We start from the raw sequence: 57,671 nt of genomic DNA on the forward strand, positions 1-57,671 counted from the left end.
GCCCGAAGCTCAGATCGTCGAAACGCTCATCGAAGAAGCGATGCGTATCGCGGAGGAGATGGAAGGCGCGGGAGCGGGCTCCCCGACGGTGTCCATCTCCTGATACGCATGGGGCGTTCGAGACGCCTGCGGCGTACTCGGACCCGTGGATCGGGACATGATTTCCCCGACGGCGTGACACATGGCACTCTGATTCCGTATCGGCTTGTCGACGGGTGGTGAGCGAGTGCTCAAGCTTCTTGGTGTCCGGTCGTTGGGAGGCCGCGACACGGCCGCGGTGCAACGGGTGCTCGCCCGCGACCCCGTGGCGTCGTGCATGGTGGCGGGGCGTGTGGAGGAGTACGGCCTCGACCACCGCTCGTTCGGCGGGGAAATATGGAGCCGCGGCGGTCCCGACCAATCGCTGTGTTTCTCCGGCGCAAATCTGATTCCGCTCCTGGGCGACCCGGATGACATCCACGCCTTCGCCGAGCGGGCCGCCCGCGGACCCCGGCTGTGCTCCTCGGTGGTGGGGCGCGCTGAGTACGCACTGCCGATGTGGGAGCTGTTGGAATCGACGTGGGGACCGCCGCGCGAGGTGCGTGCGGAGCAACCGCTGCTCGTGCTCGACCGCGAACCCCTCATCCAGCCCGACTCGCGCGTTCGGCGAGTCCGGCCGGAGGAACTCGACCGGTATCTGCCCGCGGCGATCTCCATGTTCATCGAGGAGGTCGGGGTCGATCCGCGGGCAGGTGACGGGGGGGCAAGCTACCGGCGTCGTGTCGCGAGTCTCATCGCCGCCGGACGCGCGTGGGCGAGATTCGAAGGCGGCCGTGTCGTGTTCAAAGCAGAGGTCGGCTCGGTGTCGTCGGCCGTGGGGCAGATCCAGGGTGTCTGGGTAGAGCCGGAAATGCGCGGGCAGGGCCTCGGTACCGCAGGCACCGCCGCGGTGGCCGTTGCGGTCACTGCGAGCGGTCGTCTCCCGAGCCTGTATGTCAACAGTTTCAACGTCCGGGCGCGAGCCGCTTACGCGCGAGCGGGGTTCCGCCAGGTTGCGACCTTGTCCACGGTGCTCCTGGACTGAGGTGGCGCCTGAGCCGAATCCGGGCCCCGAGCCCTTACGATGGCGGCGATGAGACCTCGATCCGCTCCGTCGTGCCGTGCCGCGGGGAGATCCGCGGCCGCCGTCACGGCGCTGCTGATGCTCCTCGGGCTCGTCGCAGCCTGTACCCCGCGCGCCGCGGGCCCGGAACCGGCGGCCCAGCTGTTCCTGAACGCCTTCGCCGAGCAGGATTTCGAGGGGGCGGCCACCCGCACCGACCGACCCGATGATGCCGCGAGCTCGCTTGTCGAGGTCTGGGACGGACTGCAGGCGGAGTCTCTCACGGCAACCACTACTGGAGCCCGGCTCGACGGTGACTCCGCGGTGGTCGATTACAGCTACGAATGGCACCTTCCCAAGGATCGAGTGTGGCAATACACCGGACAACTGCACATGGGCCGCAGCGGCGAGGACTGGGTGGTGCGCTGGTCCAAATCCGCCGTGCACCCCCAGCTCGGCGATCGTCAGACGATGTACCTCAGGAGCGATCCTGCACCGCGGGCGCGGGTCAATGAGCACGCAGGAAGCGACGTGCTCGTGCCGGGCGTCGTGTACGGCATCGCGTTCGACGGGTCCCGGAGCCCCGATATTCCGGCTGCGGCGCGCTCGCTGTCGGCGGCGATCTCTCGGTTCGACCAGTCCTTGACTGCCCAGTCGATCGCCGAGTCCGTCACCGCAGCAGACGGACCGCGTGCGGTCGTGCGTCTTCGCGAGGATGATTACGAACTCGTCGCCGACGCGCTCGCGACCATTCCCGGTGTTGTCGTCACCGAGCAGGCGGACATGGTCACGACCGATCGCACCTTCGCGCCCGACCTGATCGGCCAGGTCAAGAAGACCGTCATCGACCAGGTCGACGGCACTGCCGGCTGGAGCGTGGTGCTCGTCAACCAGTACGGCGTCGAAACCGGTGTCCTCACGGAGACTGCGCCGCAGCCGGTGCCGTCGTTCTCGATCAGCCTCGACCGTCCGATCCAGGTCGCTGCCCAAGCGGCGGTCGATGGCCGTGTCGAACAGGCGATGATGGTCGTCGTCGAGGCCTCGACCGGGGCCGTGCTCGCCGTTGCTCAGAACCAGGCGGCCGACAAGGACGGCCCGGTTGCGCTCATGGGCCAGTACCCGCCGGGCTCGACCTTCAAGATCATCACCTCGGGTGCGGCGATTTCGAACGGACTCGCGACCCCGGAGACGATGGTGCCGTGTCCAGGCCGGATCACGATCGGCGAGCGCAGCGTTCCCAACTACAACGAGTTCGCGCTCGGCACCGTCTCGATGGCCACCGCGTTCGCGCGCTCGTGCAACACGACCTACGCCAAGCTCGCGTCGGAGATGGAGCCCGATGCACTCACTGTCGCAGCCGCCCAGTTCGGTATCGGCGTCGACTACGACGTCGTGGGCATGCCGACGGACTCGGGCTCCGTGCCGCCCGCAGAGGATCTCGTCGAACGCACCGAGGACGGATTCGGGCAGGGCAAGGTGGTCGTCAGCCCGTTCGGGATGGCGCTCGCCGCGGCGACGGTATCGAGCGGTCGTACCCCGGTCCCGTACCTCATCGAGGGGAGGGAGACGGCCCGGGAGGGCGAGGCGCCGCCGATCTCCGCTGAGGTGGTCGACGGACTGCGGGGCATGATGCGTCTGGTCATCACCAGTGGTACCGCCGATCGGATCCGTGATCAGGGCGACGTCTACGGCAAGACGGGCGAAGCCGAGGTCGAGGGCGGGTCGCACTCGTGGTTCGTCGGCTATCGGGGCGACCTCGCCTTCGCGACGCTCGTGGTTCGCGGTGGAAGTTCGGACAACGCGGTGGGCGTCACCCGCGACATGTTTGCTGCTCTGCCACCCGAGTACCGGGAAGACGGGCCGTGAGCCGCACCCGCAACACGGTCAGGGTAGCAGACCCAGTTTTCTCGCGACGACCACGGCTTCATGGCGGGAATGCACATCCAGTTTGTTCATGGCGCTGCGCAGATAACTCTTGACGGTCTCGGATCCCACCGCCAAGCGCCGGGCGATCTCGGCGTTGGTGCAACCCAACGCCACGTAGGACAGGACATCCGTCTCACGCGTCGACAGCGTGACCACGGTGTCCGATGACGGCTTGCCGACGAGCGTCGACGCGAGACGATCGGACAAGGCCCTGAGTTGCTGCCCGAGTCCGGCGTCGTCGACGTTCTGAGCCAGCGTGCGCAACTCGGCGTGGATCTCCCGTACCTCCGTGTCCGCGATCGGTTTCTTCGTGTCGGAGCAGAGGTAGCCGAGCATCGCGACCCGTCGATCCACTTCGTCGCGCACGGTGATCTCGCTCGCCAGCCTGGTCGCGGCGTGGACGAAGGCGCTCACGACCCGATCGCCGAAGCGGCTTCGCTCGCGCACCGCGCCGTACAACACGGCCCGGGCAGCGCCACCGACCACCACCGGTACCGCCAGGATCGAGCGCAACCCCTCACTGAGCACCGGACGGTCGAAATGATGGGTGATCGACGAGGCGCTTCCGTAATCGGCGACGGTTATCGGACGCGCCTCGTCGAGTGCACGGCCGCCGAGTCCTGCGCGCGGCGGTACGACGACCCCCGACAGACCGTTCGTCCGCGTGCCGAGAAACTCGCTCAGGTGCAGGTGGCCGTTCTTCACCTCGCCGGCGAAGACAACGGGGACCTGTGCGTGCGAGGCAGTTCGGCGCAATTCGCTCCGTAGTGCGTCGCCGTCTCGGGGACGAAGCAGGGAGGAGGCAGTGGTGGACACTGTCGGCCACCCCTTTCCGGGGGTATCGGGAGGGTTCTGTGACAGGAATCATAAATTGTGCCAGGGTCGAGTGGGCCCGGGCCCATGCCGATGCGCGACGAGAGGACGGACCGATGGCCGACACAGCAACCCGTGTGCAGGAGCTTCTGGACCGCTACGACACAGCCGACGCCACCGCTGCCCACTTGTTGTGCGACGACCACCCGGCCGATGCGGTGGCTTTCACAGTGATCGACGCCGATCTCGGATCGGTCGACCTGACCTACGGCGACCTGTCCGAGCGGTCGGCGCGATTCGCGGCGGCGCTTGCTGATCTCGGTGTGGAACCGGGCGATCATGTCGCCACTCTGATGGGCAAGTCCGCCGACCTCGTGGTCGCGCTGCTCGGCATCTGGCGTCGCGGTGCCGTGCACGTACCGCTGTTCACTGCGTTCGCGTCGCCCGCCATCGCCTTCCGACTCGGCGCGAGCGGCGCGAAGGTCGTTGTCGCGGACGGTGATCAGGTGGGCAAGCTCGCTCCCGGCGACGACATCCCTCACGATGCCCCGTGGCAGGTGATCGTCGCGGGTGACGGGGACGGTGTCGGTCTGGACTTCGCCGAGCTCGTCGAATCCCATTCCGCACACGATCCGCGAGGTGAGGCGGTGGCGGTGGGTGGCGACGGAGGCCTCGTCCAGCTCTTCACGTCGGGCACCACCGGCACTCCCAAAGGCGTGCCGGTGCCGGTCAAGGCCCTCGCCTCGTTCCACGCCTACCTCGAATTCGGTCTCGACGTCCGTGAGGACGATGTGTTCTGGAACGCGGCAGATCCGGGTTGGGCGTACGGGTTGTACTACGCACTTCTCGGGCCCTTGGCCGCGGGTCGGCGGAGCCTGCTGCTGCACGCCGGGTTCTCCCCGGCCCTCACCTGGCAGGTGCTCGACACGTTCGGCGTCACCAACTTCGCGGCAGCGCCGACGGTGTATCGATCATTGCGAGCGGACTCGGCTCCGCATACCAGGATCCGCCTGCGTCGGGCGTCATCGGCGGGGGAGCCGCTTACTCCCGACGTACTGGCCTGGTCGCGCGAGGAACTCGGCGTGGTGGTGCGCGATCAGTACGGTCAGACCGAGCACGGCATGTTCGTCGTCGATGCGTGGGCCGACGACCTCCGCGAGGATGTGCCGGAGCGATCGATGGGAAAGCCGTTGCCGGGATGGACCTGCGCGGTGTTGCGCGACGACAACGACGATATCGCCGCACCCGGCGAGCTCGGCCGCGTGGCGATCGACGTCGAGAAGAGCCCTCTGGTGTGGTTCACCGGATATGTCGATGCACCCGACAAGACTGCGACCCGATTCACCGATGACGGTCGCTGGTACCTGACCGGCGATGCCGGCAAGATCGACGAAAACGGCTTCTACTTCTTTTCCTCGCGCGACGACGACGTCATCATCATGGCCGGTTACCGTATCGGACCTTTCGACGTCGAATCCGTGCTGGTGATGCATCCGGACGTGGTCGAGGCGGCGGTCGTCGGACTACCCGACGAGTTGCGCGGTGAGGTCCTCGAGGCCTTCGTCGTGCTCCGCGACGGTGTCGACGGCGACGATGCACTCGAAGCGGACCTGCAGCGGCTCGTGAAGAAGAAGTTCGCGGCACACGCCTATCCTCGAGTTGTCCATTTCGTTCCTCACCTGCCCAAGACTCCGAGCGGCAAGGTGCAGCGGTTCCTGTTGCGGCAGGGAAGCACGTCGTGATCGGCGAGAGACGGTCGGTGGATCGCTGAGCGAGGGTGTGAGGGGCGTGAGCCGCTGGCGGGGTCGGGGGCGACTAACCTGGAACGCATGTCTACCCGTGCCCCGCTCGTCCCAGGAACCCCGACCCCCATCCGCGAGGTCCCCAAGTCCATCGAGCGCCCTGAGTACGTCTGGAAGCCCACGGCGAACGAAGGCAACGAGCCGTGGGTGCAGACTCCGGAGACGATCGAGAAGATGCGTGTTGCATCGAAGATCGCGGCGCAGGCGCTCGTCGAGGCAGGCAAGGCGGTCGCCCCCGGCGTGACGACCGATGAGATCGACCGCATCGCACACGAATTCATGTGCGATCACGGCTCCTACCCGTCCGACCTCGGGTACCGCGGGTTCTCGAAGTCGGTGTGCGTGTCGCTCAACGAGGTGATCTGCCACGGAATTCCGGACACCACCGTGATCGAGGACGGAGATATCGTCAATATCGACGTGACCGCCTACATCCACGGTGTGCATGGCGACACCAACGCCACCTTCCTGGCGGGAGACGTGTCCGAGGAGGCGCGACTGCTCGTCGAGCGCACGCGTGAGGCGACGATGCGCGCGATCAAGGCGGTCAAGCCCGGCCGGGCGCTCAACGTCATCGGCCGGGTCATCGAGTCGTATGCCAACCGGTTCGGATACGGCGTGGTTCGCGACTTCACCGGCCACGGTATCGGCGAGACATTCCACAACGGGTTGGTGATCCTGCACTACGATCGTCCCGACATCGACACGATCATCGAGCCGGGCATGGTGTTCACCATCGAGCCGATGATCAACCTCGGCACCCCGGACTACGAGATCTGGGACGACGGCTGGACCGTGGTCACCAAGGATCGCAAGTGGAGCGCCCAGTTCGAGCACACGCTCGTCGTCACCGAAAACGGTAGCGAGATCCTCACTCTGCCCTGAGTGGAGCGTCCGTCACGAATCGAGCTAGAGGATCCGGCAGGGAAGGTTCCGCCCCTGTCGGTCGATGTGAGATCGAGGTGATGTCGGTCTGCTCCGCACTCGTGCACTCGATCAGGAAACCGCGTCGGGCGGGTGCAATGCCGGAAGTGGGATGCTCCGGCGTGTAGCGTTTGCGCGCATGGAAACCAGGACGGTGAGCGCCCCAGGGGGGAGCGTTCGGGTGCATGTCGGGGGACCCGACAGTCGGCATACGGTGCTGTTGCTTCCCGACGACGGAGAGTCTGCGCAGGTGTACGACGTCGTGTGCGAGCGCCTGCACAACTCGGATCTTCGTACGATCGTCGTCGACGACATCGACGGTCTCGGCCCGGCCGACGTGTTCGCGATACTCGATGACCTGACTCTGCCGTGGGTGCATCTCGTGGGCAGCGGAGCAGGCGCCGAACTCGCGTGGGCGGTCGCGGCAGGCCGGTTCGGCCGGTTCGCGAGTCTCGTCGTCGCCGAACGCGGGCACCCGGCTGTCGAAGACGCCGAGGGCACCGTGCGAGATGCGTCGGCACCGGCCGCGGAGGTCCCGACGACCATCGTGATCGGGAGCGCCGCACGGCGGGCGGAGGCCGATGGTTCGATGCGTTACGTCACCGGCGAGTTCCGCGTGGTCGAACTCGACGGCGTCGAGAACATCCCGGCGCACGCACCCGCAGATTTCGCGTCGGCGATCGCGCTGCGCACCGGAAGCTGGTAGTCGAAACGACGCCACCTCCCGGGTTCCGAAGAACCGGGAGGTGGCGTTCACCGGCCGGGTCCGAGACCGAGCCGATCAGAGACCGAGGAGGGCGTTCTCGACGAGCTCGGGCAGTGCCGGATGGATCCAGTACTGACCGGCAGCCATCTCCTGTGCTGTCAGCCCGAAGCTCATCGCCTGGATCAGTGGCTGGATCACGGTCGACGCCTGCGCCCCGATGATGTGCGCCCCGAGCAGTAGTCCAGTGGACCGATCGGCGATCAGCTTGCAGAAGCCCTCGGTGTCCTCCATTGCCCAGCCATACGCGACATCCCCGTAATTCTGGACCTTGACCGAGATGTCGTACCCCTCGGAACGGGCCTGTTCCTCGGTCAGTCCGACGGTCGCGATCTGCGGATCGGTGAAGACCGCCGCTGGCACGAAACGGTGATCCGAGCGTCGCAGGCCGGATGTGTCGCCGCTCCACGCATCGTGGAGGAGGTTGTGCTGCACGACCCGGGCTTCGTGGTTTGCGACATGCTTGAGCTGGTACGACGACGACACGTCGCCGAGAGCGAACACGCCGCGCGCGGTGGTGCGCTGGAACTCGTCGACGACGATGCGGCCCTCGTCGTCCAGTTCGATCCCTGCCTTCGCCACATCGAGCAGGTCCCCATTGGGCTCGCGGCCGGTCGCTACCAACAGTGCGTCCCCGGACACCACGGTGCCGTCTCCGAGTTCCACCTCGACTCCGTCGCCGACGGGCCGGAACCAGCGTGCAGGAGCGGTCAGATGCACGTCCCACTTCTCGCGGGCCAGCGACGTGAAGCGCTCGGACACCTCGGTGTCGAGATGACGCAGCAGTGCGCCGCTGCGCGCGATCACCGACACTCGGGTACCGAGTGCCGAGAACACATGCGCAAACTCCATGGCAATGAATCCGGTACCGAGAATCACCAACGATTCGGGGAGCTTCGACAGACGCATGATGTTGTCGCTCGTGTAGTAACGCACGCCGCTGTCGAGAACGTTGCGGGGGACCGCCGCCCGTGAGCCCGCGGCCACGACCACCTGGTCGGCCGTGATGGCCTCGCCGGTTCCCGTGTCGATCGTGCGCTCACCGGTGAACCGGGCATGCCCGCCGTACACGGTGACGTTGTCGCAGTCCTCACGGCGGTAGCGCTCGCCGCCCGCAGCGATCGGATCGATGCGCCCGAACACGCGATCGACGATGTCGTTCCACCGCACGCCGTCGATCGAGGCATCGATGCCGTACTTGCCTGCGGTGCGCACAGTCCGTGCAACCTCGGCGGCGTAGACGTACATCTTGGTCGGGATGCACCCGACATTGAGACAGGTGCCGCCGAATGTGCCCTCTTCGAGGAGCGCGACGCGCTTGTCGTCGTAGCGTTCGTCGATGAGCGAGTTACCCGATCCGGTGCCGATGATCGCGAGGTCGTAGTGGGTCACGCATGCTCTCCCGTGGTTCGTTGCCGGGCGACGTCTGCCCGAGCGCCGGTCTCGTTGCCGGTCCTGTGACCGTCCAACCATTCCAGCCACAAGTCCAATTCCCGGAACGCCTCACCCAGGGGCCCGGGTGTGGAAAGGAACACATCGTGGCGAGCACCGTCGATGGGCACGATCGTCGTGCGGTTGCCGAGGCACCCCGCCCACCGGGCGATCTGCCGGACGTCGAGCACGGCGTCGACGGTGTCGATCGCCGGGTCGTACTTCGGTGCCGAACCGCTCTTACCCGAACGCAGGATGAGCGAGGGCACTCCGATATCGAGGCCGTGGTGCAGCTGCGCATGCCCCTGTCGGACTGCGCGGATCCATCCGAACCTGATCGGAAACCCGGTCAGCGGCTTCCAGTCGAGGTCATAGGTCCAGCCGCCCTGCTGCAGACTCGCCCCGTAGGTGTCGAGCTTCGGCCCGGGTATCGCGTCTTTGGGGCGGAGCCGCCCGATGAGGTCGATCGCTGCCGTGCCGACATTGCGCAGGTAGGACGGCCCCTGCAGGTCGAACCACGGACTGTTGAGAATCAGCCCCATCACTCCGGCTCCGCGAGCCCCGCCAGGGCCCCGCTCGAGACGGTCGAGCCACAGCGGAAGCACGAGACCGCCGGTGGAGTGGGCGGCGAGTAGGACATTCGCGATCGTCTCGACACCACCGGTCTCCTCACGCACGAGACGCAAGGCCTGATCGAGTTCGGAATCGTAGAACCTCAGATCGGTGACGAAGTGGGGGGTGTGCCCTTGCTCGCGCGAACGACCGCATTTGCGCAGGTCCAGGGCGTAGAATCGATATCCCTGTGCGGCGAAGTGCTCGGCCAGGTGCTGCTGGAAGAAGTAGTCGGTGAAACCGTGGACGTAGAGAACCGCACGATCGGGGAGATCGACGTCGTCCGGCTGGTACCGGACGAGTGTCGCACTGATCTGGCCTTCCCCGTCCGGGTCGGTGCCCAGAGGTAGACTGAGCTGCTGGTATCCGTCGCCGAGAATGTCGGGCTGCCAAGTTGTCACTATCACACTGTATTGGTGACCGAGGCAGGCGGAAGTGGGTACACAATTGGGTGAAGTGAAACGCCGGTCAACATCCGGGTAACCTGTTCGTCGCAGTCGGCACGATCGTGGTGATCTCGGTGTACGAGAGCGTCCATGTCCGTGTACGGGACACTCACGCGGGCGGACCACCACCGCGGCGGCGCGTGCGAACAGACAAGGAAGTCGATTTCCCAGTGTCAGAGAACGTAGAGGCGAAGACCGATGTAGTGCTCGTAGGCGCGGGCATTATGAGCGCGACCCTCGGAGCGCTGCTGCGTCAGCTGCAGCCGGAGTGGTCCATCACGGCGTTCGAGCGGCTCGACGCCGCTGCCGCGGAGAGCAGCGACCCGTGGAACAACGCCGGTACCGGGCACTCCGCCCTGTGTGAGCTCAACTACACCCCTGCCAAACCCGACGGCTCGGTCGACATCACCAAAGCGATCAACGTCAACGAGCAGTTCCAGGTTTCGCGCCAGTTCTGGGCTTACGCGATCGACAAGGGAATCCTGTCGGACCCGAAGAACTTCATCAACCCGATTCCGCATGTCAGCTTCGTGCACGGCGCCGACAACGTGAAGTACCTGCGCGCCCGCTACGACGCTCTCGCCGGACATCCGCTGTTCGCGGGCATGGAGTACTCCGAGAGCCCCGAATGGTTCTCCGAGCGCCTGCCGCTCATGGCCGAGGGCCGCGACTTCTCCGAACCGGTCGCACTGAACTGGACCGAGACCGGCACCGACGTCGATTTCGGTGCACTCACCAAGCAACTCGTGAACAACGTTGCCGCATCCGGTGGCACGGTGTTCTTCGGTCACGAGGTCACCAACCTCTCCAAGCAGTCCGACGGCAGCTGGATCGTCAAGGTTCGCAATCGCCGGACCGGGGACACCCGCAAGGTTCACGCAAAGTTCGTGTTCGTCGGTGCGGGTGGCGGGGCGCTGCACCTGCTTCAGAAGTCGGGTATAGCCGAAGCCAAGGGCTTCGGCGGATTCCCGGTGTCGGGTGCCTTCCTGCGTTGCACCAACCCCGACGTCATCGCACGGCACAGCGCCAAGGTCTACGGTAAGGCCGCTGTCGGCGCGCCCCCCATGTCGGTGCCCCACCTCGACACCCGCGTGATCAACGGTGAGCAGGGCTTGCTCTTCGGCCCGTACGCCGGCTGGTCACCGAAGTTCCTCAAGCAGGGCGGCGTGATGGACCTGCCCAAGTCGGTCAAGCCGAACAACCTCATGTCGATGCTCGGCGTGGGCATGACGGAGCTCGGTCTCGTCAAGTACCTCGTCAGCGAGCTCAGCCAGTCGCCCGCCGACCGCATCGTGACACTGTCCGAGTTCGCCCCGGAAGCCCGCCTCGAGGACTGGGAGCTCATCGTCGCCGGTCAGCGGGTGCAGGTCATCCGACGTAAGGGTGCGGGCGGGGTACTCGAATTCGGTACCGCAGTGGTCAACGCTGCCGACGGGACTATCGCGGGCCTCCTCGGTGCGTCGCCCGGAGCGTCCACCGCCGTCCCCGCGATGCTCGATGTACTCGAGCGGTGCTTCCCGCAGCTGTGGGCGGGATGGCAGTCGAAGCTGAAGGAAATGGTGCCCTCGCTGGGTGTCAAACTGTCCGACAACCCGGCCCTGTTCGAGCAGATGTGGGACTGGAGCACCAAGTCTCTCGAGCTCGACGTTGCATCCGACCCGGTGCCGACGGCTCCGGTTGAAGCTGCTGCTGTCTGACCCTCGCATACATCGTCACAGGCCGGTCCGCACCCAGTGGGGAGCGGACCGGCCTGTGTTCACATCGGACCGGAAAGTGGGGACCACCGAGTGCCAACCGAGAACGCCGACGAGACGAATTATCTCGTCGGCCTGAATCTGTCCGGACGCCGCGTCGTCGTGGTGGGAGGTGGTTCCGTTGCCCAGCGCAGACTCGGGCTGCTCGCCTCGTCGGGTGCGGACATCCACGTGGTGGCGCGCGCCGCGACGCCGGTGATCGAGAGCTTCGCGGCAAAGGGCCGGATCACCCTCGAACTCCGTGACTATGTCGACGGTGACCTCGACGGCGCGTGGTACGCAATGGCGTGCACCGACGAACCCGGCACCAACGCCGCGATCGTCGAGGAAGCCGAACGGCGCAGGGTGTTCTGTGTTCGCGCCGACAATGCGCGCGAGGGAAGTGCAGTGACGCCGGCAACGGCACAGCACGACGGACTGGCCATCGGTGTGTTGGCGGGAGGCGATCACCGGCGTTCCGCCTCCGTGCGCACTTCGATTCTCGATGCACTCGCAGGTTCGGGAGTCCTCGGGATCTCCGACCCCGGGGACAAACCGGTCGGTGTGGCGCTCGTCGGAGGTGGGCCTGGCGACCCGGACCTGATCACCGTCCGCGGCCGTCGACTGCTCGCGCAGGCCGATGTCGTTGTCGCCGACCATCTGGCGCCGCAGCCGCTCCTCGCCGAACTCGCCCCGCACGTCGAGGTGATCGACGCCGCGAAGCTGCCCTACGGACGGGCGATGGCGCAGCAGGCCATCAATGCCACCCTCGTCGACCGCGCGAAGGCCGGGAAGTTCGTGGTGCGGCTCAAGGGCGGCGATCCGTACGTGTTCGGTCGCGGTTTCGAAGAACTCGAAGCGTGTGCAGAGGCAGGTGTGCCGGTAACGGTCGTGCCGGGTATCACCAGCGCGATCTCGGTGCCGTCCGCCGCGGGAATCCCCGTCACCCACCGCGGGGTGACCCACGAGTTCGTGGTGGTCAGCGGTCATGTCGCACCCGGTCATCCGGATTCGCTGACCGATTGGGGCGCGCTCGCGAAGCTTCGGGGAACCCTCGTGCTGCTGATGGCCGTCGCGCGCATCGAGCAGTTCGCCGACGCCCTCATCGCCGGGGGACGTCCCTCCGACACCCCAGTGGCGGTTGTGCAGGAAGGAACTCTGCGAAGCCAGCGAGTTCTACGCGCCGACCTCGCGACAGTCGCTGCACGCGTCGACGAGGAGGACATCCGCCCGCCCGCGATCATCGTGATAGGCCCGGTTGCCGGATTCACGACGGAAGGTGCGTGACGTGACCGATACGTCGAGACAGATGACCACCCGCGCGGTCGCCATCGCGATGCTCGTCCTGAGCGGACTCCAGCTCATGGTTGTGCTCGACGGCACCGTCGCGAACCTCGCGCTCGCACCGTTGCAGTCCGAATTCGGAATGTCCGACTCCGGTCGCAACTGGGTCCTCACCGCGTACGCACTGGCCTTCGGTGGCCTGATGCTGCTCGGCGGTCGCCTCGGCGACAGTTACGGTCGCAAGAAGATGTTCATCGCCGGCGTCTCGATCTTCACACTCGCTTCGCTGTTGTGCGGCATCGCGAGCAACGACGTGATGCTCATCGGCTCGCGAGCCCTGCAGGGTGTGGGCGCAGCGGTCGCATCACCCACCGCTCTTGCACTGGTGGCGACGACATTCGCGGCGGGCCCCGCGCGCAACCGGGCGATCGCGGTGTTCGCGGCGATGACAGGTGTCGGATCCATCGCGGGTCTGATCCTCGGCGGCGCGCTCACCCAGGTGTCGTGGCGATGGATCTTCCTGATCAACGTGCCGATCGGTGTGCTCATCGTGGTGCTCGCGGTGGTCTCGCTCCGGGAGACCGCGGGTGAGCGGCTCGCCCTCGACATACCCGGGGCGATTCTCGCGACGCTGGGATGCACAGGGCTGGTGTTCGCCTTGACCGAGGGGCCCAGCTTGGGGTGGGGAAGTTACGCGGTGATCGGCGCACTCGTTGCCGGTGTCGTGCTGCTCGGAGCATTCCTGCTGGTCGAGCGTCGCGCCGAGAATCCGCTTCTGCCGTTCGTGTTGTTCCGCAACAAGGACCGTGTTGCGGTGTTCGTATCGATTTTCTTCGCGGGCGCGGTGATGTTCAGTCTTGCCGCATTCGTTGCCCTGTTCGTGCAGGACGTGCTCGGCTACACCCCGCTTCAGGCCGGCCTCGCGTTCGTTCCGTTCGCCTTCGGGCTCGGTGGGGCGGCTGCGGTGGCGTCGAAACTGGTTGCGCGGATCCAGCCGCGCTGGCTGGTCGTCACGGGCACGGCCATCGTGGCTGTGAGCCTGGTGTACGGGTCGGGGATGAGTCAGGACGTCGCGTACTTTCCGACCCTGTTCATCCTCGTGCTCGTCGTCGGGTTCGGTGTCGGGCTCTCTTCGGTGCCGCTGCCGTTGTGCGCGATCGCCGGTGTGGGCTCGCACGAGATCGGGCCACTGTCGGCGATCGCGCAGGTCGCCCAGACGCTCGGAGGTCCCGTGGGGCTCGGCATCATCGGTTCGCTCGCGACGTCGAGGGCGTTGTCGCTCGGCGGCACATCCGGCCCGGTCACCGCTATGACCGACGCGCAGCTCGCGGCCCAAGGAGAGGGCTACCTGTTCGCTCTCTTCGGCTGCGCGGTGTGCGCGGTCATCGCGGGTATCGCGGCGCTGTTCATCCGGTTCACTCCTGAACAGGTCGCACAGGCACAGGAAGCCGAGAAGGCAGCCCAGACGATCTGAGATCTCGGCACATACGCGACCCCGCCCCTCCAGGAGCGGGGTCGCTGCGCGTCAGGTCAAGACGATCAATTCGGTCGGCGACGCGACCTCGACCCGCAACCCGGCCTTCGATGCAACCCGTGCCACACCCTTGATATCCGTCGGCTCGGCGCGCGTGAGCACCAGAGCTCGGGCAAGCAGTCCCTTGTGGTGCTTGTTGAAGTGGCTGACCACCTTGCGGGTGCCGTTGGGTTGTTCGGTGAGCACTGTGGCCGTCACGGCACCGGGTATCGGACCGAGCTGCTGATAGATGCCCGACCGCAGATCGACCACGAGATCCCCGTCCGCCTCCGCGACGATCGCGTCGGACAACTCCGGTCGCCACAGTGCCGCGAGTGTCCCGAAACCGGGCAGTTTCGATCCGCCCGACAGCCGGTAGGCGGGCACCGGATCGGCGGCACGGATCGCCCCGAAGAGTGCGGACCCGATGCCCAGTCGCCGATAGGCCTTGTCACGCTGTGTCCTGGTGAAGGCACCGGCGTCGAGCGCGTCGAACAACACTCCCGTGTAGCGGAAGAGTGCGGGCGTGGTCGGGGAGACCCACAGTTTTGCGTTCCGCTCGACCTCGTCGAACTGAGTGGCACCCAATCCGAGGGCCCGGGCCGACGCCTCCGGATCTGCTGCGAGGTCGACGAGGGCATGTACGAGGAGTTCGCGTGTCTCGGTCAGTTGCGGCATCGACAGGTCCCCGAGATCGAGTGGGGCGCCGTCGCCGCCCTCGGACTTCGTCTCGGACGGGGGGAGAAGTACCAGCACAAACGACAACCGTACCGATCGGGCGGAACGGGTCGCGAGGTAGGCTGACCGATCGTGATCACCCGCATGTCGCACCTGTTCCTCCGCACGCTCCGCGACGACCCCGCAGACGCCGAGGTCGCCAGCCACAAGTTGCTCGTCCGCGCCGGCTACGTCCGGCGCGTCGCGCCAGGTGTGTACTCATGGCTGCCGCTGGGCCTGAAAGTGCTGCGGCAGGTGGAACGGGTCGTCCGCGAAGAGATGAACAGCTTCGGCGCGCAAGAGATCTCTTTGCCTGCGCTCCTGCCGCGTGATCCCTACGAAACCACGAATCGCTGGACCGAGTACGGCGACGCACTCTTCCGTCTCGAGGACCGTAAGGGCGGTGATTACCTCCTCGGACCCACTCACGAAGAGATGTTCGCGCTCACCGTCAAGGGCGAATACAACTCGTACAAGGACTTCCCGGTCACTCTGTACCAGATCCAGACCAAGTACCGCGACGAGGAACGACCGCGTGCCGGCATCCTGCGTGGCCGTGAGTTCACGATGAAGGATTCGTACAGCTTCGACCTCACCGACGAAGGGCTCGCCGAGTCGTACCGTGCCCACCGCGACGCCTACGAACGGATCTTCGCGCGTCTCGGTGTGAAGTACGTGATCGTGTCTGCGACGTCCGGTGCAATGGGTGGGAGCGCGTCCGAGGAGTTCCTCGCCGACTCGCCCGCGGGCGAGGACACCTATGTGCGGTGCGTCGAATCCGGTTACGCGGCGAACGTCGAGGCCGTGAAGACGCTGGCACCGGCACCCATTCCGGTCGAGGGCCAGCCCGACGCGATCGTCCACGACACCCCGGACACTCCCACGATCGACACCCTTGTCACGGCCTCCTCGCAGATCCTCGGCCGCGAGGTAGCTGCCTCCGAGACGCTCAAGAACATTCTTGTGAAGGTCCGGCAGCCCGGTGGCGAGTGGGAACTGCTCGGTATCGGTGTCCCCGGCGACCGTGAGATCGACGACAAGCGTCTCGAGGCGTCTCTGGAACCGGCCGAATTCGCGCTGCTCGACGAAGCCGACTTCGCCGCGAACCCGTACCTCGTCAAGGGCTATATCGGTCCCAAGGCCCTGCAGGCCAACGGGGTGCGTTATCTCGTCGACCCCCGCGTGGTCGACGGCACCTCCTGGATTACCGGCGCAGACGAGCACGGGAAGCACGTGTTCGGACTCGTTGCAGGCCGCGACTTCACGGCGGACGGCACGATCGAGGCGGCCGAAGTGCGCGACGGCGACCCGTCGCCCGACGGTGCGGGCCCGCTCGTTGCCGCCCGTGGCATCGAGATCGGCCACGTTTTCCAACTCGGCCGCAAGTACACCGACGCATTCGAGGTGAACGTTCTCGGTGAGAACGGCAAGCCGGTGCGCCCCACCATGGGCTCCTACGGAATCGGTGTCTCACGACTCGTTGCCGTGGTCGCCGAGCAGCAGCACGACGACAAAGGTTTGCGCTGGCCCGCGGAAATCGCACCGTTCGACGTGCATCTCGTAATCGCGAACAAGGACGAGGCAGCCCGCGCGGGTGCGGAAGCACTCGCGCAGGAACTCTCCGATGCCGGTGTCGATCTGTTGTTCGACGACCGCAAGGCATCTCCCGGTGTGAAGTTCAAGGACTCCGAATTGCTCGGAATGCCGCTCGTCGTCGTGGTCGGCCGTGGTTTTGCTGACGGACATGTCGAATTGCGCGACCGTTTCACCGGAGAGGCCCGGGAGGTGCCGGTCGATGACGCGGTGAGCGAAGTTCTCGCAGCGACCCGCCGCTGAGGCCGGACGGCTGCCGATGAGGGGGCTGCAGGGGAGACTGTGTTCATGGCTTCTGACTGGGAACGCACAGACACCTATCTCTCCGAACTCCTCATCGGCAACGACCGTGCCACAGAGGCCGCTCTCGTAGCGAACGCCGACGCAGGCCTGCCCGCCATCGACGTCTCGCGCATGCAGGGCAAGTTCCTGCACCTGCTCGCGCGAGCGATGGGTGCGCGGGCAATTCTCGAGATCGGCACCCTGGGCGGATACAGCACGACGTGGCTCGCCCGTGCCGTCGGTGACGAAGGACGGGTGGTCACACTCGAATTCGAGCCCCGCCACGCCGAGGTTGCCCGCGCGAACCTGGACCATGCCGGCGTCGGCGGAGTCGTCGACATCCGTATCGGACCGGCGCTGGAGTCGTTGCCGCAGATCGAGGGCCCATTCGATCTTGTGTTCATCGATGCGGACAAGGAGAACAACTCGAACTACGTGCGAGAGGCACTGCGGCTCACTCGACCGGGCAGCGTCATCATCGTCGACAACATCGTGCGCGGCGGTGCGATCGCAGATCCTGATCACGACGACGAACGGGTCCGCGCATCACGCGACGTCCTCGCTCTGTTCGCCGCCGAGCCGCGCCTCGACGCGACTGCGCTCCAGACGGTGGGTTCGAAAGGCTGGGACGGTTTCGCAATGGCACTGGTCGTCGACTGACGGCGGCGGGCATCGACCGGCGGCACGCCGAATGATCAGGGTGCGCCGAAGACCACGTCCCCGGTGTAGCCGATCATCCACTGCACTCCGTATTTGTCGGTGCACATACCGAAGCGCTCGGCCCATTCCACCTGCCCCAGTGGCATGGACACCTCACCGCCCGCAGACAGCCCTTCGAATACGCGGTCGGCTTCCTCGGCGCTCTCGGCATCGATCGAGATAGCGAAGTTGGTTCCGACAGTGACGGTGCCCATTGTCTCGGGGACATCGGACCCCATGAGCATTCTGTCGCCCATCGGGAGGGCGACATGTGCGACGCCGTTCATCTGTTCCTCGGTCAGTTCCATGTCGCCGGTATCCATGTCGCTGAAGCGGGCCAGGCGTAGTTCGCCGCCGAAAACGGATTGGTAGAAGGTGAATGCCTCTTCGGTGTTTCCATTGAAATTCAGGTATGGGTCGACTGATTTCATGGTGTGCTCCCATTTGCAGTACAGAGGGTCACGCAATCTCGCAGTCTAGTGCGTCGATGCGCGTACAACGGGGCAAACGACGTCGGCCCGACCCTTCGGGGATGTGCTGCCGTCGTCTGCGGCGTGTACTGCACACCGCAACGGCGAGTTCGATGGGGCGAACCGCCTGTACGAACCTCGCGGGAGCGTCATGCTGAATGCGCGCTTGTTGTCCCAGTGCTCGAGTGGACTACACGAACCGGGTGATGTCACATGACCATCGACCTGCATTACCCGCCGCGAATCTCGCGCCCGCTGATGAATTTCGTTTCCGCGATGACCATCGTCGTGCTCTCCGTAGCGTGCTCGACGTCCCCGCCTGCTGCACACACGGATGCTCCGCCGGCCTCGGTCACCCGTCCGGTTGCGCCGGAGGACTCACTCGCCGATCCGCTCCGGACGGCGCTGCAGGACGCGCTGGATCGGACGGTGACCGAATACGGGGTGCCCGGCGCTGCAGTCGGAGTGTGGCTTCCGGACGAAGGCGCGTGGACAGCGGTGGTCGGCGCGGCCGACATCGAGGACGACGTTGCCGTCACCACCGAAATGACCTGGCCATTGCGGAGTATCACCAAGTCGTACACCGTCACCCTCATCCTCCAGTTGGTGGACGAGGGAGTGATCGGCCTGGACGACACGATCGGCCGGTATGTCGGCGGTGTCACGGGCGGTGACACGATCACCCTCAGAGAACTCGCCGGGATGTCCAGCGGCAACGCCGACTACACCGGCGAGCGATTCGTCGAGGTGTTCTCCGAGGATCCTTCGAAGATCTTCACGCTCGACGAATTGAACGGCTTCGTGCTGGGGCAACCCGCGCAGTTCGCGCCCGGTGCTGAGAAGGTCTACACCAACGCCAACACCAATCTGCTGGGCGCGGTCGTCGAAAAGGTGACGGGGCGACAGTTCGCCGACGTACTGGACGAACGGATCCTCGGACCGCTCGGATTGACGAACACCGCGTACGTCGTCGACGCCTCCCTGTGGGCCGATCCGCATCCGGTCGGATACGCGCAGGGAGCAGGAGAACTCGAGGAACAGCCCGACAACCTGTCCATCTTCGGCCCCGCCGGGTCGATGATCAGTACTCTCGACGATGGTCGAGTGTGGGGTGAGGTCCTCGCGACCGGTACGTTGCTGCAGCCGGAAACCCAAGCCGAGCGGCAAGAAGGTGCGCCACTCGATGAGGGCCCGCCGTACGACATCTACGCTCTCGGAATCGGCGAAACGGCGGGGTGGTGGGGACACAACGGTGAGGGTCTCGGTTTCACTGCGGCCCTGTTCCACAATCCCGAGTCGGGGGCGACCGTCGTCGTCTTCATGAACGAGTCCGACATCGTGCCGAAAGCACACCCCGCAGATCAGCTGTTCCGCCGGATCGCCGAGATCCTCGGGTCGGAACGATAACCGGCCGGCGCGTTCGATCGGATTCTCAGGGCCTGCCGGGAAACGGCACCGTTGCCGGGATGATGCCGAGGTGCGTTCGCCACCGCGCGGCACGTAGGGCTGTGTCGGTGAGCGCCTCGATCGCGGTCGTTCGAGTCGGTTCGCTCCGTGCTCGCTCGGCCACCGAGCGCCAGGCGACGGCGGTGTCGCTCTCGATCTGCAGCGCGAGCTGTGCGGCACCGGCAGCGTCGACGACTGGAAACGGGACCGTGTATCCGGGTGCCGCGACCGGCGGTTCGACACCGACAGCGATCAGTGCATCGCTCGTGGCATCACGGCGAGCACGGTGCGCAGCGGTGTCGTTCGCCACGTCGTCGGCGCGCGCAGGGTCCGCGAATGCAGACACGATGCCGTATCCGAAGACAGCGGAGTGTTCTGCCGCCAGGGCATCGACCAAGGATTGCTGCTCGGAGCCGAGCTCGGGGGAGGTCACGGCAGCAACACCGCCGTCTGGACGGCGCACGCGGCACTGATGGACGCGAGCATGCCAGCACGGTATCCCTGCAGCGTACGACCGGTGTCGGCTGCGCCGCGCTGCGACTGTCCCAGGCGTTCGCGCAGCAACTCGACCGTGGGCGTTTCGCCGATCGTGGAGGTCGTGGACGGTGGAGGGGTGTAGCTCGTCGTGGCACCTGCCGCGCGAGCGATCTCGGCTTCGAGCGCGTCGGCGTGCGCAGTGCGTTCGGAACTGATCGTGGTCAGTGGTTCGGCGAGGTCGGGGGTGAGAGCAACCAGGGCGGTCGCAGTCGACGCGTCGGCGCGGGCACGTGCGGCCTGGGCGAAGAGCGGATCCGGTTCGTTCTCACTGTCGTCGGTGGTTCCGCACCCGGTGGCAGCCGCCATCGAGAGTCCTCCCGCCGCAGCCGCGCACCAGCGCAACAGGGTTCGTCGGGGCATCGCGGATCGCGTCACTGGCATCGGCACCGGACCATCCTGCCAGCCGGGTGTGACGGATATCGACCCCGGGCTGGTCACGGAGCGGCGAAATGCACGTTAGGCTGGATATCTGCCGGCCGTCCGTCCGGCCGCTGTCCGCTGCGATCACAACTGAACGAGGAGCCCGCTCACCATGCCTGTGCCACCCCCGGAGAGGATCGTCGAGCTCGTCACGGATCTTCTCGACAACGAGGGCTACGACCTCGAGGACGTGGTCGTGACCGCCGCCGGAAAGCACAGCACTGTTCGCCTGATGGTCGACAGCGACTCGGGGCTCGGACTCGACGAGGCAGCACGCCTGAGCCGCCTGGTGTCCGATGCGTTCGATTCCGTCTCCGATTTCGGGGAGTCCCCTTACGTCCTCGAAGTGACGAGTCCGGGCATCGGAAGGCCGCTCACACTCGCTCGGCATTGGAGACGCGCACAGGGGCGCAAGGCTCGGATCGAGACGGCCGCCGAGACGTTCGTCGCCCGGATCGGCGAGCTCGTCGGCGACACCATTCGGGTGGTGGTGTCCGACAAGCAAGGCCCGTTCATTCGGTCGTTGTCGCTGTCCGACGTGCAAAAGGCAGTGGTCGAGATCGAGTTCTCACCCCCCAACGCGCGGGAACTGGAATTGGCCGGTGGACTCCCGGACGGGCGGGTGCAGGCCGGCGAGATCGACGAGAACGCGGTCGGCGAAGACGCCACTGACGACGAGAACACGGTGGACGACGGCACCGAAAGCAACGAACTGAGGATGGACAAGTGAATATCGAAATTGCGGCTCTGCGGATGCTGGAGTCGGAGAAGAACATTCCGTTCGACGAGCTCATCGAAACGCTCGAGACGGCCTTGCTCACCGCGTACCGGCATGTCGACGGGCACCAACCGCACGCCCGCGTCGTGGTCGACGTCAAGACCGGAGCGATTCAGGTGCTCGCCGAAGAGCGCGACGAGGACGGCAACGTCATCGCCGAATGGGACGACACCCCGGAGAACTTCGGGCGGATCGCGGCGACGACCGCCCGGCAGGTGATCATGCAGCGTATCCGCGACGCGGAACACGAACAGCGGTTCGGCGAGTTCTCCACCCACGAGGGCGAGATCGTCAGTGGCGTCGTCCAGCGCGACTCCCGTGCCAACGCTCGCGGCATGGTGGTGGTCAAGATCGGTGGCGACACCAGCGCCACCGAGGGGCTGATTCCACCGGCCGAGCAGGTGCCGGGGGAGAGCTACGAGCACGGCGACCGGATCAAGTGCTATGTCGTCGGGGTCTCGCGCGGTCAGCGTGGACCGCAGATCACGTTGTCGCGCACCCACCCCAATCTGGTTCGCCGGCTGTTCGCTCTCGAAGTTCCCGAGATCGCCGACGAGTCCGTCGAGATCGTCGCGGTCGCGAGGGAGTCCGGGCACCGATCGAAGATCGCGGTGCACTCGGTCGTACCCGGGCTCAACGCGAAGGGCGCGTGCATCGGGCCCATGGGTCAGCGGGTGCGCAATGTGATGCGCGAACTCGGTGAAGAGAAGATCGACATCATCGACTTCGACGAGGATCCCGCGAAGTTCGTCGGCAACGCACTGTCGCCGTCGAAGGTGGTTTCCGTCACGGTCGTGGACCCGGATGCGCGCGCTGCACGGGTGGTCGTGCCCGATTTCCAGTTGTCGCTCGCGATCGGCAAGGAAGGGCAAAACGCGCGTCTCGCAGCACGCCTGACGGGATGGCGAATCGACATCCGCAGCGACGCCGCGCCCCTCGAAGTCGACGGCGCAGGCGATCCCCCGACAGGCAGGTGAAAGTGGAATGCGGGATTTCGGGCAAAACAGCGGTACAGTGGTCGATGGTTCAGCATGACCTGCCCTCCATCGGCCCTGAGCGCACCCGTCCGGTGCGCACGTGCGTCGGATGTCGGCAGCGAACGCTGGCTGCCGAACTGCTGAGGATCGTGGCGCGAGGCTCGAAGCCGGAAGGTTTCGTCGTCGTACCCGATCCGGGGCGCAGGCTTCCCGGGCGAGGTGCGTGGATGCATCCCACCGCGGAGTGTCTGGATCTGGCCGTTCGGCGTCGAGCATTCGGCAGAGCACTGAAGGTGTCCGGAGGTCCGGATATCTCAGCGCTGGATCAGCTGGTCGGGTCCATGGAGGAGAGGTCGCACAGCAACCTCGACGACGGGACACCAACAGTGACATCGAACTCTGAGAAGAACAGGCACGAACACTCATGAGCACACCGTGAAGCACCAGCGATGAACGTCCATCGGAGATAACCCGAGGTCGTGCGGGCATTGGCCGCTCGACCTCATCAGTGAGGAGAGCAGTGGCAGGCAAGGCCCGCGTGCACGAGTTGGCAAAAGAACTCGGTGTCACAAGTAAGGAACTACTCGCAAAGCTCAAGGAGCAAGGCGAGTTCGTGAAATCAGCGTCCTCGACGGTGGAGCCCCCCGTGGCCCGCCGTCTTCGTGAGTCGTTCGGCAAGGCGCAGAGCACCGACGCGCCGGCCGCAAAGGCCGCACCCACCCCCGGCCCCCGTCCCGGCGCACCGCGCCCGGGACCACGCCCGGCAGCGCCGACGCCTGCAGCCCCGGCTCCCGCGCCTGCGGCTCCGGCACAGGAAGCAGCGGCGAAGGAAACCCCCGCGGCGCCGACCCCTTCGGCACGCCCGAAGCCCGGCGCCCCCAAGCCTGCAGCTCCGGCACCCGCGCCTCCGGCTCCGGCTCCGGCCGCGAAGAGCGCTGCACCGGCGGAAGGGCAGGCTCCCGCTCCAACGCCGGCACCGAAGCCTGCGACGCCGGGTCCCAAGCCGGCTCCGCGTCCGGGTCAGAAGTCCCCGCGCGTCGGTAACAACCCGTACTCGTCTGCTCCTGCAGAGCGGCCCGCTCCGCGTCCCGCAGGCCCCCGTCCGGGTCCTGGCGGACCTCGTCCGACTCCCGGCCAGGGTGGCCCCCGTCCGACTCCCGGTCAGGGACGTCCAGCGGCCGGTGGCCAGCGTCCGGCACCGGGTCAGGGCGGTCCCCGTCCGGCTCCCGGACAGGGTGGACCTCGTCCGTCCCCCGGCTCCATGCCTCCCCGTCCGAACCCGGGTGCGATGCCGCAGCGTGCTGCACGCCCGGCTGCTTCCGGTCGTCCGGGTCGTCCGGGCGGCGCGCCCGGGGGTCGTCCCGGCGGTGGTGGCGGCGGCTACCGCGGTGGCGGTGCCGGTGGTGGCGCAGGCGGCGGCGCGGGCGCCGGTGCAGGTGCTCCCGGTGGCTTCCGCGGTCGTCCCGGTGGCGGTGGCGGCGGTGGCCGCGGACGCGGCGGTGCAGCCGGTGCGTTCGGTCGTCCAGGTGGCGCTCCGCGTCGTGGCCGCAAGTCGAAGCGGCAGAAGCGGCAGGAATACGATTCCATGCAGGCGCCCGCTGTCGGCGGCGTGCGGTTGCCGCGCGGCAGCGGTGAGACCATTCGTCTCGCCCGCGGAGCATCGTTGTCCGACTTCGCGGAGAAGATCGATGCGAATCCGGCAGCACTCGTGCAGGCGTTGTTCAACCTCGGCGAGATGGTCACCGCCACTCAGTCGGTGAACGACGAGACCCTCGAGCTGCTCGGCTCGGAGATGAACTATGTCGTGCAGGTCGTCTCGCCCGAGGACGAGGACCGCGAACTGCTCGAGTCGTTCGACATCCAGTACGGCCAGGACGAGGGCGGCGAGGAGGACCTTCAGCAGCGTCCGCCGGTGGTCACCGTCATGGGCCACGTCGACCACGGTAAGACCCGACTGCTCGACACGATCCGTAAGGAGAACGTCGGCGAGGGCGAGGCCGGTGGCATCACGCAGCACATCGGTGCCTACCAGGTCATGACGCACCTCAACGGTGAAGACCGCCTGATCACGTTCATCGACACGCCGGGCCACGAAGCGTTCACCGCCATGCGTGCCCGCGGCGCCAAGTCGACGGACATCGCGATTCTCGTGGTCGCAGCCGACGACGGTGTCATGCCGCAGACGGTCGAGGCGATCAACCACGCCCAGGCGGCCGACGTGCCGATCGTGGTCGCGGTCAACAAGATCGACAAGGAGGGTGCGAACCCTCAGAAGATCCGTCAGCAGCTCACCGAGTACGGGCTGGTCACCGAGGAGTACGGCGGCGACACCATGTTCGTCGACATCTCCGCCAAGCAGGGTCTCAACATCGACCAGCTGCTCGAGGCCGTGCTGCTCACCGCAGACGCGTCTCTCGATCTGCGGGCGAATCCCGACATGGAGGCGCAGGGCGTCGCCATCGAGGCCCACCTCGACCGCGGTCGCGGTCCGGTCGCGACGGTGCTCGTTCAGCGCGGCACCCTGCGGGTCGGCGACTCCATCGTTGCCGGCGATGCGTACGGCCGCGTTCGTCGCATGGTCGACGAGCACGGTGAGGACGTCCTCGAAGCGTTCCCGTCGCGTCCGGTTCAGGTCATCGGCTTCACGTCCGTGCCCGGCGCCGGCGACAATCTCGTCGTCGTCGACGAGGACCGCATCGCCCGGCAGATCGCCGACCGGCGCAATGCGCGCAAGCGCAATGCGCTGGCCGCCAGGAGCCGCAAGCGGATCAGCCTCGAAGATCTCGACGCCGCTCTCAAGGAGCACAACGAGCTCAACCTCATCCTCAAGGGCGACAACTCCGGTACCGTCGAGGCCCTCGAAGAGGCCCTCATGGGTATCCAGATCGACGACGAGGTGCGCCTGCGGGTCATCGACCGCGGTGTCGGTGGCGTCACCGAGACCAACGTCAACCTGGCGTCCGCATCGAACGCCGTGATCATCGGCTTCAATGTCCGCGCCGAGGGCAAGGCGACGGAGCTGGCGAACCGCGAGGGCGTCGATATCCGCTACTACTCGATCATCTACCAGGCGATCGACGAGGTGGAGAAGGCTCTCAAGGGCATGCTCAAGCCGATCTACGAGGAGGTCGAGCTCGGCCGCGCTGAGATCCGCGCGATCTTCAAGTCGTCGAAGGTCGGCAACATCGCCGGTTGCCTCGTGCAGTCGGGGATTGTCAAGCGCAACGCCAAGGCACGTCTGCTCCGCGACAACAACGTGGTTGCGGAGACCGTCACGATCTCCTCGCTGCGGCGTGAGAAGGACGACGTCGTAGAGGTGCGTGAGGGCTACGAATGTGGTCTGACGATCACCTACTCCGACATCAAGGTCGGCGACGTGATCGAGGCCTACGAGTTGCGCGAGAAGCCGCGCGACTGACATATCTCGGCCGGTGGCGGTGGACGACCATGTCGTCCGCCGCCACGGGCGTGTCGAGAGATCAGCATCCGACGGGGAAGGTCGACGATGTATCTGGGAGCGCTCGAACTGGACATTCTCCTGGGTGACGTCCATTCGCTCAAGGGCAAGCGATCGTTGATCAAGCCGGTGCTCGCCGAGTTGCGTCGCCTGGGTGTATCTGCATCGGAGACCGGCGACCAAGATCTGCATCGACGAACGAAACTCGGTGTGGCGGTGGCCGCACCCGATCTTGCGCACGTACGGGAGATACTCGACAAGTGTGAGCGTCTCGCCGCGGATCGCCCGGAACTGGAGTTGCTTTCCACCAGACGAAGAGTGTTCGGTCCGGAAGACTGACGGTCCGAAACAACACAGAGAGTGGTCGCCGGAGACCGGCGACCGAGGAGGAACGAACGACATGGCCGATCCAGCACGCGCGCGTCGCCTTGCGAAGCGCATCTCCACTATCGTGGCTACCGCGATCGACCATGAGATCAAGGATCCACGGCTCGAATTCATCACCATCACCGACGCGAAGGTCACGCCCGATCTGCATGACGCGACGGTCTACTACACCGTGCGCGGCGCCGATCTGAATACCGAGCCGGACCTCGAGTCGGCAGCCGCAGGGCTCGAGAAGGCCAAGGGGATCCTCCGATCGAAGGTCGGTGCGGCAACCGGTGTCCGGTTCACCCCGACACTGACGTTCGCCACCGACACCGTGCCGGATACCGCCCGTCACATGGAAGAACTCCTCGCGCGGGCGCGTGCGGCGGACGACGAAGTGGCACGGGCACGAGAGGGAGCGGTACCGGCCGGTGACTCCGACCCGTACAAGGAACCTCGCGAACGTGACGACGACGAATAGCGGCCCCATGCCCGACTTCGAAACGTCGACCGCCCCCGGCGGCGCAGTCGATCTCGACGGTGCCGTCGCGTTGCTCTCTGCTGCGCAGACAGTGACTGTGCTGTGCCACGTCCAACCCGACGCCGACACTCTCGGTAGCGGGCTGGCCCTCGGCCTCGCACTCGAGCGACGAGGAGTTCCCGTGCAGGTGGCGTTTGCGGCGCCGGACACGGTACCCAAATCGATGCGAAGCCTGCCGGGCGTCCATCTCGTCGTCGCCGCGGAGCAAGTCCGGGACGAGGTAGACCTGCTCGTTGCCGTGGACTGCGGCACGGCCGGTCGTCTCGGCAGCTTGCGGACCCGTCTCGAGGGTGCTCGGAACTCGCTGGTCATCGATCACCACCGATCGAACACCCGATTCGGGACCCACAACCTCATCGATGCGGACGCCGAGGCCACCGCGGCAGTCCTCGCTGACATATTCGACGCGTGGTGCGTCGAGATCGACGCGGATATCGCCCACTGCCTGTTCGCTGGTCTCGCCACCGACACCGGATCCTTCCGATGGGTGCGCCCGGGTACGCACTCGCTTGCGGAGCGCCTGCTCGCGACCGGGATCGACGGTGCGAACATCACCCGTACGCTTCTCGACACCCACCCGTTCGGCTGGTTGCCGATGCTGTCGTCGGTCCTGTCGTCCGCGACCCTGATACCCGAGGCCGCGAACGATCGAGGACTGGTGTACGCCCTGGTGCGTCGTGCGGACTCTTCCCATCTCGGCGCCGAAGAGATCGAAAGCGTCATCGACATCGTGCGCACCACGCTGGAAGCAGAGGTTGCGGCGGTGTTCAAGGAAGTCGGTCCGCAGGAATGGACGGTCTCGTTGCGTTCCAAGCGCGATGTGGACGTCTCACTCGTGGCGACCACCCTCGGAGGCGGCGGACATCGATTTGCGTCCGGGTACACCGCACTCGGCGACTCCGAGGAGATCGTCGCTGCCCTTCGCGCTGCGCTCGGGTGATGGCGTCGGTCGAATCCACGACCCCACGCGACGTCTCCGGGCGGCGGATCCTCGGACTCGCGCTGCCCGCGCTCGGAGTGCTGGCGGCAGAGCCCCTCTACCTGCTGTTCGACATCGCGGTCGTGGGACGACTCGGTGCACTTCCGCTCGCCGGACTGGCGATCGGTGGTCTCGTTCTTGCCCAGGTCACGACGCAGTTGACCTTCCTGTCGTACGGGACGACAGCCCGGGCGGCGCGGTTCCACGGTGCCGGTCGGCGCGACGACGCCGTCACGGAAGGGATCCAGGCCACCTGGCTCGCGGTCTGTGTCGGTGCCGTGATCGTCGTGGTCGGCCAGTTGCTTGCCGCCCCGGTCGCGAGCCTGATCGCCGGTGACGAGGAGATCGCGGCTGCCGCGGTGTCCTGGCTGCGTGTCGCGCTGTTCGGTGCACCACTGATCCTCATCAGCCTGGCGGGTAACGGGTGGATGCGAGGTGTGCAGGACACCGCGCGGCCCTTGCGGTATGTGGTGCTGGGATTGGGGCTCTCGGCGGCATTGTGTCCGATTCTGGTCCACGGTCTGCTCGGTGCTCCACGTTGGGAGCTCGTCGGCTCCGCGGTTGCCAACGTTGTGGGGCAGTTCGTTGCGGCAACGCTGTTCGTGGTGGCGCTGGTGCGTTCAGGGGTGTCGCGCCGGCCGCGCCGTGCTGTGATCGTCGCCCAGTTGCAACTCGGTCGCGACCTCATCGCCCGGAGCCTGGCGTTCCAGGCGTGCTTCCTGTCGGCAGCCGCGGTCGCAGCGCGGTTCGGTGCCGCTGCGGTCGCGGGGCACCAGGTGGTCCTGCAGTTGTGGAACTTCGTCACGCTCGCCCTCGACTCACTTGCCATCGCCGCACAGGCACTCGTCGGGGCCGCACTCGGTGCCAAGGACACCCGCGGTGCAACTCGGATTGCCTGGCGAGTGACGGCGTGGTCCGCCCTGTTCGCAATGGCTCTGGCCGTGCTCTTCCTTGCGGGGCGGACGCTGCTCCCCGGTCTGTTCACTGCAGACGCCGCGGTACTCGATCAGATCGAGATCGCATGGTGGTTCTTCGTCGCGATCATCCCGCTGGCCGGGGTCGTATTCGCGCTCGACGGAGTACTACTCGGTGCAGGCGATGCCGCATTCCTTCGTACCGCGACACTTGCCGCCGCATTGCTGGGATTCCTCCCTCTGATCTGGTGCTCGCTCGCCTTCGACTGGGGCCTCGCGGGAATCTGGACGGGGCTTACGGTGTTCATCGTGTTTCGGATGATTGCCGTCGTGTGGCGCACTCTGTCGGGGCGCTGGGTAGTGACGGGCGCGGACCGACAGGTCCACGCAGGCGACGGAACGGGAGGATAGAAACCGTGGCAGCGAAGTTGTGGGCGGTCAGTGACATCCATGTGGCACACCGGGGAAATCGGCCTGTCACCGAAGACCTGTTTCCCGAATCACCCGACGACTGGCTCATCGTCGCAGGTGATGTCTCGGAGAAGACCGACGATATCCGCTGGGCACTGAAGCTGCTCAGCGATCGCTTCGCGACGGTGATCTGGGTTCCCGGCAACCACGAACTGTGGACCACCGCGAAAGATCCCGTGCAAATGCACGGGGTGGCTCGCTACGACTATCTCGTGACCATGTGCCGCGAACTCGGCGTGATCACTCCAGAAGACCCGTACCAGGTCTGGGAGGGCGAGGGCGGTCCGGTCGTGCTCGTTCCCATGTTCCTGCTGTACGACTATTCGTTCCTGCCGGACGGCACCACCACGAAGGCTGATGGCCTGGCTTTGGCGCGCGAGCGGAACGTGGTCGCGACCGACGAGTTCCTGCTGAAGCCCGACCCGTACATCACCCGCGACACGTGGTGCCGTGCACGGATCGAGCAGACGAGGACTCGGCTCGACGCGCTCGATCCTGAGTTGCCGACCGTGTTGATCAATCACTTCCCGCTCGTGCGCGAACCCACTCGAATGCTGTTCTATCCTGAGTTCGCGCTGTGGTGCGGCACCACCGAGACCGCCGACTGGCACTTGCGGTACCGGGCGTTGTGCAGTGTGTATGGGCATCTCCACATCCCGCGTACCACGTATTACGACGGGGTGCGCTTCGAGGAGGTATCGGTCGGATACCCACGCGAATGGCAACGACGTGGCCTCCCCGACAACGTGCTGCGCCAGATCCTGCCCGTCCCGGACTACCCGCCGGGCACGCTCAACAAGTGGGGCGGTCATTTCACGGTGACTCCCGAGATGGAAGCCGAAGCCGAGAAGTTTCGGGCTCAACGAGAGAAGGAACTACGGTGACGGAACCGGCGACGAACCCCATGGTCGGTGCACGAGACGGTTTGATCGAACGGATCGTTCCCGACGGCGTCGCAGCCGCGGAACTGTTCTCCGACCCGCCGGGCCTCGCAGCTCACCCTCAGGAGGAAGCCCTCATCGCCAGGTCTGTCGAGAAGCGTCGCCGCGAGTTCATCGGTGCTCGGCACTGCGCACGTCAGGCGATGGGTCGCCTGGGTGTGGAGCCGGCGCCGATTCTCAAGGGGGACATGGGCGCACCGATCTGGCCTCGCGGAGTCGTCGGTAGTCTCACGCACTGCGACGGCTATCGCGGTGCCGTCCTCGGCTACTCGCTGCAGGTGCGTTCGCTCGGAATCGACGCGGAACCGCACGATCATCTCCCGGACGGTGTCCTCGATGCAGTCAGCCTCGACGTCGAACGCACATGGCTCGCGTCGACCGACGACACCGACGTGCACTGGGATCGGGTGCTGTTCTGCGCCAAAGAAGCCACATACAAGGCGTGGTTTCCGCTCACCGGTCGCTGGCTCGGATTCGAGGATGCCCACATAACCTTCGAACGCGACGACTCCGGTGCGACCTCCGGCACGTTCCGGTCGGAGTTGCTGGTTCCCGGCGACACCCGCGACGGCGCGCCGCTGACCGCATTCGACGGTCGCTGGCTTGTCGCCGACGGCCTGGTGCTCACCGCAATCACGGTGCGCTGAACCATGACCGAATCCGCTTTCGGCAACCCCGCCCTCACTCGTGCCGGCTTGCTCATCGTCGACAAACCGGCGGGCATGACCAGCCATGACGTCGTCGCCCGATGCCGGAAACTGCTGGGGACCCGCAAGGTAGGCCACGCAGGCACCCTCGATCCGATGGCGACCGGAGTTCTGGTGCTCGGTGTCGAACGCGCCACCAAGTTACTCGGGTTGCTGGCGTTGACCACCAAGTCGTACGCCGCGACGATCCGGCTGGGGCAGCGCACCGTGACCGATGACGCGGAGGGCGAAGTGCTCGAGACCATGGACGCGTCGTCCGTGAGCGACGACAGGATCACTGCAGGGGTTGCCGCGCTGACCGGGGACATCGAGCAGGTCCCGGCGAGCGTGAGTGCGATCAAGATCGACGGCAAGCGTGCGTACGCGCGGATGCGCGAGGGTGAAGCGGTGGAGCTCCCCGCGCGGCCGGTCACCGTGTCGCGGTTCGAGGTTCTCGCGCGCCACGACCCGACCGAGGAAGGATTCGTCGACCTCGACGTCGAGGTCGACTGTTCATCCGGGACCTACATCCGGGCTCTTGCGCGAGATCTGGGAGCGGCCCTTGGCGTCGGGGGACATCTCACGGCCTTGCGGCGTACCACGGTCGGCCCGTTCGGTCTCGAGCATGCGCGCACCCTCGAGCAATTGGTGGACGATCCGACACCGAGCCTCGACCTCGACGCGGCGATCCTGGCTGCGTTCGAAACCCGTTCGGTCACGGCCGACGAGGCCGTGGTGCTCTCGCACGGCCGCTGGCTCGACCCGATCGGTATGTCCGGTGTGTATGCGGCGATCGACCCGCAGGGGCGGGCGGTGTCGTTACTACAGGAGAAGGGGAAGCGGGCGGCATCGGTGTTCGTGGTGCGTCCGTCCAACATCTGAGGTGCGCTCAGGTCGTGACGAATCCCGATTCGTAGGCCACAATGACCGCCTGGGTTCGGTCGCGCACACCGAGCTTCGAAAGTACGGCACTGACATGGGATTTGACGGTCTCGGCGCCAACGAACATGTGCGTGGCGATCTCGGCATTCGACAGGCCGCGCGTCATCAACCGCAACACGGTCGACTCCCGTTCGGTGAGCGCAGCACGATCGAGTTGCTCGCGGGCGGGCGCGTTGCCATGGCCTGACGCGAGCGTCCGGACGGCAGCGGGATACAGAAGTGAATCGCCTTCGGCCACGGTGCGGACAGCATTTGCGATCTCGGCGGGGCGGGCACGTTTGAGCAGGAATCCGTCCGCGCCCGCCCGCAAAGCCCGGTAGACGTACTCGTCGTTCTCGAAGGTCGTCACGATCACGATCTTGGGCGGTGACGGTACGGTCCGCAGGATCGCGCGTGTCGCGTCGATCCCGTCCATCAACGGCATCCGCACGTCCATTGCGATCACGGTCGGACGTAACTGCCGCAAGAGCGGGACGACCGCGGCGCCGTCCCCGGCTTCGCCCACGACCTCGATGTCGGGCTGCGCGTCGAGGATCGCGCGCAGTCCCGCGCGGGCGAGTGGTTCGTCGTCGACGAGCAGCACGGTGATCGTCATGCGTATCACTGCGTTCCGTCGAACGGGAGCGTGACGTGGACCTGCCAGACACCGTCGGCCGGTCCGGTCGCCGCGTGGCCACCGAGTAGCTCTGCGCGTTCGTGAATGCCGCGCAACCCGCTTCCACGACCGGTGGTCGGCGCGCCGACAGGTAATGCGCTCGTCACCGCCAACTCGAGTCGATCGGCATCCACCTGAACTCGGACGAGGACGGGCCCGGGACCGGCATGACGCAGCACGTTGGTCAGCGATTCCTGCAGGATGCGGTAGCCCTCCCGGGAAAGTGGCCCGGGTACACGATCGATGGGGCCGGCGACCGAGACGTCGATTTCGGCGCCCGCCGATCGTGCGGACACGACAAGGCGACAAGCGTCGGCGAGGGTCGGACGCTCACCTGGCCCCGTGGAGTCGCGTAGCACGAGAAGGACCCGATCGAGGTCGTCGAGCGCGTCGCGTCCGGTTTCTTCGATTGCGCGCAGTGCCAGCGCGGTGAACTCGGGATCATCGGCGGCGCGGGCCGCGCCGGCCTGCAATACCGCGACGGTGAGGGCATGACCGATCGAATCGTGCAGCTCGCGAGCGAGACGGGTGTGTTCGAGGAGAAGGTCGGTGCGTTGTTCCAGGACCCGCATCCGATCTGCGGCGGAGGGGCCGAGCAACCGGCGCGCAAGGGCGGTGACCAGAGCCCCGAGCCCGAGGACCGTCGTGAAGATCACCATGATGGGCAGTGGGATCAGCAGGACGTACCACCACTGAGGTTGCTCGATCCTCACGAGGGCGTCCTCGCCCGGTGCACCTCCCATCGCTGCACCGGCGAGATCCGCGCACAGCATGATCATCGGCACGCACACGGCGCACAGTATTGCGCTGAGCGCGAGCCTGACCTCGAGCCAGAGCACGGTGCGCCACCGGTCGGACCAACTCGCCGACGATGTGGCGCCGATGGACGGCCCATCAGCGCGGGTTCTCTCACCGGGAGTGAGGAACAGTCGTGCCTGGACTCCTTCCGCGAGCCGCATCGCCGGGAGCAACCCCACTGGCACGACGAACAAGGCGAGCATGTACGGCCGTTCGTCGTCGATGAAGATCCACACCGCAGCGAACGTCAACGGCAGGCACAGATGTAACCCGCGGGTGTAGGTCGCCGGACGAGTCAAGAGCCGGCCTATCTCGCGGAACATGTATTCATAGTGCCAGCTGCGCGTTCGCCGGTGATTCCCCGAAATGGGGGAGACGGATCCCACCCGAGGGGGGAGATCACGCGACCGGTTCGGATGACGCTGAGCGCATGACGACAATCGAAGTGCACGAGCTCACCAAGGTATACGGATCGATCCATGCGGTCGACGGCGTGACGTTCACTGTGCGTCCCGGTGTGGTGACGGGGTTCCTCGGTCCCAACGGTGCCGGAAAGTCCAGCACGATGCGCATCATCCTCGGCCTCGACCGACCGACCACCGGGACTGCCATGATCGGCGGCAGGCCTTTCGCCGAATCCGGGCAACCCCTGACCCTGGCCGGTGCCCTCCTCGACGCGGACGCCGCGCACCCCGGGCGGACCGCCCGGAACCACCTGCTGGCGCTCGCGAGGAGCAATCGGCTCCCGGCCGACCGTGTCGGCGTGGTCCTCGACGAGGTCGGACTGTCCGCTGTCGAGGGACGACGCGTCTCGTCCTTCTCGCTCGGAATGCGCCAGCGCCTCGGGATCGCCGCCGCGCTGCTCGGCGACCCGCAGGTACTGATACTGGACGAGCCGTCGAACGGGCTGGACCCGGAGGGCATCATCTGGATCAGGGAGGCGTTGCCGAGGCTCGCCCGCGAGGGACGCACGGTCCTCGTCTCGAGTCATCTGATGTCCGAGATCGCCTCGTACGCAGACCACCTCCTGGTTCTCGGCGCGGGACGCATTCTCGCCGATGCTTCCACGGACGAATTCGTCCGCGCTCATGCCGAATCGACCGTGCGCCTGCGCACCCCCCACGGCACCCGCCCCGACGAGGTGCTCGCGCGCTCCGGATGCACTGCCGTCGAGGACGACCGCGGCAGATGGATGGTCCGCGGCGGCCGGATCGACGAGATCGGAGCGCGGCTCGCCGACGCGGGCATCCCCGTCCTTGAGCTCACCGATCAACAGGCCTCGCTCGAGGAGGCCTATCTTGCCTTGACATCGAGCGCGAGGACCCACGTGTCCGGCACGACGCACCAGGAGGCCTAGCCATGTCGTACGCATCCGCACTCCATTCGGAGTGGATCAAGACGCGGTCCCTGCCGTCACTCGGTGGGGTGCTCGCGCTCCTTTTTCTCGTCACCGTCGGATTTTCCCTGGTCGGCAGTGCAACATTGGGCAGAGAGGAGGCGCGCGAACCCGATTTCGACCCGTTGCTGATCTCCTTCTTCGGCGTCAACTTCGGTCAGGTGGTCGCGATCACCTTCGGTGCCCTCGCCGCGGCAGCACAGTTCAAGAACCACGGCACGAGAGTCTGGCTCGTCGCAGTTCCCCGCCGCGGTGTGTTCTACCTCGCCGGTCTCGGCGTCGTCGCGAGTCTCACCTTCGTTGTCGGCCTGGCGACAGCCCTCGCGTGTTTCGTCGGTGGTCAGCTTCTGCTCGGTGAGCACCGGATGGAATGGACCGATGTGGCTGCTGGACGCGCAATTCTCGGGTGCGCGGTCTATCTGACCGCGATGGCACTGTTCGCGTCGGGAATGGCAACTCTGTTACGAAGTGCTGCAGCCACACTGGGCATCCTAGTCCCGCTGGTGTTGTTGCTGTCGTTCGTTCTCGGCGACGTGGCAGGCAGCAGCGGTGTCGCCGACTATCTGCCCGATCGCGCGGGGCGCCAGGTGCTCGTACTGGATCCGCTCGGTTCACCGGGGCCGTGGGCGGGACTTGTGGTGACAGCGTTGTGGTCGGGTACAGCCGTCCTCGCCGGTTGGTGGGCATTCCGTCGTCGCGACTGCTGACCGGCGGGATCAGACGAGCCAGATAGCTTCGGCCGCAAGATTTCCGAGGTCCACCGGGGTGCCGTCCGGGCTCCCGATCCGCACCGAGACGGTGCCGGCGAAGTCGCGACGTTCGACTACCTGGATGTCGGTGTCGAGAGCGATGCCGACCTCGTCGAAGTAGCGCAGCATCGCGGGGTCGGAGTCGGAGATCCGGGCGACACGTCCGCCTTCTCCGTCGCCGAACTCGCTGAGCGCGCGGGCGGGGGGCGCGGGAATCGAGCCTCCCGCAGTGGGGATCGGATCACCGTGCGGGTCGCGTTCGGGGTGGCCGAGTTTCGCGTCGATCGCGGCGATCATGCGCTCGGAGACCGCGTGCTCGAGAACTTCGGCTTCGTCGTGCACCTCGTCCCAGCCGTAACCGAGTTCGCGGACGAGGAACGTCTCGATGAGGCGGTGCCTGCGCACCATGGCGACGGCGGCGTCGCGGCCGCTGTCGGTGAGCGAGATGGACCCGTAGCGTGCGTGGTCGACCATTCCCTGGTCGGCGAGTCTGCGGACGGCTTCGGACACCGTCGACGCCGAGACACCGAGACGCTCGGCAAGCAGCTTCGTCGACACCTTCTCACCCGACCATTCCTGGATGGTCCAGATGATCTTCAGGTAGTCCTGGGCAACCGAGGACAACGTGTCGGTCACGGAGGGCTCACGAGTCTCAGGCACGTGACCAGCTTAGGTAACCGTCAGCGAAGAATCACCTTCTCGGGACGGTCGGCGGCGCAGTGCCGTGGTTACCAGGCCTTGTCGCGGTGCGAAGAGGTATGCGGCAGTGAACAGGGTGGCCTGGGCGAGCACCACCACGCCACCGGTCGCTGCATCGGTGTAGTAGCTCGTATACACACCGGCCACCGAACCGAGTGCGCCGAGTATCGGCGCGATGACCAGCATTCGAGACATCCTGTCGGTCAGCAGGTACGCGGTGGCACCGGGAATGATGAGCATCGCGACCACGAGGATCACGCCGACGGCCTGCACCGCACTGACGATCGTGATCGCCAGCAAGGCCAGTAGCAGCGCCGACAGCTTGGCAGGGGAGATGCCGAGTGCGTGCGCGTGGACGCGGTCGAACGCGAACAGGGTCAGGTCCCGACGCTTGACCACGAGCACCACGAACACCGCGGTGGCGAGCCCCGCGATCTGCCATACGTCGGATTGCGAGAGTCCCAGCAGGTTTCCGAACAGCACGTGGTGCAGGTCGATCTGGCTGGGATTCTTCGAGATGAGGACCACGCCCAGAGCGAACAGCGTGGTGAAGACCGTCCCGATCGCGGCGTCCTCCTTGATCTTCGTGGTCCCACGCACCAACCAGATCAGCGCTACCGCGAGACCTGCGAACAACAATGCGCCCAGGGTGAACGGCGCACCCACCAGGTAGGCCAGGACAACGCCGGGCAGGACCGCGTGCGAGACCGCATCGCCCATCAGGGACCAGCCGATCAACACGAGCCAGCAACTCAGCAGTGCACACACCGCGGTTGCGACGACCGCGACGACGAGGGCGCGTTGCATGAATCCGTACTGCAGTGGTTCGAGGATCAGATCGAGCATCACGACACCTCCTGTGGTTCGGTGCTCGCACCGAACGCCCGCGCAAGGTTCTCCGGCCGCAGTACGTCGTCGGGCGTGCTGTGCAGGACGACCCGCTTCTGCAGCAGAACCGCCTCGTCGCACAGCTGGGACAGACCTGCAAGGTCGTGGGTGGCGACGAGCAGCGTGTGCCCGTCGGCGGCGAGGCCGCGGAAAACGTCGGTCAGCGCGGCCTGGGTGGTTGTGTCGACGCCGGCAAAAGGTTCGTCGAGGAGCAACAGCGGCGCACGCTGTGCGATGGCCCGCGCGACGAACACACGTTTGCGTTGGCCCCCGGACAGCTGGCCGATCTGACGGTGGGCGAACGCGGTCATGCCGACACGGTCGAGTGCCTCGGTGACCGCCTCGTGGTCGCCGCGCCGTGCTCGGCGCATCCACCCCTGGTGTCCGTAGCGTCCGGTCATCACGACGTCGCGTACCCCGATCGGGAAGTCCCAGTCGACACCCTCGGCTTGCGGGACATACGCCACGGCGCCGGATTTTCGTGCGGCGGTGATTCCGATGCCGCCGACGGTGACCTCGCCTTCGTCAGGTTTGACGAGCCCGATCACGGTCTTGAACAGGGTGGACTTGCCTGATCCGTTGGTACCGACGAGCCCGCACACTCTGCCGGGATCGAGTTCGAGGCTCACCCGGTCGAGCGCGACGACGGTGTCGTACCGGACTGTCACGTGATCCAGGCGCAGTGCGGGTCCGGGGGGACGGGCACGGTCGGGTCGGGCGGTGCCGGAGAGCGTCACGGGTTCAGTCCTGACGTGATGGTTGCGACGTCGTGGCGGAGCAGGTCGAGATAGGTGGGTACCGGGCCGTCGGGTTCGGACAGCGAGTCGACGTAGAGAGTGCCTCCGTACGCGGCACCGGTATCGGCGGCGACCTGCCTCTGTGCCTTGTCGGAGACGGTGGATTCGCAGAACACCGCAGGGATGTCGTTGTCGCGTACGAAATCGACTGTGCGGGCGATCTGTTGCGGGGTGCCCTGCTGGTCGGAGTTGATCGGCCACAGGTAGGCCTCGCGCATTCCGGCGTCGCGCACGAGATAACCGAAGGCACCCTCGCAGGTGACCAAGGCTCGTTGGTGCTCGGGAACGGCCGCCAGCGTCGTGATCAGTTCGTCGTGTACGGCCTGGAGGTCGGACCGGTATGCGTCGGCGTTGGTCGCGAAATCCGCGGCGTGCTCGGGAGCGAGGTCGCTGAGCGCGGCCTCGATGTTGTCGACGTAGATCTGTGCGGTCAGCGGTGACATCCACGCGTGCGGGTTGAGTTGCGTGGAGGGCGCGTCGCCGATGGGCAGAGGCTCGATACCCTCGGTCAGCACTACATGTGCGGCGTCGGTGTCGGCGAGGAACTGCTCGAACCAGCGTTCGAGACCCAATCCGTTGTCGAGGACGAGATCCGCCTCGGTTGCATGCCTCAGGTCGCCGGGTGTCGGTTCGTAGCCGTGCACTTCTGCGCCGGGCTTCGTGATCGACTCCACCCGTATGTGGTTGCCCGCGACTGTGCGGGTCATATCGGCCAGCACGGTGAACGTGGTCAGCACGAGCGGGCGGTCGTCGGTCTGCGCGGTGCCACATGCGGTGAGCCCGATCAGTGAGCTGACTACAAGCAGTAATTTGGTTGGTCTCATCAAAAAGTTCGGCACCCCGAAATTATGCAGAACCGCATTCCGGATTGTCCAGCGGGGCCGAGGGCGAGGATGCCGGCCCGTACATGGGGTCGTAGGCTTCCGATGTGCAGAGATGGCGAGGTCTGGACGAGATACCTGCGGACTGGGGTCGGTGCGTGGTCACGATCGGCGTGTTCGACGGCGTGCATCGGGGTCACCAGCAACTGATCACCCGTGCGGTGAAATCAGCGAAGGAGCGGGGCATCGCCAGCGTGTTGATGACCTTCGACCCGCACCCGATGGAAGTGGTTCGTCCTGGGAGCCATCCGGCCCAGCTGACCACTTTGGCCCGGCGGGCCGAACTCGCCGAAGAACTCGGCGTCGACGTGTTCTGCGTGATGCCCTTCACCCCCGAGTTCATGAAACTCTCGCCCGAGCGTTACGCCCGAGAGATTCTCGTCGAGCGGTTGCATGTCGCCGAGGTGGTCGTGGGGGAGAATTTCACCTTCGGCAAGAAGGCCGCGGGAACCGTGGAGATGCTCCGTGGCATAGGCGAACGATTCGGTTTCGCGGTGGACGGGCAGACCCTGCTCGCCGAACATGCGGTGACGTTCTCGTCGACCTACATCCGTTCGTGTGTCGATGCGGGCGACATGACCGCCGCTACCGACGCGCTCGGCCGCCCTCACCGTGTGGAGGGTGTCGTTGTGCACGGCGACGGACGCGGCCGGGGGCTCGGGTTCCCCACGGCGAACATCGCGCCCCCGATGTATGCCGCCATCCCCGCGGACGGTGTCTACGCCGCATGGTTCACAGTCCTCGATTCGGGATCTCCCGTGGACGGCCTCGAGGCCGGCCTGCGCTACCGTGCCGCGGTGTCGGTGGGGACGAATCCCACCTTCTCGGGCCGTAATCGCACGGTCGAGGCGTTCGTGCTCGATGCTGATGCCGATCTCTACGGGCAGCACGTGGCTGTCGACTTCGTCGAGCGGCTCCGTGGCATGGAGAAGTTCGATTCCGTCGAGGCGCTCATCTCGGCGATGCATCGAGACGCGGATCGAGCTCGTGACCTTCTGGCCGGCGAAGCGTAGGCCGGCAGTCAAGCACCAGATGAACATCTGGTAATCTCGTCCGTCGGTGTGTGCTGCGGTTCGCGGCGGCCGCACCACCGGGTTCCGGCCCGTTGTTCATCACGCGGACATCAGTGATCAGGAGTAGAACAGTGGCATTGACCACCGAGCAGAAGAAGCAGATCCTCGGCGAGTACGGTCTCCACGAGACCGACACCGGTTCGCCGGAGGCGCAGGTGGCGATGCTCACCAAGCGCATCACCGATCTGACCGAGCACCTGAAGCAGCACAAGCACGACCACCACTCCCGCCGCGGCCTGCTGCTGCTGGTCGGTCGTCGTCGCCGTCTGCTCAAGTACGTCGAGAAGGTCGACGTCGCGCGTTACCGCGCGCTCATCCAGCGTCTGGGCCTGCGTCGCTGACGCAGTCCGGAAGCGACACGATCTGCATTCGCTGATCTTTTCCGATAGCCAACGGGGTACCCCTTAGACTGGGCCTCGTTGGCTATCGGTGTATGCGCCGGAATTGCCGGCGCAGCACATCGCCGCCGACGGCGATGATCCGTACGCACCGACGGTGTCGGTCTTCGGTAGTGACCCTTCGGCCGCACGAGAAGTGCCGGCGGGTTTCGATCGACGACCGCCTCCGTGAGTCGGTGCGCAGCCGTGGCCAAGGGGGCCAGGCGCCCGCGTGGGTACGGCGAAGACGAAGAGGGAAGAGAAGATTTCACAGATGACCAGTAACACCGCAGTCGAGGTCGACGAGGGCGTATTCGAATCCGTCGCCACGCTCGACAACGGGTCCTTCGGCACCCGCACCATTCGATTCGAGACCGGACGCCTTGCTCAGCAGGCCGCCGGCTCCGTCGTCGCATACCTCGACGACGAAACCATGCTGCTGTCGGCCACGAGCGCCTCGAAGCAGCCCAAGGAGCATTTCGACTTCTTCCCGCTGACGGTGGACGTCGAAGAACGTATGTACGCAGCGGGCCGCATCCCCGGCTCGTTCTTCCGTCGTGAGGGCCGCCCCTCGACCGACGCGATCCTCACCTGCCGCCTCATCGACCGGCCGCTGCGTCCGTCGTTCGTCGACGGCCTGCGCAACGAGATCCAGGTCGTGGTCACGGTCCTGAGCCTGAACCCGAACGACCTCTACGACGTCGTCGCGATCAACGCGGCCTCGGCATCCACTCAGATCGCGGGTCTGCCGTTCTCCGGTCCGGTCGGTGGCGTGCGCGTCGCACTCATCACGTCCGAGGAGAACAAGGCCGGCCAGTGGGTGGCGTTCCCGACCGTCGAGCAGCTCGAGAACGCCGTGTTCGACATGGTCGTCGCCGGCCGCATCGTCGGCGGAGGGGACAACCCGGATTCCGCCGATGTCGCCATCATGATGGTCGAGGCGGAGGCCACCGACAAGGTGATAGCACTCGTCGAGGGCGGCGCGCAGGCGCCCACCGAGACGGTCGTCGCCGCGGGGCTCGAAGCGGCGAAGCCGTTCATCGCGCGCCTGTGTATCGCTCAGCAGCAGCTCGCCGCTGCCGCGGCGAAGCCGACCGGTGATTTCCCGTTGTACCCCGCATACCAGGACGACGTGTACGCCGCGGTCGAGGCCGCTGCGTCCGCCAAGCTTGCCGAGGCTCTCACGATCGCCGGTAAGCAGGAGCGCGACGACCGCACCGATGAGGTCAAGGTCGAGATCCTCGAGCAGGTCGCACCGTCGTTCGAAGGTCGCGAGAAGGAGATCGGCGCAGCATTCCGCTCGCTGACCAAGAAACTCGTGCGCCAGCGCATCCTCCGCGATCAGTTCCGCATCGACGGCCGCGGCATCACCGACATTCGCGCGCTGTCTGCCGAGGTCGCCATCGTTCCGCGCGCCCACGGTTCCGCACTGTTCGAGCGCGGCGAAACCCAGATCATGGGTGTCACCACCCTCGACATGGTCAAGATGGCGCAGCAGGTCGACTCGCTCGGTCCTGAGACGACCAAGCGCTACATGCACCACTACAACTTCCCGCCGTACTCGACCGGTGAGACCGGCCGGGTCGGTTCGCCGAAGCGTCGCGAGATCGGCCACGGCGCACTTGCCGAGCGCGCCCTCATTCCGGTGCTTCCGAGCCAGGAAGAGTTCCCGTACGCGATCCGGCAGGTGTCCGAAGCCCTGAGCTCCAACGGCTCTACGTCGATGGGCTCGGTATGCGCATCGACGCTGTCGCTGCTCAACGCAGGTGTGCCCCTCAAGGCGCCGGTTGCAGGCATCGCGATGGGTCTGGTCTCCGACGAGATCGAGCTCGAGGACGGCAGCCGCGAGACCCGGTACGTCGCCCTCACCGACATCCTCGGTGCCGAGGACGCATTCGGTGACATGGACTTCAAGGTCGCGGGTACGAAGGACTTCGTCACGGCGCTCCAGCTCGACACGAAGCTCGACGGCATCCCGTCGCAGGTCCTTGCCGGTGCGCTCTCGCAGGCGCACGACGCCCGCGCCACGATTCTCGAAGTCATGGCCGAGGCGATCGACACCCCCGACGAGATGAGCGCGTTCGCGCCGCGTATCACGACCATCAAGGTCCCCGTGGACAAGATCGGTGAGGTCATCGGCCCCAAGGGCAAGATGATCAATTCGATCACCGAAGAGACCGGCGCCAACATCTCGATCGAGGATGACGGCACCGTCTATGTCGGTGCCGCAGATGGCCCGTCCGCGCAGGCTGCGATCGACAAGATCAACGCCATCGCGAATCCGCAGCTGCCCAAGGTCGGCGAGCGGTTCCTGGGCACCGTGGTCAAGACCACGGCGTTCGGGGCGTTCGTCTCCCTGCTGCCCGGCCGCGACGGTCTGGTACACATCAGCAAGCTGGGTAACGGCAAGCGCATCGCCAAGGTCGAGGACGTCGTGAGCGTTGGATCCAAGATCCGCGTCGAGATCGCCGACATCGACAACCGCGGCAAGATCAGCCTGATCCCCGTCGAGGAGGAAGCCGCTGCTGAGCCGGCCGCCGCCGGAGAGGCCGCCACCGAGGCTGCCGAATCCTGATTTCTCGCACACACGCCCGCGTGTGGTTCTCCCGCTAGAGGAGAACTGCCCGCGGGCGGTGTCGTATCCGCTCGACGTATCCTCGGAGAAAGTCCCTGTGAGCAGGGGGCTTTCGATCCACTGGCACCTTATGCGGTCCACATCCGCGACAGCCAGGGTCTTTCGTACTCGGGTTCGAACTCACAAACTGCGACCGTTGTAACGTTTACCCAAACATGCGCGCGAGTTCTCCTCGGAGTGGTTACCTGAGGGGGTGAACACGGTTGCAGCGACTGGCATCGGGGCACGACCCGGGTTCAACTTGGCACTGGCCACCTGGGTATCTGCCATAAACTTCTGGGCCTGGAACATGATCGGCCCTCTGTCCACCACCTATGCGGGCGACATGTCCCTCAGTAGTAGTGAGGCGTCGATGCTCGTCGCGACGCCCATTCTCGTGGGATCGCTCGGCAGAATCGCCGTCGGACCACTCACCGACCGGTACGGCGGTCGGTTCATGTTCATCCTCGTCACCGTCGCCTCCATCATCCCGGTGCTCGCGGTCGGTTTCGCGGGTGAAGCCGGGTCTTATCCACTGCTCCTGGTATTCGGGTTCTTCCTCGGCATCGCGGGCACGATATTCGCTGTCGGGATCCCGTTTGCGAACAGCTGGTACGACGCTTCCCGCCGAGGATTCGCAACCGGTGTGTTCGGCGCGGGCATGGTCGGTACCGCTCTGTCCGCGTTCTTCACTCCGCGATTCGTCGGCTGGTTCGGGACAATCACCACTCACGTGATCATCGCGATCGCACTCGCACTCACAGCGGTGCTGTGTGTCGTAGTGATGAGGAACTCACCGACCTTCACCCCGAACACCGACAAGGTCACTCCGAAGCTGATCGCGGCCTGCAAACTCCGCGTGACGTGGGAGATGTCGTTCCTCTACGCCATCGTCTTCGGCGGTTTCGTTGCGTTCAGCAACTACCTGCCCACGTACATCAAGACGATCTACGATTTCTCGGCTGTCGACGCGGGAACGAGAACGGCAGGGTTCGCGGTCGCCGCAGTGATCGCTCGGCCCATCGGCGGTGCACTCTCCGACCGGATTCCGCCGAAATACGTTGTGCTCGCCTCACTCGCAGGTACCGCGGTCACGGCGTTCATCGCTACCCTCAAGCCTCCGCCGGACGTCTGGTCGGCCACCGACTTCATCACGATGGCGATCTTCCTGGGGATCGGCACCGGCGGCGTCTTCGCGTGGGTTGCGCGGCGGTCACCGGCGAAGTCGGTCGGTAGCGTCACCGGAATCGTTGCTGCTGCAGGTGGTTTGGGCGGATACTTCCCACCGCTGGTAATGGGTGCGACGTACGACCCCGTCGACAACGACTACACGGTCGGCCTGCTACTGCTCGTCGCGACGGCCTTGGTCGCGCTGGTCTACACCGCACTGAAACTGAAAACACGTGAACCGACGACCGATGCGGCAGTCGGCGCACCACAGCCACAGGAGGAATCGAAGTGACCACTGAGAAGACCGGTACGGGCGGACCGCTCGAGGATCTCCTGGTTCGAAGTGGTCGATTCTTCACTCCCGGAACGGGTTCCGATGACGGCCGTACGGTCACCCGCCAGGGTGGCCGTGAAGGCGATGTGTTCTATCGCGATCGCTGGAGCCACGACAAGGTGGTTCGTTCCACCCACGGAGTCAACTGCACCGGTTCATGCTCGTGGAAGATCTACGTCAAAGACGGAATCATCACCTGGGAGACCCAGGAGACGGACTACCCGTCGGTCGGCCCCGACCGTCCCGAGTACGAACCTCGAGGATGTCCCCGGGGTGCCGCGTTCTCGTGGTACACGTACTCACCGACCCGGGTGCGGTATCCCTACGCGCGTGGTGTCCTCGTCGAGATGTATCGCGAGGCCAAACAGCGTCTCGGCGATCCGGTCCTCGCGTGGGCCGACATCCAGAACGACCCAGAGCGGCGCGCGCGCTACCAACGGGCCCGCGGCAAGGGCGGTCTCGTGCGCGTGACGTGGAACGAGGCCACCGAGATGATCGCGGCTGCGCACGTGCACACGATCAAGGAGTACGGGCCCGACCGCATCGCCGGTTTCTCGCCGATCCCGGCGATGTCGATGGTGTCGTTTGCGGCGGGTTCGCGATTCATCGAACTGCTCGGCGGCGTCATGACCTCGTTCTACGACTGGTATGCCGACCTTCCCGTTGCATCTCCGCAGGTGTTCGGTGATCAGACGGACGTGCCCGAATCCGGCGACTGGTGGGACGCCGCGTACCTCATGATGTGGGGCTCGAATGTTCCCGTGACCCGGACACCGGACGCGCACTGGATGGCGGAGGTCCGCTACCGCGGTACGAAGGTCGTCTCGATCAGCCCCGATTACGCCGACAACACCAAATTCGCCGACGAGTGGATGCCGTGTGCGGCAGGGACGGACGGCGCCCTCGCGATGTCGATGGGCCATGTGCTGCTCAACGAGTTCTACGTACAGCAGCGGGTCCCGTTCTTCGTCGACTACGTGCGGCAGTACACGGATCTGCCGTTCCTGGTGAAGCTCGAGGATCGCGACGGCGCGCTCGTTCCGGGTAAGAACCTCACCGCGGCCGACCTCGGTCACGAGGTCGAGAACGCCGCGTTCAAGCCGGTCCTGCTCGATGGCGCCACCGATACCGTCGTCGCGCCGAATGGCTCTCTGGGGCACCGATACGGTGACGAGGGCGTCGGTAAATGGAATCTGGACCTCGGCGGCCTCGTACCGACGTTGACGGTCGCTCCGGCCGGCGGCGCAGCGGGGGAGACCGCCGCGGTGCATCTGCCGAGCTTCGATTCGATCGACGGGCACGGTGAGAGCATCCAACGCGGTGTCCCTGTGCGAAGGGTCGGAGAACACCTCGTGTGCACGGTGTTCGATCTCATGCTCGCGCAGTACGGCGTGAACAGGCCCGGCCTGGATCTGCCCGGGCAGTGGCCCAGCGGATACGACGATGCCGACTCGCTCTACACGCCGGCATGGCAGGAAGCGATCACCGGAGTCTCTGCAGAGCAAGCCATCCGGATCGCGAAAGAGTTCGCGCGCAACGCCGAGGAATCGAACGGGCGCTCGATGATCATCATGGGCGCGGGTATCTGCCAATGGTTCCACGGCGACGCCACCTACCGCGCTGTGCTCGCGTTGCTGTTGCTCACCGGGTCGATGGGCCGCAATGGCGGAGGCTGGGCACACTACGTCGGTCAGGAGAAGTGCCGTCCTGTTACCGGGTGGGCGGCGATGGCGATGGGTACCGACTGGAGTCGGCCCCCGCGGCAGATGGCGGGTACCTCGTACTGGTATGTGCACACCGACCAGTGGCGCTACGACGGCTACCGCGCAGACGCATTGGCGAGCCCGCTCGGGCGCGGCCGATTCCGTGACAAGCACACAATGGATGTGATGGCTTCCGCCGTCGCGATGGGATGGACTCCGTTCTACCCACAGTTCGACCGGAACAATCTCGACGTCGCAGACGAGGCGCGTGCAGCAGGCAAAGAGATTCCGGCGTACGTCGCGGAGCAATTGGCGAGCGGGGATCTGAAACTCTCGGTCACCGATCCCGACAACCCGAAGAACTGGCCCCGCGTCCTGAGCGTGTGGCGCTCGAACCTGCTCGGCTCCTCAAGCAAGGGCAACGAATATTTCCTGCAGCATCTGCTCGGAACAGACTCGAACCTGCAGGGTGACTCCACCACCGACGGCCTGCGACCGAAGGAGGTGACGTGGACCGACGCAGTGCCCGAGGGCAAGCTCGACATGCTGATGTCGATCGACTTCCGCATGACGTCCACCACGCTGTTCTCGGACGTCGTACTGCCCGCTGCGACATGGTACGAGAAGGGCGACCTGTCGAGCACCGACATGCACCCGTACATCCACGCGTTCAGTCCGGCAATCGACCCGCCCTGGGAAACACGGTCGGATTACGAAGCATTCGGCGCCATCGCGAAGGCCTTCAGTGCACAAGCGCGTACGCACCTCGGTACTCGCACCGATGTCGTGATGGGCACGCTCCAGCACGACACCCCGGGAGCGATGGCCTTCCCGTCCGGTACCGAGAACGATTGGCGCAAGACCGGTGAGGTTCCGGTTCCGGGAAAGACGATGGGCCCGCTCGTGGTCGTCGAACGTGACTACGCCGCTGTGGCGGACAAGTGGTCCACACTCGGCCCTCTCGTGGACAAACTGGGGCTGACCACCAAGGGGGTGACCACGCATCCGACCGAGGAGGTCGCCGAGCTCGCCGCGAAGTTCGGTGTGATGAACACCGGAGCCGGTGCTGGGCGCCCGGCCATCACCACCGCGGAACGGATGGCCGATGTGATCCTGTCGCTCTCCGGGACCTCCAACGGCCGGCTGGCGGTCGAGGGATTCAGGGAACTCGAGAGGCGTACCGGCAGACGTCTCGTTCATCTGGCCGAGGGCAGCGAAGAGCGCAGGATCACCTACGCAGACACCCAGGCCAGGCCCGTTCCGGTGATCACCAGCCCCGAATGGTCCGGCAGCGAGACCGGTGGCAGGCGTTACGCTCCGTTCACCGTGAACATCGAGGAACTCAAACCGTTCCACACCCTCACCGGTCGCATGCACTTCTATCTCGATCACGACTGGATCGAAGAGGTCGGGGAGCAATTACCGACCTACCGGCCGCCGCTGGACATGTCGAGACTGTTCGGGGCGTCCGCCATCGGGACGACGGACGGAGTCGGCCTGACGGTGCGATATCTGACCCCGCACTCCAAGTGGTCGATCCACTCCGAATACCAGGACAACCTGTTCATGCTGTCACTGTCGCGTGGCGGCCCGACGATGTGGATGAGCCCCGCCGATGCAGCGAAGATCTCGGTCCGGGACAACGATTGGGTCGAGGCCGTCAACCGCAACGGGGTGGTGGTGTGCCGCGCGATCGTCTCGCACCGTATGCCCGAAGGAGTCGTGTACGTCTATCACGCCCAGGAGCGCACGATCGACGTCCCTCTGACCGAGACCACCGGCAAGCGCGGCGGTATCCACAACTCGATCACGAGGATTCTCATCAAACCGACACACATGGCGGGCGGTTACGCGCAGACGTCGTACGCCTTCAACTATCTCGGGCCCACCGGGAATCAACGCGACGAAGTGACGGTGGTCCGCCGCCGTAGCCAGGAGGTGACGTACTGATGAAGGTCATGGCGCAAATGGCGATGGTGATGAACCTCGACAAGTGCATCGGGTGCCACACCTGTTCGGTGACCTGCAAGCAGGCGTGGACAAATCGGTCGGGCACCGAGTACGTGTGGTTCAACAACGTCGAAACCCGTCCGGGACAAGGGTATCCGCGCCGGTACGAGGATCAGGAGAAGTGGCGGGGCGGTTGGGTCCGCGACAAGAAGGGCCGACTGCGCCTGCGCGACGGCGGGCGCCTCCACAAGCTCAGCCGCATCTTCTCCAACCCGAAGATGCCGTCGATCGACGACTACTACGAGCCGTGGACCTACGACTACGAGAACCTCACCACCGCGCCCCTGGGCAACGACATCCCTGTGGCGCCCCCGCGCAGCCTCATCAGCGGCAAACCGATGAAGGTGGAATGGTCGGCGAACTGGGACGACGACCTCGGTGGTTCCCCCGAGATCGTGCCGCAGGACCCGATCCTGCAGAAAGTCAACGAGGAGGTCAGACTTCAGCTCGAAGAGACCTTCATGTTCTACCTCCCGCGAATCTGCGAGCACTGCCTGAACCCGTCGTGCGTTGCGTCCTGCCCGTCGGGTGCGATCTACAAGCGCAGCGAAGACGGGATCGTGCTCGTCGACCAGGACCGCTGCCGCGGCTGGCGGATGTGTGTCTCGGGCTGCCCTTACAAGAAGGTGTATTTCAACCACAAGACCGGCAAGGCCGAGAAGTGCACATTCTGCTACCCGCGGATCGAGGTCGGGTTGCCGACGGTGTGCGCGGAGACCTGCGTCGGCCGGCTCCGATACATCGGTCTGGTGCTCTACGACGTCGACAAGGTGCTCGAAGCCGCATCGGTCCCGGACGACAAGGATCTGTACGAGGCGCAACGGCAGCTCATCCTCGACCCGAACGATCCGGAAGTCGTTGCCGGTGCACGGGCCGAAGGGATCTCCGACGAGTGGATCACCGCAGCGCAGCGATCACCGATCCACGCGCTGATCAACAAGTACAAGGTGGCGTTGCCGCTGCATCCGGAATACCGGACCATGCCGATGGTCTGGTACATCCCACCGCTTTCGCCGGTCGTCGACGCGGTCAGCCGCGACGGCCATGACGGTGAGGATCTCGGAAATCTCTTCGGGGCACTCGAATCGCTCAGGATTCCGGTCCGGTACCTCGCGGAGCTGTTCACAGCGGGCGACACCAACGTGGTCGAGGGTGTGTTGCACCGGCTCTCGGCGATGCGCTCGTACATGCGTGACGTCAACCTCGGACGCGACACCCAACCCCACATCCCGAAGGCGGTGGGCATGACCGAGGAAGAGATCTACGAGATGTACCGGCTGCTTGCTCTCGCCAAGTACGACGAGCGCTACGTCATTCCGACCGCGTACGCAGCCGAGGGACACAAACTCGAGGAGACCGCGACAGACTGCTCGTTATCGTTCGACGGCGGACCGGGTATGTACGAATCGGGGCCGTTCGGTGAGTCCAGCGGGGGGCCGGTGCCGGTCGCCGTCGAGACCTTCCACGCGCTCGAGCAGCGACAGACGACGGAGGGTATGGCCGCGAATGCGAGCCGTCCGTCGCGGGTGAACCTACTCAACTGGGACGGTAAGGGCGTGCCGGCAGGCATTTTCCCGGATCAGCACCGCGATGAAATGGAGGAGAACCGATGAAACTGCTGCGCCGCCCCGCGCGACGAGACTCGGCGGCGATTCGGTTGCAGCACCGTGCGATCCGGCAGGCGGCGTCGTTGCTGCTCGCCTATCCGGACGAGCGGACGCCGGGCCGCCTCGTGACCGTCGGCGCCCTGCTCGACCACATCACCGGGCCTGAACGCGACGCCCTGGACCGTACTGCGTCGTATCTTCACGCGACCGATCCCCTCGTGGTGGCACGCCACTACGTCGAGACGTTCGATATGCGCCGCCGGTCGACGATGTATCTGACCTACTGGACCGGAGGCGACACACGGAACCGAGGCGCGGAGATCCACGCCTTCGCGCGTGCCTACCGTGACGCGGGAGTCGAGCCGCCCGGCGGGGAGGCCCCCGACCACCTACCTGTGGTGCTCGAATTCGCCGCGACGGTGAATCCGGAGACGGGGGAGCAGTTGCTCGCGGCGCACAGAGCGCCGCTGGATGTGCTGCACACCGCGCTCGTCGAATGCGGATCGCCGTACGCCGACACCCTGACCGCGGTGTGTGCCACGCTTCCTCCCGTCACAGATCAGGAGGTGCAACGAGCTCGTCACCTGGCAGAGACAGGGCCCCCGGCAGAGGCGATCGGATTGCAACCGTTCACTCTCACAGTGCCGCCGCGCCGCGACGGTAGTCCAGCTCGAGAAGGAGATCGACCGGCATGAGCGCGGGCGAGATTTTCTGGGACATCGTGCCGTACGTGGCCCTCGCCATGATTGTCGTCGGCACGTGGTGGCGATACCGATACGACAAGTTCGGGTGGACCACCCGATCGTCACAGCTGTATGAGAGCCGGTTGTTGCGGATCGGCAGTCCGCTCTTCCACTTCGGCATGCTCGTGGTGATCCTCGGACACGTCATCGGACTGCTGATCCCGGAGTCCTGGACGGAAGCCGTCGGTATCAGCGAGCACATGTACCACTGGGGCGCCGCGATTCCGGGCGTCATCGCGGGTGTCGCGACGCTGATCGGCGTGGCCCTACTGGTCTACCGTCGGCGCACCAGAGGTCCCGTCTTCAGCGCGACCACCCTCAACGACAAGCTCATGTATCTGGTGTTGGTTGCCGCGATCGTCGCCGGGCTGGCCACGACGATGATCGGCGCGTTCGAGGGCAACGAGGCACACAACTACCGCGAGACGGTGTCTCCGTGGTTCCGGTCGATCTGGATACTGCAGCCCCGGGGCGATCTGATGGCAGAGGCACCGCTCTCGTTCCACATCCACGTGATGATTGCGCTGGTGTTGTTCGCCATCTGGCCGTTCACGCGCCTCGTCCACGCTTTCAGCGCGCCTTTCGCGTATCTGTTCCGTCCCTACATCGTCTACCGCGGGCGTGACGAAGCGTCGAAGGACCAGCTGGTCGGATCCCAGCCTCGACGTCGAGGCTGGTGACGAGAACGCAGCAGTGGTTGTCGACGGCAACACCGTGGTAGTCGCGTGTAGTGTGTGGTGTTCCGTGCCTTGAACACAGCTCTCACCACAGGCGAATCACCGACAGCGCAGGACCGTAGAACAACCCATGGCCACAACCTTCGATTCTCTTTCATTCGACACCCCGTCGGCTGTCGCGGACACCGGCGTACGGCGCACTGTTCTGCCAGGCGGCGTGCGAGTCGTCACCGAACATGTGCCCGGTGTGCGATCGGCAGCAGTGGGTGTGTGGGTGGGTGTCGGCTCCCGCGACGAGCAGCCCTCGGTTGCGGGAGCTGCTCATTTTCTCGAGCACCTGCTGTTCAAGGCGACTCCCACGCGCACAGCTCTCGACATTGCCGAACTCGTCGACGGGATCGGTGGCGAGCTCAACGCATTCACCAGCAAGGAACACACCTGCTTCTACGCGCACGTACTCGACGACGATCTGCCGATCGCCGTCGATGTCGTCGCGGACGTGGTGTTGCGCGGTAGGTGCCGCAGCGTCGACGTCGATGTCGAGCGCCAGGTGGTGCTCGAGGAGATCGCCATCCGCGACGACGACCCCGAGGATCTGCTCGGCGATGCTCTGTTGACTGCGCTCTACGGTGATCATCCCGTGGGCCGTCCGATCATCGGTTCGCCGGAATCGATCGAATCGATGACCCGCAACCAGTTGCACTCGTTCCACGTGCGCCGATACACGCCGCAGCGGATGGTGGTCGCGGTGGCGGGCAACGTCGATCATGCACACACGGTCGAACTCGTCCGCAGGGCATTCGCAGGCCATCTCGATGAGTCGGCTCAGGCGGCACCGCGTCGCGAAGGAACATTGCGGTTGCGCACCGCACCCAGTTTGAGCATCACCGATCAGGACAACGAGCAGGCGCACTTGAGCCTCGGCGTCCGCGCGTTCGGCAGACACGATCCTCGACGTTGGGCGCTGTCGGTCCTCAACACTGCGGTCGGAGGGGGTCTGAGCTCGCGGTTGTTCCAGGAGGTGCGGGAGAAGCGAGGGCTGGCGTACTCGGTCTACTCGGGTGTCGACACGTTCGCGGACACGGGTGCATTCTCGACATATGTCGGGTGCCAGCCCGAAAACCTCGGCGACGTCGCCTCGGTGGTGCGTGAAGTCCTCACCGAGGTTGCCGAGCACGGCATCAGCGACGCGGAGTGTGCGCGCGCGAAAGGGTCGCTGCGGGGCGGACTCGTCCTCGGACTCGAGGACACCGGCGCCCGGATGCATCGGATCGGGCGTAGCGAACTCAGCTACGGGCGGCATTGGGGGATCACCGAGACGCTGGAGCGCATCGCCACCGTCAGCACCGAGCAGGTGCGTGAGGTCGCCGGTGAAGTGCTCCGGCGTCCCTATGCGGCGGCAGTCGTGGGGCCCTATCGGCGACCGCGCGACCTCCCGGCGTCCGTGCGCAGTGTCGTGGCCTGAGTTCGCGACTCATCCCGCCAACTCGGCGATCGTGCCGGTTGCGTAGGCTTTCTTCGAGAATGCGGCGACGGGAAGGGCGTGGATCGGTGGCGGACAAGACAGGTCTTCGGGTAGGGGTCCTCGGGGCGAAGGGCAAGGTGGGTCAGGCCATCTGCGACGCAGTGGATGCCGCAGCCGGGCTCGAACTGGCCGCGACGGTCGACAAGGGCGACGACCTCGATTCATTCGTCACGTCCGGAACCCAGGTCGTCGTCGACTTCACCCATCCCGACGTTGTCATGGGCAATCTGCAATTCCTGATCGAGAACGGTATTCATGCCGTTGTCGGCACCACCGGATTCGACGACGCACGCCTCGAACAGGTCCGGGAATGGCTCGACGCGAAACCCGACGTCGGGGTGCTCATCGCACCCAACTTCGCGATCGGCGCGGTGCTGTCCATGCGATTCGCGCAGGCCGCCGCACGCTTCTTCGATTCCGTCGAGGTCATCGAACTCCACCACCCGAACAAGGCCGACGCGCCGTCCGGTACGGCGTACCGCACCGCCCGGTTGATCGCCGAAGCTCGTGACGCGGCCGGGGTGGGTCGCAGCCCGGATGCCACCAGCACCGAACTGGACGGGGCGCGCGGTGCGGACGTCGACGGCGTGCGGGTGCATTCGGTGCGCTTGGCTGGTCTGGTTGCTCACCAGGAAGTGCTGCTCGGCACACAGGGTGAGACGCTCACGATCCGGCACGACTCGATCGATCGGTCGTCCTTCGCTCCGGGTGTGCTTCTCGGCGTCCGCGAGATCGGTTCTCGTCCGGGGCTCACCGTCGGAATCGACCCCCTGCTCGACCTGTGAGTTCGTCGGCGTCCGCCGGTCGCGACGTGGCGAAGGTGGTCCTCCTGATCGCCTTCATCGTCGCGGCGCTCGCGTTCTATTTCGTGAGACTGGGGCACACCGGAATCGCACTGATCACGAGCGGGGAGGCGGTGTCGATCGTATTCGGAATCGGCGTGTTCCTGCTCCCGTTGGTGGGTGTGTGGATCGTGTACGCGACGCTGCGTGCGGGGTTGGACCACCAGCGACTGTCCCGTCGCATCCACGAAGAAGGCCTCGACCTCGATGTCAGCGGCCTTCCGCGGATGGCCTCGGGACGGATCGAGCGCGACGCTGCGGACGAGCTGTTCCAGTCGGTGAAAGCGGAGTGGGAATCCGATCCCGACAACTGGCGTAACTCGTATCGCCTCGCCCGTGCGTACGATTTCGCAGGCGATCGCAGCCGGGCGCGCGAGACGATGAAACGCGCCGTGGCCCTGGAGAAATCCGAGCGCGACGGTGAGGCGTAGCGGCCCGCCGTAGTCTGCGGGCATGACCGAAGAGAATTCTCGCACCTTGCTCGTGGTCCACCACACCCCGTCGCCGTTCATGCAGGCCATGTTCGAAGCAGTGCTGGCAGGCGCGACCGACCCCGAGATCGAAGGTGTGACCGTGGTCCGGCGGCCTGCGCTCACCGTCTCGCCGATCGACATGCTCGAAGCGGACGGTTATCTGCTCGGCACACCTGCCAACCTGGGGTACATCAGCGGTGCGCTCAAACACGCGTTCGACGTCTGCTACTACCCGTGCCTCGATTCGACGCGTGGCAGGCCTTATGGGTTGTACCTTCACGGCAACGAGGGCACGGAAGGTGCCGAGCGCGCCGTCGACAGCATCACGACGGGGCTCGGCTGGGTCAAGGCCACCGACTACGTTGTCGCGTCGGGTAAGCCGAGCAAGAGTGATCTCGAGGCCTGCTGGGAACTCGGTGCGACCGTCGCCGCTCAACTGATGGATTGAGCGCGACGGCCGGGCTCGCTACCGGAAGTTCTTCTCCACGAATTTCGTCAGGCCCTTGCCTGCGGTCTCGATCGCGGTCTTCTCCGCACGGCGCACGAGGAATCCGGGCACCGGGATCTTGGGATCGATGGTGAGACTGAAGTCGACCTTGGTCCCGTTGTCGGTTGCGGTGAGCGTGTAGGCGCCGTCCTGCACATTCTGCTGCGTGCTCTCCACAAGGGTCCATGACATCGACTCGTTGCCGTTCCACGAGTAGTCGACGACCTGCTCGTCGGTGATGCCGATGATCGACACGGTCATGCGGACGCGGTGAGGCCTGCCGTCGGGGTGGGTGCTCTCGATCGTCACGGACTTGTGCGTCGACGACCATTCGGGGAGTCGCTCGACTGCTGCGATACCCGCCATCACCTGCTCCGGTGTCGCCTTGATCTCGAAGCTTCTGGTGCTGCTGACGGCCATGACCACTCCACCCCTCGGGTCCGCAACTCCGCGGACTGTGCCTTCGCGTGCGACGGAAATCTACCGCACGAGGATGCGTGGACAGGGCTCAGTCTGTGTGGGGCTTGTCCGGACCGTCCGCGGTGTCGTCGCTGCCGGTATCGGCTGACGCAGGTTTCTCGGTGTCGACCGGTGCTTCGGACGGGGTCTCGGGCGCAGAGGGTGCGGTGGTGGGTTTGCCAGTGGGCCAGCGCCATTCGTCGGCACGCCGCTGATAGCGCATCTGCTCGCGCAGCGCTCCCTGGACGGCTTGCCCCACCCATGAATTGAGAGAGACCCCGCTCTGCGCCGCAGCCTCCTCTGCGCGGGTCTTGATCTGCTCGACGAGTCGCAAGGTGACGCGGCTGATGTCGCCGGTCATCTCTTCGAACGTCGGGGGAGTGTCCTCGGCTTCGGGTGTGGGGCCGTCGTGGACCTCGATGACGGCCTCGGCTCCGTCGAGGCGGACGGTGACCCTGCGGTCGCCGAGGTGTTCGGACACCTCGGAGGCCAGATCGGACAGCGCGCTCAGGACTGCGAGACGGGCGGGGGCGGCAATGGCGGTGGCGAGGGCAGAGGCGATGCGTCGAGTCTGCTCGTCGCCGAGCTCTGCCGCGTTCCGTACGGAATCGGCGATGGCGTCGGTGTAGGTGTCGATATTCATGACGTCAGTGTGACGCCAACTATGACGTCGGTCAACTGTCATGAGTGATGTCGTGCGGGAGATTCGCAAGACCGGACGTTAAGGTCGTGCTGACTATCCGTGCGGAACCGTGGAGGGAGACGGGCATGGCGCCGATCGGACTGAAGGTCAGGCTCATCGCCAAGACGGAGTTCCTGCCGCCCGAGGACGTGCCATGGAGTACCGATGCCGACGGCGGGGAAGCGCTCGTCGAGTTCGCCGGCCGCGCGTGCTATCAGAGCTGGTCGAAGCCGAACCCCCGGACTGCCACCAACAGCGGGTACCTCAACCACCTTCTCGCCGTCGGCCACGATTCGGTGCTCGAACATGCGACGGTCACCTTCTACATCACCGGTATCTCCCGGTCGTGCACGCACGAACTGATCCGGCATCGACACTTCTCTTTCTCGCAGCTCTCTCAACGGTTCGTCCCGGGTGGGGATGCACCGGTTGTCATCCCCCCTGCCATCGAGGGAGACCACGAGCTCGAAGCCTTGTTCTTTCGCGCCGCAGAACGCAGCCGCGACGCGTACGTCGAACTCATCGACAGGCTCGACGAGAAGCTGGCGTACCTCCCACCCGGACCTCTGCGGGCCAAGCAGGTCCGTGAAGCCGCGAGAGCCGTCCTGCCGAACGCCACCGAAACCCGGATCGTGGTGACCGGCAACTATCGGTCGTGGCGGCACTTCGTGGCAATGCGCGCCACCGAGCATGCCGACGTCGAGATCAGGAGACTCGCCGTGGAATGTCTGCGGCAACTCGCGGCGGCGGCACCGAACGCCTTCTGCGACTTCACGATCAACACGCTCTCCGATGGCACCGAAGTTGCCTCGGGGGGCTTCCAGATCGACGGCTGAAAGCGCTGCCTGCCCGTGTCGTACACGAGCCGTGTTCCGGGTGGCAGCTTCTACGCGGTAGCCTTCTGACCATGACCAACGGTGATTCCGCAACTGCTGTCGAGCTTCCGTTCGGCACCATCGCAACAGCGATGGTGACCCCGTTCACTGCCGAGGGCAAGCTCGATATCGATGCGGGTGTTCGCCTCGCGACCTATCTCGTAGAGGGGGGATGCGACGCACTGGTTCTCGCCGGCACCACCGGCGAATCGCCCACCACCACCGAGAACGAGAAGATCGAACTGATGCGGGCCGTGCTCGCCGCTGTCGGCGACCGCGCGAAGATCATCGCGGGCGCAGGAAGCAACGACACCGCCCACAGCGTCGAGCTCGCCCGCGACGCCGCTCGTGCTGGGGCCCACGGCCTGCTCGTCGTCACCCCGTACTACTCCCGGCCGCCGCAGGCCGGCCTCTACGCGCATTTCGTTGCGGTGGCCGATGCCACCGATCTTCCGGTCATGATCTACGACATTCCGCCACGCTCGGTCGTCCCGGTCGAAACGGAGACTCTGCGCCTGCTGGCGGAACATCCACGCATCGTCGCGGTCAAGGACGCCAAGGGTGACCTCAACGCCGGTGCAGAATTGATCGGCACCACCGACCTGAAGTTCTATTCGGGCGACGACCCGCTGAATCTGCCGTGGCTCTCCGTCGGTGCGGTTGGCTTCGTGAGCGTCATCGGACACCTGGTTCCCGGACGCCTACGCGAACTGCACGCCGCTTTCGTCGAAGGCGACCTCGAACTCGCACGGAAGATCAACCTGTCCTTGATCCCCATCTACCGTGCGGTCGCGCGGCTCGGTGGGGTGAGCGCCTCCAAGGCCGGCTTACGGTTGATGGGAATCGATGTCGGGGAACCACGCCTACCGCAAGTTGCCCCGGTGACCGCTCAGATCGACGCGCTGGCCGCAGATCTGCACGCAGCGGGGGTGCTGTGATGAGCCGTCCCAATCGTGGCCGTGGTCGCGCGACCCGCAACGCCGGGCCCCCGACGTCCAAGCCCACCCGCCGCGTCAGCCAGAACTCCGCCGCAATGAAGCGTCCGGACCCGAGACCTACGACGGACCCCACTGCGCGCCTCGGCACCCCGCCGAAAGCTCCGAAGACCGGTTTGCGCGTCGTCGCGCTCGGTGGCATCGGAGAGATCGGCCGCAACATGACGGTGTTCGAGCACCAGGGTCGTCTTCTCATCGTCGACTGTGGTGTCCTCTTCCCCGAGGACCAGCAGCCGGGCGTCGACCTGATCCTCCCCGACTTCCGGTACATCGAAGATCGGATGGACGACATCGAAGCGGTCGTCCTGACCCACGGTCACGAAGACCACATCGGCGCACTGCCGTTCCTGCTGCGACTGCGTCCGGATATTCCGGTCGTGGGTTCGAAGTTCACGCTCGCGCTTGTTTCCGCCAAGTGTCGCGAGCACCGGCTGCGCCCGAACCTCACCGAGGTCACCGAAGGGGAGCGGACCACCCACGGACCGTTCGAGTGCGAGTACTTCGCCGTCAATCACTCGATCCCGGATGCGATCGCGGTGGCGATCCACACTTCGGCCGGCGTCGTGCTGCATACCGGAGACATCAAGCTCGACCAGCTGCCGCTCGACAACCGGC

At 65.7% G+C, this 57,671-nt stretch carries 55 protein-coding genes (2 of these 55 only partly in view); 40 read left to right on the forward strand and 15 right to left on the reverse strand.

Annotation, left to right across the window (positions count from 1 at the left end):
• From ispG to ACSYG9_RS21190, 3 genes are all read left to right on the forward strand, one after another.
• Positions 1-103 carry the end of a flavodoxin-dependent (E)-4-hydroxy-3-methylbut-2-enyl-diphosphate synthase gene (ispG, locus tag ACSYG9_RS21180; protein ID WP_169688699.1) on the forward strand. It extends 1,049 nt beyond the left edge of the window, so only the last 103 of its 1,152 coding nucleotides appear in the window; its start codon lies beyond the left edge, outside the window; its stop codon occupies positions 101-103.
• 123 nt (positions 104-226) lie between these two features.
• Positions 227-1,063, forward strand: coding sequence for a GNAT family N-acetyltransferase (locus ACSYG9_RS21185; protein WP_169688700.1), 837 nt, complete (start codon positions 227-229; stop codon positions 1,061-1,063).
• Positions 1,064-1,180: 117 nt separating this feature from the next.
• A complete protein-coding gene (locus ACSYG9_RS21190; RefSeq protein ID WP_454843014.1) occupies positions 1,181-2,947 on the forward strand; it encodes a penicillin-binding transpeptidase domain-containing protein in 1,767 nt (588 codons plus the stop codon).
• Positions 2,948-2,965: 18 nt separating this feature from the next.
• On the opposite strand, the gene ACSYG9_RS21195 is transcribed toward ACSYG9_RS21190, so the two are convergent.
• Positions 2,966-3,823 (reverse strand): LuxR C-terminal-related transcriptional regulator, encoded by an 858-nt coding sequence (locus ACSYG9_RS21195; RefSeq protein WP_454839821.1) that lies wholly within the window; start codon positions 3,821-3,823, stop codon positions 2,966-2,968.
• Between the two features lie 113 nt (positions 3,824-3,936).
• Here ACSYG9_RS21195 and ACSYG9_RS21200 point away from each other — a divergent pair, with 113 nt between their 5' ends.
• The 3 genes from ACSYG9_RS21200 (at position 3,937) to ACSYG9_RS21210 (ending at position 7,252) form a co-directional block, all read left to right on the forward strand.
• Positions 3,937-5,562, forward strand: a complete 1,626-nt coding sequence (locus ACSYG9_RS21200) for an AMP-binding protein (RefSeq protein WP_440124345.1) — start codon at positions 3,937-3,939, stop codon at positions 5,560-5,562.
• 87 nt (positions 5,563-5,649) lie between these two features.
• Positions 5,650-6,507 (forward strand): type I methionyl aminopeptidase, encoded by an 858-nt coding sequence (gene map / locus ACSYG9_RS21205; protein WP_440124346.1) that lies wholly within the window; start codon positions 5,650-5,652, stop codon positions 6,505-6,507.
• A 178-nt stretch (positions 6,508-6,685) separates the two neighbouring features.
• Positions 6,686-7,252, forward strand: coding sequence for an alpha/beta fold hydrolase (locus tag ACSYG9_RS21210; protein WP_454839824.1), 567 nt, complete (start codon positions 6,686-6,688; stop codon positions 7,250-7,252).
• Positions 7,253-7,327: 75 nt separating this feature from the next.
• Here the strand turns inward: ACSYG9_RS21210 and mtr are convergent, their stop codons facing one another.
• Together mtr and ACSYG9_RS21220 are read right to left on the reverse strand one after the other, a co-directional pair.
• Positions 7,328-8,701: a mycothione reductase gene (gene mtr, locus ACSYG9_RS21215; protein ID WP_454839826.1), complete on the reverse strand. Its 1,374-nt coding sequence runs from the start codon at positions 8,699-8,701 to the stop codon at positions 7,328-7,330.
• Positions 8,698-9,753 (reverse strand): alpha/beta hydrolase, encoded by a 1,056-nt coding sequence (locus tag ACSYG9_RS21220; RefSeq protein ID WP_454839828.1) that lies wholly within the window; start codon positions 9,751-9,753, stop codon positions 8,698-8,700. The genes mtr and ACSYG9_RS21220 overlap by 4 nt, the downstream gene beginning before the upstream one ends.
• 215 nt (positions 9,754-9,968) lie before the next feature.
• Here ACSYG9_RS21220 and mqo point away from each other — a divergent pair, with 215 nt between their 5' ends.
• From mqo to ACSYG9_RS21235, 3 genes are all read left to right on the forward strand, one after another.
• Entirely contained in the window at positions 9,969-11,495 is a 1,527-nt protein-coding gene (gene mqo, locus ACSYG9_RS21225) for a malate dehydrogenase (quinone) (protein WP_440124350.1), read from the forward strand.
• A gap of 90 nt (positions 11,496-11,585) precedes the next feature.
• Positions 11,586-12,818 carry a uroporphyrinogen-III C-methyltransferase gene (gene cobA / locus ACSYG9_RS21230; protein ID WP_440124351.1) on the forward strand — a complete coding sequence of 411 codons (1,233 nt, stop codon included), beginning with the start codon at positions 11,586-11,588 and terminating at the stop codon, positions 12,816-12,818.
• Between the two features lie 22 nt (positions 12,819-12,840).
• The gene (locus ACSYG9_RS21235) at positions 12,841-14,289 is read left to right on the forward strand and encodes an MFS transporter (protein WP_440127749.1); all 1,449 of its coding nucleotides are present in this window, start codon (positions 12,841-12,843) and stop codon (positions 14,287-14,289) included.
• Between the two features lie 51 nt (positions 14,290-14,340).
• Here ACSYG9_RS21235 and yaaA read toward each other — a convergent pair whose 3' ends face one another.
• Complete coding sequence (gene yaaA / locus ACSYG9_RS21240; protein WP_454839829.1) at positions 14,341-15,084, reverse strand: peroxide stress protein YaaA; 744 nt, start codon at positions 15,082-15,084, stop codon at positions 14,341-14,343.
• Between the two features lie 54 nt (positions 15,085-15,138).
• Here yaaA and ACSYG9_RS21245 point away from each other — a divergent pair, with 54 nt between their 5' ends.
• On the forward strand, positions 15,139-16,881 hold the full coding sequence (locus ACSYG9_RS21245) for a proline--tRNA ligase (RefSeq protein ID WP_440124353.1): 1,743 nt from the start codon (positions 15,139-15,141) through the stop codon (positions 16,879-16,881).
• 45 nt (positions 16,882-16,926) lie between these two features.
• Positions 16,927-17,580 carry a class I SAM-dependent methyltransferase gene (locus ACSYG9_RS21250; RefSeq protein WP_440124354.1) on the forward strand — a complete coding sequence of 218 codons (654 nt, stop codon included), beginning with the start codon at positions 16,927-16,929 and terminating at the stop codon, positions 17,578-17,580.
• A 35-nt stretch (positions 17,581-17,615) separates the two neighbouring features.
• On the opposite strand, the gene ACSYG9_RS21255 is transcribed toward ACSYG9_RS21250, so the two are convergent.
• Complete coding sequence (locus tag ACSYG9_RS21255; protein ID WP_440124355.1) at positions 17,616-18,050, reverse strand: VOC family protein; 435 nt, start codon at positions 18,048-18,050, stop codon at positions 17,616-17,618.
• Positions 18,051-18,302: 252 nt separating this feature from the next.
• Here ACSYG9_RS21255 and ACSYG9_RS21260 point away from each other — a divergent pair, with 252 nt between their 5' ends.
• Positions 18,303-19,496: a serine hydrolase gene (locus tag ACSYG9_RS21260; RefSeq protein WP_440124356.1), complete on the forward strand. Its 1,194-nt coding sequence runs from the start codon at positions 18,303-18,305 to the stop codon at positions 19,494-19,496.
• A 25-nt stretch (positions 19,497-19,521) separates the two neighbouring features.
• On the opposite strand, the gene ACSYG9_RS21265 is transcribed toward ACSYG9_RS21260, so the two are convergent.
• Complete coding sequence (locus ACSYG9_RS21265) at positions 19,522-19,968, reverse strand: DUF4439 domain-containing protein (RefSeq protein ID WP_440124357.1); 447 nt, start codon at positions 19,966-19,968, stop codon at positions 19,522-19,524.
• Positions 19,965-20,453 (reverse strand): hypothetical protein, encoded by a 489-nt coding sequence (locus ACSYG9_RS21270; protein ID WP_440124358.1) that lies wholly within the window; start codon positions 20,451-20,453, stop codon positions 19,965-19,967. Before ACSYG9_RS21270 ends, ACSYG9_RS21265 begins: the two co-directional genes overlap by 4 nt.
• Positions 20,454-20,604: 151 nt before the next feature.
• Between ACSYG9_RS21270 and rimP the strand changes: the two genes are divergently transcribed.
• The 11 genes from rimP to truB all read left to right on the forward strand — a co-directional run bounded on the left by rimP (position 20,605) and on the right by truB (position 31,487).
• Positions 20,605-21,222 (forward strand): ribosome maturation factor RimP, encoded by a 618-nt coding sequence (gene rimP, locus ACSYG9_RS21275; protein ID WP_440124359.1) that lies wholly within the window; start codon positions 20,605-20,607, stop codon positions 21,220-21,222.
• The gene (nusA, locus tag ACSYG9_RS21280; RefSeq protein ID WP_454839831.1) at positions 21,219-22,247 is read left to right on the forward strand and encodes a transcription termination factor NusA; all 1,029 of its coding nucleotides are present in this window, start codon (positions 21,219-21,221) and stop codon (positions 22,245-22,247) included. The genes rimP and nusA overlap by 4 nt, the downstream gene beginning before the upstream one ends.
• A gap of 44 nt (positions 22,248-22,291) precedes the next feature.
• On the forward strand, positions 22,292-22,675 hold the full coding sequence (locus tag ACSYG9_RS21285) for a DUF448 domain-containing protein (RefSeq protein ID WP_440124361.1): 384 nt from the start codon (positions 22,292-22,294) through the stop codon (positions 22,673-22,675).
• A gap of 92 nt (positions 22,676-22,767) precedes the next feature.
• Positions 22,768-25,665: a translation initiation factor IF-2 gene (gene infB / locus ACSYG9_RS21290; RefSeq protein WP_454839832.1), complete on the forward strand. Its 2,898-nt coding sequence runs from the start codon at positions 22,768-22,770 to the stop codon at positions 25,663-25,665.
• Positions 25,666-25,752: 87 nt separating this feature from the next.
• Positions 25,753-26,043: a DUF503 domain-containing protein gene (locus ACSYG9_RS21295; RefSeq protein WP_169688722.1), complete on the forward strand. Its 291-nt coding sequence runs from the start codon at positions 25,753-25,755 to the stop codon at positions 26,041-26,043.
• Between the two features lie 61 nt (positions 26,044-26,104).
• A complete protein-coding gene (gene rbfA / locus ACSYG9_RS21300) occupies positions 26,105-26,554 on the forward strand; it encodes a 30S ribosome-binding factor RbfA (RefSeq protein ID WP_169688723.1) in 450 nt (149 codons plus the stop codon).
• Positions 26,555-26,561: 7 nt separating this feature from the next.
• Positions 26,562-27,554 (forward strand): DHH family phosphoesterase, encoded by a 993-nt coding sequence (locus tag ACSYG9_RS21305; protein ID WP_440127750.1) that lies wholly within the window; start codon positions 26,562-26,564, stop codon positions 27,552-27,554.
• On the forward strand, positions 27,554-28,918 hold the full coding sequence (locus ACSYG9_RS21310) for an MATE family efflux transporter (RefSeq protein ID WP_440124363.1): 1,365 nt from the start codon (positions 27,554-27,556) through the stop codon (positions 28,916-28,918). The genes ACSYG9_RS21305 and ACSYG9_RS21310 overlap by 1 nt, the downstream gene beginning before the upstream one ends.
• Before the next feature lie 5 nt (positions 28,919-28,923).
• Positions 28,924-29,862 (forward strand): metallophosphoesterase family protein, encoded by a 939-nt coding sequence (locus ACSYG9_RS21315; protein WP_454839833.1) that lies wholly within the window; start codon positions 28,924-28,926, stop codon positions 29,860-29,862.
• Positions 29,863-29,903: 41 nt separating this feature from the next.
• On the forward strand, positions 29,904-30,566 hold the full coding sequence (gene npt / locus ACSYG9_RS21320; RefSeq protein WP_440127751.1) for a 4'-phosphopantetheinyl transferase Npt: 663 nt from the start codon (positions 29,904-29,906) through the stop codon (positions 30,564-30,566).
• A gap of 3 nt (positions 30,567-30,569) precedes the next feature.
• On the forward strand, positions 30,570-31,487 hold the full coding sequence (gene truB, locus ACSYG9_RS21325) for a tRNA pseudouridine(55) synthase TruB (RefSeq protein ID WP_454839834.1): 918 nt from the start codon (positions 30,570-30,572) through the stop codon (positions 31,485-31,487).
• A gap of 7 nt (positions 31,488-31,494) precedes the next feature.
• Here the strand turns inward: truB and ACSYG9_RS21330 are convergent, their stop codons facing one another.
• Complete coding sequence (locus ACSYG9_RS21330) at positions 31,495-32,142, reverse strand: response regulator (protein ID WP_440124366.1); 648 nt, start codon at positions 32,140-32,142, stop codon at positions 31,495-31,497.
• Between the two features lie 5 nt (positions 32,143-32,147).
• Positions 32,148-33,323 (reverse strand): histidine kinase, encoded by a 1,176-nt coding sequence (locus tag ACSYG9_RS21335; protein WP_440124367.1) that lies wholly within the window; start codon positions 33,321-33,323, stop codon positions 32,148-32,150.
• A 107-nt stretch (positions 33,324-33,430) separates the two neighbouring features.
• Between ACSYG9_RS21335 and ACSYG9_RS21340 the strand changes: the two genes are divergently transcribed.
• Together ACSYG9_RS21340 and ACSYG9_RS21345 are read left to right on the forward strand one after the other, a co-directional pair.
• A complete protein-coding gene (locus ACSYG9_RS21340; protein WP_440124368.1) occupies positions 33,431-34,357 on the forward strand; it encodes an ATP-binding cassette domain-containing protein in 927 nt (308 codons plus the stop codon).
• A 2-nt stretch (positions 34,358-34,359) separates the two neighbouring features.
• Positions 34,360-35,103, forward strand: coding sequence for a hypothetical protein (locus ACSYG9_RS21345; protein ID WP_440124369.1), 744 nt, complete (start codon positions 34,360-34,362; stop codon positions 35,101-35,103).
• A gap of 9 nt (positions 35,104-35,112) precedes the next feature.
• Here ACSYG9_RS21345 and ACSYG9_RS21350 read toward each other — a convergent pair whose 3' ends face one another.
• From ACSYG9_RS21350 to ACSYG9_RS21365, 4 genes are read right to left on the reverse strand one after another with little or no spacing between them, the layout of a single operon-like run.
• Complete coding sequence (locus tag ACSYG9_RS21350) at positions 35,113-35,805, reverse strand: iron dependent repressor, metal binding and dimerization domain protein (RefSeq protein WP_440124370.1); 693 nt, start codon at positions 35,803-35,805, stop codon at positions 35,113-35,115.
• A 9-nt stretch (positions 35,806-35,814) separates the two neighbouring features.
• The gene (locus ACSYG9_RS21355; RefSeq protein WP_440127752.1) at positions 35,815-36,690 is read right to left on the reverse strand and encodes an iron chelate uptake ABC transporter family permease subunit; all 876 of its coding nucleotides are present in this window, start codon (positions 36,688-36,690) and stop codon (positions 35,815-35,817) included.
• Positions 36,690-37,469 carry an ATP-binding cassette domain-containing protein gene (locus ACSYG9_RS21360; RefSeq protein ID WP_440124371.1) on the reverse strand — a complete coding sequence of 260 codons (780 nt, stop codon included), beginning with the start codon at positions 37,467-37,469 and terminating at the stop codon, positions 36,690-36,692. Before ACSYG9_RS21360 ends, ACSYG9_RS21355 begins: the two co-directional genes overlap by 1 nt.
• On the reverse strand, positions 37,466-38,353 hold the full coding sequence (locus ACSYG9_RS21365; protein ID WP_440124372.1) for a metal ABC transporter solute-binding protein, Zn/Mn family: 888 nt from the start codon (positions 38,351-38,353) through the stop codon (positions 37,466-37,468). The genes ACSYG9_RS21360 and ACSYG9_RS21365 overlap by 4 nt, the downstream gene beginning before the upstream one ends.
• Positions 38,354-38,457: 104 nt before the next feature.
• Here ACSYG9_RS21365 and ACSYG9_RS21370 point away from each other — a divergent pair, with 104 nt between their 5' ends.
• From ACSYG9_RS21370 to ACSYG9_RS21425, 12 genes are all read left to right on the forward strand, one after another.
• Positions 38,458-39,423, forward strand: coding sequence for a bifunctional riboflavin kinase/FAD synthetase (locus ACSYG9_RS21370; protein WP_454839837.1), 966 nt, complete (start codon positions 38,458-38,460; stop codon positions 39,421-39,423).
• Between the two features lie 131 nt (positions 39,424-39,554).
• Positions 39,555-39,824 carry a 30S ribosomal protein S15 gene (gene rpsO / locus ACSYG9_RS21375; protein ID WP_054806682.1) on the forward strand — a complete coding sequence of 90 codons (270 nt, stop codon included), beginning with the start codon at positions 39,555-39,557 and terminating at the stop codon, positions 39,822-39,824.
• Between the two features lie 310 nt (positions 39,825-40,134).
• Complete coding sequence (locus ACSYG9_RS21380; RefSeq protein WP_440124374.1) at positions 40,135-42,435, forward strand: polyribonucleotide nucleotidyltransferase; 2,301 nt, start codon at positions 40,135-40,137, stop codon at positions 42,433-42,435.
• A 349-nt stretch (positions 42,436-42,784) separates the two neighbouring features.
• Positions 42,785-43,936 (forward strand): nitrate/nitrite transporter, encoded by a 1,152-nt coding sequence (locus tag ACSYG9_RS21385; RefSeq protein ID WP_454839839.1) that lies wholly within the window; start codon positions 42,785-42,787, stop codon positions 43,934-43,936.
• A complete protein-coding gene (locus tag ACSYG9_RS21390) occupies positions 43,933-47,631 on the forward strand; it encodes a nitrate reductase subunit alpha (RefSeq protein WP_440124376.1) in 3,699 nt (1,232 codons plus the stop codon). The genes ACSYG9_RS21385 and ACSYG9_RS21390 overlap by 4 nt, the downstream gene beginning before the upstream one ends.
• On the forward strand, positions 47,631-49,304 hold the full coding sequence (gene narH / locus ACSYG9_RS21395; protein WP_454839841.1) for a nitrate reductase subunit beta: 1,674 nt from the start codon (positions 47,631-47,633) through the stop codon (positions 49,302-49,304). The genes ACSYG9_RS21390 and narH overlap by 1 nt, the downstream gene beginning before the upstream one ends.
• The gene (gene narJ, locus ACSYG9_RS21400; protein WP_440124378.1) at positions 49,301-49,993 is read left to right on the forward strand and encodes a nitrate reductase molybdenum cofactor assembly chaperone; all 693 of its coding nucleotides are present in this window, start codon (positions 49,301-49,303) and stop codon (positions 49,991-49,993) included. The genes narH and narJ overlap by 4 nt, the downstream gene beginning before the upstream one ends.
• Positions 49,990-50,721, forward strand: a complete 732-nt coding sequence (gene narI, locus ACSYG9_RS21405) for a respiratory nitrate reductase subunit gamma (protein ID WP_440124379.1) — start codon at positions 49,990-49,992, stop codon at positions 50,719-50,721. The genes narJ and narI overlap by 4 nt, the downstream gene beginning before the upstream one ends.
• A gap of 127 nt (positions 50,722-50,848) precedes the next feature.
• A complete protein-coding gene (locus ACSYG9_RS21410) occupies positions 50,849-52,183 on the forward strand; it encodes an insulinase family protein (protein ID WP_440124380.1) in 1,335 nt (444 codons plus the stop codon).
• A gap of 86 nt (positions 52,184-52,269) precedes the next feature.
• Entirely contained in the window at positions 52,270-53,028 is a 759-nt protein-coding gene (gene dapB / locus ACSYG9_RS21415; protein ID WP_440124381.1) for a 4-hydroxy-tetrahydrodipicolinate reductase, read from the forward strand.
• Positions 53,025-53,516, forward strand: coding sequence for a hypothetical protein (locus ACSYG9_RS21420; RefSeq protein WP_440124382.1), 492 nt, complete (start codon positions 53,025-53,027; stop codon positions 53,514-53,516). Before dapB ends, ACSYG9_RS21420 begins: the two co-directional genes overlap by 4 nt.
• Before the next feature lie 22 nt (positions 53,517-53,538).
• Positions 53,539-54,006, forward strand: a complete 468-nt coding sequence (locus tag ACSYG9_RS21425; protein WP_440124383.1) for an NAD(P)H-dependent oxidoreductase — start codon at positions 53,539-53,541, stop codon at positions 54,004-54,006.
• An 18-nt stretch (positions 54,007-54,024) separates the two neighbouring features.
• Here the strand turns inward: ACSYG9_RS21425 and ACSYG9_RS21430 are convergent, their stop codons facing one another.
• Together ACSYG9_RS21430 and ACSYG9_RS21435 are read right to left on the reverse strand one after the other, a co-directional pair.
• Positions 54,025-54,465 carry an SRPBCC family protein gene (locus ACSYG9_RS21430; protein ID WP_440124384.1) on the reverse strand — a complete coding sequence of 147 codons (441 nt, stop codon included), beginning with the start codon at positions 54,463-54,465 and terminating at the stop codon, positions 54,025-54,027.
• An 88-nt stretch (positions 54,466-54,553) separates the two neighbouring features.
• Positions 54,554-55,147, reverse strand: a complete 594-nt coding sequence (locus tag ACSYG9_RS21435) for a toxin-antitoxin system HicB family antitoxin (RefSeq protein WP_440124385.1) — start codon at positions 55,145-55,147, stop codon at positions 54,554-54,556.
• Positions 55,148-55,272: 125 nt separating this feature from the next.
• On the opposite strand from ACSYG9_RS21435, the gene thyX reads away from it, so the two are divergent.
• From thyX to ACSYG9_RS21450, 3 genes are all read left to right on the forward strand, one after another.
• The gene (gene thyX / locus ACSYG9_RS21440) at positions 55,273-56,022 is read left to right on the forward strand and encodes an FAD-dependent thymidylate synthase (protein ID WP_440124386.1); all 750 of its coding nucleotides are present in this window, start codon (positions 55,273-55,275) and stop codon (positions 56,020-56,022) included.
• Positions 56,023-56,093: 71 nt separating this feature from the next.
• Positions 56,094-56,999 (forward strand): 4-hydroxy-tetrahydrodipicolinate synthase, encoded by a 906-nt coding sequence (gene dapA, locus ACSYG9_RS21445; protein WP_440124387.1) that lies wholly within the window; start codon positions 56,094-56,096, stop codon positions 56,997-56,999.
• A gap of 95 nt (positions 57,000-57,094) precedes the next feature.
• On the forward strand, positions 57,095-57,671 hold the start of the coding sequence (locus ACSYG9_RS21450) for an RNase J family beta-CASP ribonuclease (protein ID WP_440127753.1). It continues 1,139 nt past the right edge of the window; 577 of the gene's 1,716 nt are visible here — the first part of the coding sequence; its start codon is at positions 57,095-57,097; the stop codon falls past the right edge of the window.

It is taken from the genome of Rhodococcus sp. SJ-2, from assembly GCF_053750035.1.

Bases quoted from the DNA above. Each gene is read 5' to 3' on its own strand.
- truB (WP_454839834.1), top strand. From the start codon at position 30,570: ATGACCGAATCCGCTTTCGGCAACCCCGCCCTCACTCGTGCCGGCTTG.
- ACSYG9_RS21250 (WP_440124354.1), top strand. From the start codon at position 16,927: ATGGCTTCTGACTGGGAACGCACAGACACCTATCTCTCCGAACTCCTC.
- ACSYG9_RS21210 (WP_454839824.1), top strand. From the start codon at position 6,686: ATGGAAACCAGGACGGTGAGCGCCCCAGGGGGGAGCGTTCGGGTGCAT.
- ACSYG9_RS21260 (WP_440124356.1), top strand. From the start codon at position 18,303: ATGACCATCGACCTGCATTACCCGCCGCGAATCTCGCGCCCGCTGATG.
- ACSYG9_RS21295 (WP_169688722.1), top strand. From the start codon at position 25,753: ATGTATCTGGGAGCGCTCGAACTGGACATTCTCCTGGGTGACGTCCAT.
- ACSYG9_RS21255 (WP_440124355.1), bottom strand. From the start codon at position 18,050: ATGAAATCAGTCGACCCATACCTGAATTTCAATGGAAACACCGAAGAG.
- ACSYG9_RS21190 (WP_454843014.1), top strand. From the start codon at position 1,181: ATGCTCCTCGGGCTCGTCGCAGCCTGTACCCCGCGCGCCGCGGGCCCG.
- narJ (WP_440124378.1), top strand. From the start codon at position 49,301: ATGAAACTGCTGCGCCGCCCCGCGCGACGAGACTCGGCGGCGATTCGG.
- ACSYG9_RS21200 (WP_440124345.1), top strand. From the start codon at position 3,937: ATGGCCGACACAGCAACCCGTGTGCAGGAGCTTCTGGACCGCTACGAC.
- ACSYG9_RS21345 (WP_440124369.1), top strand. From the start codon at position 34,360: ATGTCGTACGCATCCGCACTCCATTCGGAGTGGATCAAGACGCGGTCC.
- dapA (WP_440124387.1), top strand. From the start codon at position 56,094: ATGACCAACGGTGATTCCGCAACTGCTGTCGAGCTTCCGTTCGGCACC.
- ACSYG9_RS21385 (WP_454839839.1), top strand. From the start codon at position 42,785: ATGATCGGCCCTCTGTCCACCACCTATGCGGGCGACATGTCCCTCAGT.
- ACSYG9_RS21235 (WP_440127749.1), top strand. From the start codon at position 12,841: ATGACCACCCGCGCGGTCGCCATCGCGATGCTCGTCCTGAGCGGACTC.
- ACSYG9_RS21410 (WP_440124380.1), top strand. From the start codon at position 50,849: ATGGCCACAACCTTCGATTCTCTTTCATTCGACACCCCGTCGGCTGTC.
- ACSYG9_RS21340 (WP_440124368.1), top strand. From the start codon at position 33,431: ATGACGACAATCGAAGTGCACGAGCTCACCAAGGTATACGGATCGATC.
- thyX (WP_440124386.1), top strand. From the start codon at position 55,273: ATGGCGCCGATCGGACTGAAGGTCAGGCTCATCGCCAAGACGGAGTTC.
- ACSYG9_RS21380 (WP_440124374.1), top strand. From the start codon at position 40,135: ATGACCAGTAACACCGCAGTCGAGGTCGACGAGGGCGTATTCGAATCC.
- ACSYG9_RS21425 (WP_440124383.1), top strand. From the start codon at position 53,539: ATGACCGAAGAGAATTCTCGCACCTTGCTCGTGGTCCACCACACCCCG.
- ACSYG9_RS21435 (WP_440124385.1), bottom strand. From the start codon at position 55,147: ATGAATATCGACACCTACACCGACGCCATCGCCGATTCCGTACGGAAC.
- ACSYG9_RS21310 (WP_440124363.1), top strand. From the start codon at position 27,554: ATGGCGTCGGTCGAATCCACGACCCCACGCGACGTCTCCGGGCGGCGG.
- map (WP_440124346.1), top strand. From the start codon at position 5,650: ATGTCTACCCGTGCCCCGCTCGTCCCAGGAACCCCGACCCCCATCCGC.
- ACSYG9_RS21355 (WP_440127752.1), bottom strand. From the start codon at position 36,690: ATGCTCGATCTGATCCTCGAACCACTGCAGTACGGATTCATGCAACGC.
- narH (WP_454839841.1), top strand. From the start codon at position 47,631: ATGAAGGTCATGGCGCAAATGGCGATGGTGATGAACCTCGACAAGTGC.
- ACSYG9_RS21270 (WP_440124358.1), bottom strand. From the start codon at position 20,453: ATGCCAGTGACGCGATCCGCGATGCCCCGACGAACCCTGTTGCGCTGG.
- rimP (WP_440124359.1), top strand. From the start codon at position 20,605: ATGCCTGTGCCACCCCCGGAGAGGATCGTCGAGCTCGTCACGGATCTT.
- ACSYG9_RS21285 (WP_440124361.1), top strand. From the start codon at position 22,292: ATGGTTCAGCATGACCTGCCCTCCATCGGCCCTGAGCGCACCCGTCCG.
- rbfA (WP_169688723.1), top strand. From the start codon at position 26,105: ATGGCCGATCCAGCACGCGCGCGTCGCCTTGCGAAGCGCATCTCCACT.
- narI (WP_440124379.1), top strand. From the start codon at position 49,990: ATGAGCGCGGGCGAGATTTTCTGGGACATCGTGCCGTACGTGGCCCTC.
- ACSYG9_RS21335 (WP_440124367.1), bottom strand. From the start codon at position 33,323: ATGTTCCGCGAGATAGGCCGGCTCTTGACTCGTCCGGCGACCTACACC.
- ACSYG9_RS21430 (WP_440124384.1), bottom strand. From the start codon at position 54,465: ATGGCCGTCAGCAGCACCAGAAGCTTCGAGATCAAGGCGACACCGGAG.
- ACSYG9_RS21305 (WP_440127750.1), top strand. From the start codon at position 26,562: ATGCCCGACTTCGAAACGTCGACCGCCCCCGGCGGCGCAGTCGATCTC.
- ACSYG9_RS21330 (WP_440124366.1), bottom strand. From the start codon at position 32,142: ATGACGATCACCGTGCTGCTCGTCGACGACGAACCACTCGCCCGCGCG.
- ACSYG9_RS21365 (WP_440124372.1), bottom strand. From the start codon at position 38,353: ATGAGACCAACCAAATTACTGCTTGTAGTCAGCTCACTGATCGGGCTC.